General features: G+C 36.6%; 43 protein-coding genes, 1 tRNA gene and 1 pseudogene (2 of these 45 cut by a window edge). 18 read left to right on the top strand and 27 right to left on the bottom strand.

The window, feature by feature from the left end:
- Window positions 1-1030, top strand: the 3' portion of a protein-coding gene (locus M2137_RS08865) for a reverse transcriptase/maturase family protein (protein WP_280766086.1). 782 nt of this gene lie to the left of the window's left edge; 1030 of the gene's 1812 nt are visible here — the last part of the coding sequence; its start codon lies beyond the left edge, outside the window; it ends in the stop codon at window positions 1028-1030.
- A 111-nt stretch (window positions 1031-1141) separates the two neighbouring features.
- A pseudogene (mobC, locus tag M2137_RS08870) lies at window positions 1142-2665 on the top strand (conjugal transfer protein MobC); the annotation flags it as partial.
- Window positions 2666-2752: 87 nt separating this feature from the next.
- Here the strand turns inward: mobC and M2137_RS08875 are convergent.
- Window positions 2753-3751: a DUF4852 domain-containing protein gene (locus tag M2137_RS08875; protein WP_280766087.1), complete on the bottom strand. Its 999-nt coding sequence runs from the start codon at window positions 3749-3751 to the stop codon at window positions 2753-2755.
- Window positions 3752-3958: 207 nt separating this feature from the next.
- Here M2137_RS08875 and M2137_RS08880 point away from each other — a divergent pair, with 207 nt between their 5' ends.
- The 4 genes from M2137_RS08880 to M2137_RS08895 all read left to right on the top strand — a co-directional run bounded on the left by M2137_RS08880 (window position 3959) and on the right by M2137_RS08895 (window position 13919).
- Window positions 3959-5608, top strand: coding sequence for a DUF3945 domain-containing protein (locus M2137_RS08880; protein WP_280766088.1), 1650 nt, complete (start codon window positions 3959-3961; stop codon window positions 5606-5608).
- A gap of 39 nt (window positions 5609-5647) precedes the next feature.
- Window positions 5648-7747 carry a type IA DNA topoisomerase gene (locus M2137_RS08885; protein ID WP_280766089.1) on the top strand — a complete coding sequence of 700 codons (2100 nt, stop codon included), beginning with the start codon at window positions 5648-5650 and terminating at the stop codon, window positions 7745-7747.
- 156 nt (window positions 7748-7903) lie between these two features.
- Window positions 7904-8338, top strand: coding sequence for a DUF1896 family protein (locus tag M2137_RS08890; RefSeq protein WP_280766090.1), 435 nt, complete (start codon window positions 7904-7906; stop codon window positions 8336-8338).
- Window positions 8328-13919 carry a helicase-related protein gene (locus M2137_RS08895; RefSeq protein WP_280766091.1) on the top strand — a complete coding sequence of 1864 codons (5592 nt, stop codon included), beginning with the start codon at window positions 8328-8330 and terminating at the stop codon, window positions 13917-13919. Before M2137_RS08890 ends, M2137_RS08895 begins: the two co-directional genes overlap by 11 nt.
- A 79-nt stretch (window positions 13920-13998) precedes the next feature.
- Here M2137_RS08895 and M2137_RS08900 read toward each other — a convergent pair whose 3' ends face one another.
- From M2137_RS08900 to M2137_RS08970, 15 genes are all read right to left on the bottom strand, one after another.
- Window positions 13999-14301 (bottom strand): helix-turn-helix domain-containing protein, encoded by a 303-nt coding sequence (locus M2137_RS08900; protein WP_280766092.1) that lies wholly within the window; start codon window positions 14299-14301, stop codon window positions 13999-14001.
- 413 nt (window positions 14302-14714) lie between these two features.
- On the bottom strand, window positions 14715-15563 hold the full coding sequence (locus M2137_RS08905) for an RteC domain-containing protein (protein ID WP_280766093.1): 849 nt from the start codon (window positions 15561-15563) through the stop codon (window positions 14715-14717).
- A 126-nt stretch (window positions 15564-15689) separates the two neighbouring features.
- A complete protein-coding gene (locus M2137_RS08910) occupies window positions 15690-16160 on the bottom strand; it encodes a hypothetical protein (protein ID WP_280766094.1) in 471 nt (156 codons plus the stop codon).
- Between the two features lie 168 nt (window positions 16161-16328).
- Window positions 16329-17078, bottom strand: a complete 750-nt coding sequence (locus M2137_RS08915) for a helix-turn-helix transcriptional regulator (RefSeq protein ID WP_280766095.1) — start codon at window positions 17076-17078, stop codon at window positions 16329-16331.
- A 280-nt stretch (window positions 17079-17358) separates the two neighbouring features.
- Window positions 17359-17700: a hypothetical protein gene (locus M2137_RS08920; RefSeq protein WP_280766096.1), complete on the bottom strand. Its 342-nt coding sequence runs from the start codon at window positions 17698-17700 to the stop codon at window positions 17359-17361.
- A 3-nt stretch (window positions 17701-17703) separates the two neighbouring features.
- Window positions 17704-17859, bottom strand: coding sequence for a hypothetical protein (locus M2137_RS08925; RefSeq protein WP_280766097.1), 156 nt, complete (start codon window positions 17857-17859; stop codon window positions 17704-17706).
- Window positions 17860-17975: 116 nt separating this feature from the next.
- Entirely contained in the window at window positions 17976-20738 is a 2763-nt protein-coding gene (locus M2137_RS08930; RefSeq protein ID WP_280766098.1) for a M16 family metallopeptidase, read from the bottom strand.
- A gap of 109 nt (window positions 20739-20847) precedes the next feature.
- Window positions 20848-20979: a hypothetical protein gene (locus M2137_RS08935; RefSeq protein WP_280766099.1), complete on the bottom strand. Its 132-nt coding sequence runs from the start codon at window positions 20977-20979 to the stop codon at window positions 20848-20850.
- A 69-nt stretch (window positions 20980-21048) separates the two neighbouring features.
- Window positions 21049-21201, bottom strand: coding sequence for a hypothetical protein (locus M2137_RS08940; protein ID WP_280766100.1), 153 nt, complete (start codon window positions 21199-21201; stop codon window positions 21049-21051).
- Between the two features lie 598 nt (window positions 21202-21799).
- Window positions 21800-22384 (bottom strand): hypothetical protein, encoded by a 585-nt coding sequence (locus M2137_RS08945; protein ID WP_280766101.1) that lies wholly within the window; start codon window positions 22382-22384, stop codon window positions 21800-21802.
- A gap of 545 nt (window positions 22385-22929) precedes the next feature.
- Window positions 22930-24255, bottom strand: a complete 1326-nt coding sequence (locus tag M2137_RS08950; RefSeq protein WP_280766102.1) for a radical SAM protein — start codon at window positions 24253-24255, stop codon at window positions 22930-22932.
- A 10-nt stretch (window positions 24256-24265) separates the two neighbouring features.
- Complete coding sequence (locus M2137_RS08955) at window positions 24266-24775, bottom strand: DUF3836 domain-containing protein (protein ID WP_280766103.1); 510 nt, start codon at window positions 24773-24775, stop codon at window positions 24266-24268.
- A gap of 89 nt (window positions 24776-24864) precedes the next feature.
- Window positions 24865-26202 carry a TolC family protein gene (locus M2137_RS08960; protein WP_280766104.1) on the bottom strand — a complete coding sequence of 446 codons (1338 nt, stop codon included), beginning with the start codon at window positions 26200-26202 and terminating at the stop codon, window positions 24865-24867.
- Window positions 26203-26289: 87 nt separating this feature from the next.
- Entirely contained in the window at window positions 26290-28458 is a 2169-nt protein-coding gene (locus M2137_RS08965) for a peptidase domain-containing ABC transporter (protein ID WP_280766105.1), read from the bottom strand.
- A gap of 10 nt (window positions 28459-28468) precedes the next feature.
- Entirely contained in the window at window positions 28469-29644 is a 1176-nt protein-coding gene (locus M2137_RS08970; RefSeq protein WP_280766106.1) for an HlyD family efflux transporter periplasmic adaptor subunit, read from the bottom strand.
- A 1389-nt stretch (window positions 29645-31033) separates the two neighbouring features.
- On the opposite strand from M2137_RS08970, the gene M2137_RS08975 reads away from it, so the two are divergent.
- Complete coding sequence (locus M2137_RS08975) at window positions 31034-32338, top strand: HAMP domain-containing sensor histidine kinase (protein WP_280766107.1); 1305 nt, start codon at window positions 31034-31036, stop codon at window positions 32336-32338.
- The gene (locus M2137_RS08980; RefSeq protein ID WP_280766108.1) at window positions 32335-33036 is read left to right on the top strand and encodes a response regulator transcription factor; all 702 of its coding nucleotides are present in this window, start codon (window positions 32335-32337) and stop codon (window positions 33034-33036) included. Before M2137_RS08975 ends, M2137_RS08980 begins: the two co-directional genes overlap by 4 nt.
- A 360-nt stretch (window positions 33037-33396) precedes the next feature.
- On the opposite strand, the gene M2137_RS08985 is transcribed toward M2137_RS08980, so the two are convergent.
- The 5 genes from M2137_RS08985 to M2137_RS09005 form a co-directional block, all read right to left on the bottom strand.
- Window positions 33397-34053 (bottom strand): hypothetical protein, encoded by a 657-nt coding sequence (locus M2137_RS08985; RefSeq protein ID WP_280766109.1) that lies wholly within the window; start codon window positions 34051-34053, stop codon window positions 33397-33399.
- 506 nt (window positions 34054-34559) lie between these two features.
- Complete coding sequence (locus M2137_RS08990; protein ID WP_280766110.1) at window positions 34560-35324, bottom strand: hypothetical protein; 765 nt, start codon at window positions 35322-35324, stop codon at window positions 34560-34562.
- A 90-nt stretch (window positions 35325-35414) separates the two neighbouring features.
- Window positions 35415-38354, bottom strand: coding sequence for a leucine-rich repeat protein (locus M2137_RS08995; protein ID WP_280766111.1), 2940 nt, complete (start codon window positions 38352-38354; stop codon window positions 35415-35417).
- Window positions 38355-38858: 504 nt separating this feature from the next.
- Window positions 38859-39290 carry a hypothetical protein gene (locus M2137_RS09000; protein ID WP_280766112.1) on the bottom strand — a complete coding sequence of 144 codons (432 nt, stop codon included), beginning with the start codon at window positions 39288-39290 and terminating at the stop codon, window positions 38859-38861.
- Complete coding sequence (locus tag M2137_RS09005; RefSeq protein WP_280766113.1) at window positions 39265-40500, bottom strand: site-specific integrase; 1236 nt, start codon at window positions 40498-40500, stop codon at window positions 39265-39267. Before M2137_RS09005 ends, M2137_RS09000 begins: the two co-directional genes overlap by 26 nt.
- Window positions 40501-41026: 526 nt before the next feature.
- Between M2137_RS09005 and M2137_RS09010 the strand changes: the two genes are divergently transcribed.
- The 8 genes from M2137_RS09010 (at window position 41027) to M2137_RS09045 (ending at window position 49309) form a co-directional block, all read left to right on the top strand.
- Window positions 41027-42325 carry a site-specific integrase gene (locus M2137_RS09010; RefSeq protein WP_163178159.1) on the top strand — a complete coding sequence of 433 codons (1299 nt, stop codon included), beginning with the start codon at window positions 41027-41029 and terminating at the stop codon, window positions 42323-42325.
- A 59-nt stretch (window positions 42326-42384) separates the two neighbouring features.
- Window positions 42385-43395 carry a PDDEXK nuclease domain-containing protein gene (locus tag M2137_RS09015; RefSeq protein ID WP_163178161.1) on the top strand — a complete coding sequence of 337 codons (1011 nt, stop codon included), beginning with the start codon at window positions 42385-42387 and terminating at the stop codon, window positions 43393-43395.
- 6 nt (window positions 43396-43401) lie between these two features.
- Window positions 43402-44430 (top strand): hypothetical protein, encoded by a 1029-nt coding sequence (locus tag M2137_RS09020; protein ID WP_163178163.1) that lies wholly within the window; start codon window positions 43402-43404, stop codon window positions 44428-44430.
- Window positions 44431-44605: 175 nt separating this feature from the next.
- Window positions 44606-44908: a DUF3853 family protein gene (locus tag M2137_RS09025; protein WP_163178165.1), complete on the top strand. Its 303-nt coding sequence runs from the start codon at window positions 44606-44608 to the stop codon at window positions 44906-44908.
- Window positions 44908-45957, top strand: coding sequence for an AAA family ATPase (locus M2137_RS09030; protein WP_163178167.1), 1050 nt, complete (start codon window positions 44908-44910; stop codon window positions 45955-45957). Before M2137_RS09025 ends, M2137_RS09030 begins: the two co-directional genes overlap by 1 nt.
- 180 nt (window positions 45958-46137) lie before the next feature.
- Entirely contained in the window at window positions 46138-47103 is a 966-nt protein-coding gene (locus M2137_RS09035) for a toprim domain-containing protein (RefSeq protein ID WP_163175521.1), read from the top strand.
- Between the two features lie 259 nt (window positions 47104-47362).
- Window positions 47363-48805, top strand: coding sequence for a MobV family relaxase (mobV, locus tag M2137_RS09040; RefSeq protein WP_163175522.1), 1443 nt, complete (start codon window positions 47363-47365; stop codon window positions 48803-48805).
- Between the two features lie 159 nt (window positions 48806-48964).
- Window positions 48965-49309 (top strand): GNAT family N-acetyltransferase, encoded by a 345-nt coding sequence (locus M2137_RS09045; protein ID WP_239063655.1) that lies wholly within the window; start codon window positions 48965-48967, stop codon window positions 49307-49309.
- A gap of 740 nt (window positions 49310-50049) precedes the next feature.
- Here the strand turns inward: M2137_RS09045 and M2137_RS09050 are convergent.
- From M2137_RS09050 to M2137_RS09075, 6 genes are all read right to left on the bottom strand, one after another.
- Window positions 50050-50619, bottom strand: a complete 570-nt coding sequence (locus tag M2137_RS09050) for a hypothetical protein (protein WP_163175523.1) — start codon at window positions 50617-50619, stop codon at window positions 50050-50052.
- A 21-nt stretch (window positions 50620-50640) separates the two neighbouring features.
- On the bottom strand, window positions 50641-51270 hold the full coding sequence (locus M2137_RS09055; RefSeq protein WP_163175524.1) for a hypothetical protein: 630 nt from the start codon (window positions 51268-51270) through the stop codon (window positions 50641-50643).
- A 55-nt stretch (window positions 51271-51325) separates the two neighbouring features.
- Window positions 51326-52834: a hypothetical protein gene (locus M2137_RS09060; RefSeq protein ID WP_163175525.1), complete on the bottom strand. Its 1509-nt coding sequence runs from the start codon at window positions 52832-52834 to the stop codon at window positions 51326-51328.
- A 158-nt stretch (window positions 52835-52992) separates the two neighbouring features.
- Window positions 52993-53385 carry a hypothetical protein gene (locus M2137_RS09065; protein WP_163175526.1) on the bottom strand — a complete coding sequence of 131 codons (393 nt, stop codon included), beginning with the start codon at window positions 53383-53385 and terminating at the stop codon, window positions 52993-52995.
- A gap of 138 nt (window positions 53386-53523) precedes the next feature.
- Window positions 53524-55179: a hypothetical protein gene (locus M2137_RS09070; RefSeq protein WP_163175527.1), complete on the bottom strand. Its 1656-nt coding sequence runs from the start codon at window positions 55177-55179 to the stop codon at window positions 53524-53526.
- Between the two features lie 608 nt (window positions 55180-55787).
- Window positions 55788-55861: transfer RNA gene (locus tag M2137_RS09075), tRNA-Asp, on the bottom strand.
- Between the two features lie 562 nt (window positions 55862-56423).
- Here M2137_RS09075 and M2137_RS09080 point away from each other — a divergent pair.
- Both M2137_RS09080 and M2137_RS09085 read left to right on the top strand, forming a co-directional pair.
- The gene (locus M2137_RS09080; protein ID WP_280766114.1) at window positions 56424-57494 is read left to right on the top strand and encodes a nitronate monooxygenase; all 1071 of its coding nucleotides are present in this window, start codon (window positions 56424-56426) and stop codon (window positions 57492-57494) included.
- A gap of 93 nt (window positions 57495-57587) precedes the next feature.
- Window positions 57588-57671, top strand: the beginning of a protein-coding gene (locus tag M2137_RS09085; RefSeq protein ID WP_280766115.1) for an MFS transporter. It continues 1077 nt past the right edge of the window; 84 of the gene's 1161 nt are visible here — the first part of the coding sequence; the start codon lies at window positions 57588-57590; its stop codon lies beyond the right edge, outside the window.

The following is a 57671-nucleotide window of genomic DNA, read 5'->3' on the forward strand; positions in this document are numbered from 1 at the left end:
ACGGAAACTCAAAGTAGAAACGGATGAAAATATCAGAAAACAACTGATAGAGGAAATCCGGGCAGTAGAAAAAGAATGGGTTAAAATCCCATGTGGAGATGCTATGGATAAAAATTGGAGAAGATTAAAATACGTCAGATATGCAGATGACTTCTTAGTTGGAGTAATCGGAAGTAAGGCGGATTGTACACAGATTAAAGCAGATATCGCACAATATATGAGCGAAAAGCTTAAACTGGAACTTTCCGACGAAAAGACTCTGATAACTCAAGCACAGAAACCTGCAAAATTTCTTGGCTATGAAATCTTTATCCGGAAATCCAATGCAACAAAACGGGACAAAAACGGAACTCTGACAAGAGCGTTCAACAATAACATTGTTCTACATGTCAGCAGCGAGGTAATGAAGAAAAAACTAATGGACTATGATGCTATAAGATTTGATTTTAGCACAGGAACAGAGGTTTGGAAACCAAAAGCTCGTAGCTATATGAAGAATCGTGATATGACGGACATTCTTATGCAATATAATGTAGAGATTAGAGGATTCTATAACTACTTTTCGATTGCCCACAACAGTTCTGCGATGAACTCTTTCTACTATATCATGGAATACAGCATGTGTAAAACACTGGCATGTAAGATGGAGAGTACTGTTCGCCAAGTACGTAAAAAGTATTACAAGAACAAGAAATTCGCCATACCTTATGTGGACAGTAAAGGTAATACCAAATACAGGGTATTCTATGATGAGGGTTTCAAAAGAAAAACAGCATGGAAAAATGCCTCATGCGACAACATTCCAAACACAATGTTTACCAAATATCCAAGTCTGGTATCCAGACTGAAGGATAGAACATGTGAGTTATGTGGTACAGAGGGAGAAACAACGATGTTTCAAGTTCGTAGTCTAAAAACTCTGAAAGGAGAACATGAATGGGAACGTAAAATGAAACGGATGAATCGGAAAACCTTAGCTGTTTGCGTAGCTTGTGATGAAAAAATTCATAACAAGTCAAGTAGAGACTGACGATATTAATGGAGAGCCGGATACAGGGAGACTTGTACGTCCGGTTCGGGGGCGAGTACCCGGAAACCTGCCGCTGTGAAAGGCGGTAAGGCGCTGGGTGCTTAGCCTACAAATGAGTCTTTCATGCAGGAAACCCGCCTGATGGAGAATGAATATTCGGTTAATCTTCCTACCCGGTTTTTCTATAAAAAGAAGTGGAACAACGGTTGGATTAATGTGGTTAATCCGTTTCGTGCGACCATTGTTTTGGGAACGCCCGGGTCGGGAAAGTCATATGCAGTGGTAAATAACTTCATTAAGCAGCAGATTCAGAAGGGGTATAGTCAATATATCTATGACTACAAATATCCCGACCTATCTACCATTGCTTACAATACACTGATGCAGAACAGAAAAGCGTATAAAGTCGAGCCGAAGTTTTTCGTTATAAACTTCGACAACCCAGCCGGAAGCCATCGATGCAATCCGATTAACCCCGATTTCATGACCGACATATCAGATGCTTATGAGAGCGCATACACTATTATGCTCAACCTCAATAAAACCTGGATCACCAAACAAGGGGATTTCTTTGTCGAATCCCCTATAATTCTGCTTGCTGCAATTATCTGGTATTTGAAAATCTATGATGGCGGGAAATATTGCACTTTTCCTCACGCCATAGAATTTTTGAATAAGAAATATACCGATATATTTCCGATTCTAACCTCATATCCTGAACTCGAAAACTACCTGAGTCCCTTTATGGATGCGTGGCTCGGTGGCGCAGCTGATCAGTTACAGGGCCAGATTGCAAGTGCGAAAATACCTCTGTCCAGAATGATAAGTCCGCAGCTTTATTGGGTAATGACGGGCAATGATTTCACTTTAGACATCAACAATCCTGAAGAACCGAAAGTCCTTTGTGTAGGCAATAATCCGGACAGACAGAATATATATTCGGCAGCACTGGGATTATACAATAGTCGTATCGTGAAACTGATTAACAAGAAAGGGATGCTCAAATCTTCTGTTATTATTGATGAGTTACCGACAATCTATTTTAAAGGTCTTGACAATCTGATTGCTACGGCACGAAGCAACAAAGTCGCTGTTTGTCTGGGATTTCAGGATATGAGCCAATTAACAAGGGATTATGGGGACAAAGAGGCGAAGGTTGTGAGCAATACTGTCGGTAATATTTTCTCCGGACAAGTCGTGGGAGATACGGCAAAAACTCTATCTGAACGCTTCGGAAAAGTCCTACAAAAACGCCAGTCCATGACCATTAATAAACAGGATAAGAGTACCACAATCAACACACAATTGGATTCTCTTATTCCTGCATCAAAAATCAGTGGACTGACACAAGGAATGTTTGTCGGCTCGGTTTCAGATAACTTTGATGAGCGAATAGAGCAGAAGATTTTCCATTGCGAGATTATTGTCGATAATGCGAAAGTGGCTGCCGAAACGAAAGCTTATCAGAAAATACCTGAGTTTACCAGCTTTATAACCGAAGATGGCGAAAACGTGATGCAACAAGAGATTGAGCGGAACTATTACCGCATAAAAGAAGAAGCACAGCAGATTGTTGACTTAGAACTTGCGAGACTGAAAGATAATCCGAAATTTAAGGATTTGATAAAAAAATAGTTTTGCCTTCATTAATATATGCAAGAAGCCAAAGGAGAGAGTTTCTTTGGCTTCTTGCATATATAATGATTAATTATAATCTATACTTTACTTCACACTCCCGATAAAATTATAATCACAATGCTTAAAATCATACACTTCAACACCGACCAGATTGGCACCAATCAGCGTTACCCTGTATAGCTTCTCCATATTCATGATATCTGATTTTGGCAACTCCGCCATTTTATCCAATGGTATTAAGTAAAATCGTCCGTAAGCTAATTCACTGATATACGAACTTCTCGCTTGTCTGCGCTTATTAACTTCATTACCATATTCCTGTGAAACCGGGATGAAGCTATGGAACTCTTTTACAGTTAATGCGAAATTGTAGTCCCCATATTTCAAGAACCCCAATTTGTCATTCCCGATAAAATTGATGGGATACCCATTTTTAGAGAAATCGTATTTACCTATTGTCAGTTGATTGTTCACATAGTAAGTCGACTCAAAGTCGAAGTTATTCATCATATCCTCCAACAGCGTGGTGTATTCGACTTTGACTGAATTAAATTCAAATTCATTCGCTTTACATTTCTTATAAAGGTCTTTATCTTTGAGGCTGATCAGGAACAGAACTTCCTTATCTGTAACAGGCAACTTGTTTACTCGGAGCGTTAAAGCCAGCAACAAGTCATCACTTAAAAACTTTGCATCCGGATATAATCTTTGCGCCGGCTTCGCTATCACTTCTCCTTTTTCTATAGCTTCATTAATGTTTATAAATAGTTCTTTTCCGCTCGATTGTTCACGTACTGTCAAGGTTTTTTCTTTAACAGAAGAAGTATAAGTCCGGTTTGCATCTTTAATCTCAATGATCTCTAATTTAGAAAAAGCAATGTCATCTTTGAAATCCCGGAGATACTTTCCGTCCATAGCTTTTATTGTGTTATATTGGTATATAGAAGGCTTGTATCCTGCCTGAATAACATCACCGACTTTTAATGTTGTTCCGTCATAAACTTGAACTGAGGTTTCCTGTGCCTGTATTGTGCCAGCTAAAAGCGATAAACAACAGCAGATGTAAAAGAGTGTTCGATTCATATCCTTGATTTTTAGTCTTTAATATTGACAAAGATACTGATTATCATAAAATTTCCCTTCATAAAAATCAAGTTTTAATACTCATACTACCACTGGAGTGCCAAACACTACCAGTCGTTTGTAAATCAGTATTTTAATCATTTTTCCGTCCTATTTTCGCTGCCGAATTACATTAATGTTGATGTAATTATTAAACATTTATTTTATATGGATAAAAATCTAAATGACCAGGAAGTGTTACTGGTGGTAGAAAAAGACAGTAACGAGCTAAAAGTCGTTACAGGGTTGAATGATGACGGAACACCAAAGACCGTTAAACCCGAAGTGAAGAATGAGCCGGACTTCTTAAAATTCGAGAAAAACAGCGATGTATTGGAAAACTTCTTTTCCAATTTTATGCGACAGGCGAAAGAACCAACTCATTTTCATTTTTTCAAAGTACCGTTGGAGAAAATGGAAAACATGGTTATCGGCATGCAGGAATTATTGAAAAACCCCGAAAATCCGACTAACAAACAAATGTTGGACGAACAGCGGGTTATGCCTGAGAATTTTGCTCCAAAGCAGTATCAACCCATTGACGAATCCCGTATTAATTGGGAACAGTTGGAAGGTATCGGCGTTACACGCGACCAGCTTGTTAATACCAATTCGTTGGACAAGATGCTTAATTGGCAAAAATCCCCTGTGTTATTTCCTATTCAGGGAGATATAAACGGAGTCCATATCCAGACCGATGCCCGTTTGTCTTTCCGTGAAAATGCCGAAGGAGAATTGAGCCTTCGCGTACATTCCGTTCGCCAGCAACCGGAACTGGATCAGCCACTGTACGGAACCCAACTTACCGATGCAGACAAAAAGAACCTCTTGGATACAGGTAATGCCGGACGACTGATTGAATTTAATGTTGGCAAGGATAGAACAATCAATGCTTTTGTATCGGTAGATAAGCTGACCAATGAACTAGTTATTCTGAATGCCGAAAAGATAAAAATTCCGGATAAACTAAAAGGTGTGGATCTTAGCGAGCAGCAAAAACAGGAACTCCGTGAAGGTAAAGGCGTGTACATTGAAAATATGGTTTCTAAAAACATGAAACCATTCAGTGCGACAGTACAAGTCAATGCTGATAAACGTGGATTGGAATTTCATTTTCCCGACGCGCAAAAACAGGCTCAAAACCATAGCGAGAAAATTAAGCAGGGAGAAATTCCAAATACTTTCCGTAAAGTCAAATTGAGCGAAGACCTAAAGGAAAGCCTGAAAGATGGTTATACGGTTTATGTTTCCGGTTTGAAAGACAAGAAAGGCAAAGACTACAGCGGCTATATAACACTGAATAAGGAACAGGGTAAGATTGACTTTATGTTCCCCGGCCAGTATAAAGAAGCCTTGAAGTCCGGTCTTGTCATTCCTGATAGTCGACATAAGACGCAGGTTGCCGCCAACAGCGAAGGTAAAAAGACAGAAGCAACCAAGAAAGTGGATGAGCCTATGAAGCAAGGTCAAACACAGCCAACCGAAAAACAAGAAGCAAAATTAACCACCGACAAGGAAAAATTACAGTTTGTTGCTAAGTATGGTTATGAGGGCATATCGAATCATCCGAAGAAAAATGAAGTGTTCAATACAACATTTATGGAAAAATACAATCTTAATAACGATTATAAAAATGCGCGAACAATTCATTACAATTCAACTTTCGCCGACACGGTAGCCGGGACTGAATCTATGTTAGCCGATAGCAAACAATATTCCGAAAAGATGCAAGACACAGCATCCAAAGAGTTGGCTAAACAAGAACAAAAACAAGAGCAGCAGGACGAACCTAAAAAATCAAGAGGTCGAAAAATGTAATTTTTCAATCAATTATCCACAAATTAATTCAAAGTTAAAATGAACGATATTAAAATTGCAATTATTGCCGAGAAGCCGTCTGTGGCAAGAAGCATCGCCGAAGTAGTCGGTGCAAAGACAAAGAAAGATGGCTACTTAGAAGGTAACAACTATATGGTAACGTGGGCTTTCGGACATTTGGTGCAACTTGCACTTCCCGAACACTATGGTGCCAAAGGGTTTTCAAGGGATCATCTCCCGATTGTCCCCCATGAGTTTATGCTCATTCCCCGACAAGTCCGTGCGGAGAAAGGATACAAAGACGATCCGTCTGCACTGAAGCAACTGAAAGTCATCGAACAGGTGTTCAAGCAATGCGAGAAGATTATCGTAGCTACCGACAGTGGTAGGGAGGGAGAACTTATCCATCGTTACATCTACGATTATCTGGCTTCGGATGTTTATTGTGAACGCCTTTGGATTTCCTCATTAACCGAAAAAGCCATCAAGGAAGGCCTGATAAAACTAAAGCCGGGCACAGAATATGATAATCTTTATGCAGCGGCAGAAGCTCGAAGCCAAGCCGATTGGTTAATCGGGATTAATGCCTCCCAAGCATTGAGTGTTGCCGCAGGCAATGGCGTTTATTCCCTGGGTAGAGTTCAAACACCGACACTTGCAATGATATGCAGCCGCTATCTGGAAAACAAAAACTTCAAACCCGTACCTTTCTGGCAGATGCAGCTTGTCACTTCCATTCAGGGAAAGAATGTAACGGCAGCGGGGAAAGATAAATTTTCCGACCATACGGAAGCAACCGCCATCTATAATAAGGTACGCTATGCTGATAAGGTTACTGCCGTAAAGGTAGAACGCAAGGAAACAAGGCAGGAGCCGCCGCTTCTGTATGACCTGACCACATTGCAGAAGGAAGCCAACAGTAAACATGGTTTCTCGGCAGATAAAACTTTATCCCTTGCTCAAAAAATATATGAGTCACAGTATCTGACCTACCCAAGAACCGGAAGCAGGTATATTTCAGACGATATTTTCCTTGAAGTCGGCAGTTTGATTGATAAGCTGAAAAGATACAATCGGTTTGCTTCTTATGCCGAAAAGCTATCAGATATGAACCTCAACATTCGCCCGGTGGACGATACGAAAGTAACCGATCACCATGCTTTGCTTATCACGGAAAAGTTGCCGGATGGTTTAACGGCGGATGAACGCATCATCTATGAAATGGTAGCTGGACGAATGCTCGAAGCCTTTTCTTCTACGTGCGTTAAAGATGTAACGACCGTAACATTCGGAATCGACGATACACTATTTGAAGTCAAAGGCTCTGTTATGAAACGGAAAGGCTGGCGTGAAGTTCTGAATGAAAAAAACGAAGAAGCAGAGGATGCGACGGAACTCCCCGAAATAAACGAGGGCGAAATCTATCCCGTATCTTCCATAGACTTACAGGAAAAGCAAACCAAACCCAAACCGCTTCACACGGAGAGTTCCTTGCTCGGAGCGATGGAAACATGCGGAAAGGATTTGGAGAACGAAGAACAACGGTTTGCCCTGAAGACTTGCGGAATCGGAACGCCTGCAACCCGTGCCGCCATCATCGAAACGCTTTTCTCACGGGATTATATCCGCCGGGAGAAAAAGTCACTGGTTCCGACTGACAAAGGGCTTTCCGTCTATGATATAGTCAAAGACAAACGCATTGCCGATGTTGAAATGACCGGCTATTGGGAGGATGCATTCCTGAAGATTGAACGGGGAGAACAACATGCCAATAATTTCACCAAAGGTATTGAAGTCTATGCACATCAAATCACTGAAGAGTTATTGAATCTTGAATTGGCATTCTCTGCCAATTCTTATACTTGCCCCAAGTGTGGCAAGCAGGGACTCCGGTTTCTTACTTCTGTTTGTAAATGTTCGGATGAGGCTTGTGATTTTGTGATGTACCGTAACTGTGGAGGCAAGAAACTGACCGATGATATTTTCATCGAACTACTCTCCGAAGGGAAAACCCGCCTTATCAAAGGCTTTACCAGTAAAGCCGGAAAACGCTTCGATGCATACCTTATCTTAAATAGTGAGTGTAAGGTCGTTTATGAGTTTCCCGAAAGGAAAGGCAGCTATAAACGAGGAAAATAACTATCTTTGCCACAGATTCTACGAGAAGCATAAAACTGTTTATACGGTGGCTTTGAGTTAATCTGTGGATAAGGCATTCGGGCTTGAATAACCCGGATGCCGTTTTCGTTTTACCCTTTTCTTTCATTTTTATCCACAAATTAATTCAAGTCATATATGAAGAAAAAAGATAAACAGGAATTATCCTACTATGGACTTCTTTTGCTCTCATTCTTAAAAGAGAGTCATCCCGACAAAGCAAACGACAAAGATTTTATTCTCCTTCGCTCCGAGCTTGCAGCCGAAAGTTACGCTACTGCCATTGCCGATGGATATACCCAACTATCGGCAGAAGAAATAGCTTCTTCCATTCTCTACGAAGGGTTATTATTTTCCCGATACGATACCATCCGAAACGTACTTATAAATGAGTTTACCATTATTCCGTCAGAAAGAATAGACAGCCTTGCGATGGAATTACTTGTCCCGGCGGAAGAAGTATTTTCCGGGTATCCCACGGGCGATTCATTTGCTGCCTCTCCCGAATTTACTGCACTTTATACGGAACTGATTGGATTCATTGATTTATGGAGGGAGGAAAATGAGCTATAATAAAAAGGCTCATTTGAGAGCCAACATAGATGCAATCCGAATCGCCCTCACCCTTGACAGGGAAAACCGCAAGGCAACAGGAACCGAATTGCAGGTATTACAGCAATACAGCGGTTTCGGAGGATTGAAATGTGTACTTAATCCGGCAGCAACTCTTGCCGACACCGCTTCATGGGCAAAATCGGAGATTGAACTCTTTCCCCTTGTATCGGAATTACACAGCGTGATTCGGGAGAATACAAACAGTGAACGTGAATACCGTGGGTACATGTCGAGTATTCAGAATTCGGTCCTTTCCGCTTTCTATACTCCAAAAGAAGTTATCTGCAGTATCAACAACGCTTTAGAGGAAAAAGGAATTATTATCGACCGATTCCTTGACCCATCGGCAGGTATAGGCGCTTTCTCTTCCCAATTCAAGCTGGCAGATGAGGCAGAAAGTCTCTGTTTTGAAAAAGATTTGCTTACCGGGAAAATACTTTCATCCCTTCATCCTGAAAGCAAAGTGAATGTTGAAGGGTTTGAACGTATCGAGGGGCGATACAATAATTATTTTGATGTGGTAGCCTCTAATATCCCATTCGGAGAAATGAAAGTCTTCGATTCCGAATATCGAACAAAACAATCGAAAGTCTATCAGGACTCCACCAACTATATACATGACTATTTCTTTCTCAAAGGTCTGGACTCGGTACGGGAAGGGGGTATCGTTGCCTTTCTTACTTCACAAGGAGTTGCCAACTCTCCCAAGGGTCTTCCGGTAAGAACCCATTTGATGAGTCAGGCTGATTTAGTTTCAGTTGTCCGACTACCGAATAATCTCTTTATAGATAGTGCCGGAACAGAAGTTGGCAGTGATTTGATTATTCTGCAAAAGAATACCGTAAAGAAAATTCTATCGGAAAAGGAACTGGATTTTGTTGGCACCCACAAAAATGAAAAGGGAGAATCCATTAATAACCTTTTTGCCGGCAACAAGCTCGATAGAGTAATCCACACCAAAGTCGTTGAAGATACCGATATGTACGGTAAGCCCTCTTTTGTCTATCTGCATGATGGAGGAACAAATGGTATTGCTGCCGATTTACAAAAAATGCTCACAGCGGATTTCTCCCAAAATCTCAATACAGAACTATATCATAGTAATTCCGTCAAACCGCATATAATCGAAACAGTACAATCAAATAGCCCGACAGAAGAAGACCTTCGAGAAATGGGAGCCTACTTTGATGAACGGGATAAGAAATTCACCCAAGAACATCCACCGACTCCTGAAGATTACGGAATAAAAGAAGAGAAAGCGAAACGGGAAGAATCATTGGAAGTGAATGTATCCGCCCCGATTGTATCGTTGTATGACCTTTGGGGATTTTCCGAAGAAGAGCGAACACAGGTAAAACCCAAACGGGGACAAAAAAGAACTACAACGACAGCCCAAACCATACAGAAGGATTTATTCGGGAATCCCGTCAATGAACGACAGAGCAAACAGATAAAACCCAAAGCGGTTTCGACTCCACTAAAAGAAAAACCTACAAAGGAAAATACCTATCCTGTTTCCGATGCCAGGAAAGAGGAAGCACAAAAGCAGTGGGAAGAATATATGAAGCCTCGTCCCTATTCGGGAGAACTAAAAGATTATCACAAAGAGGGTACTTTGGTGATAGAGGAGAACAGACAAATCGGCGTTCTAAAAAAACGTTACCGGGATAGTGCGGAATTCCATCCTTTGGATATTCCACAGTTACAGAAAGGGAAACTCGAAAAATACATAGCGATACGGGATAGCTACAATGAACTGTATGATTTTGAAGCTAAGAATTTAGTTGAAGATGCCGGTTCACGTAAGAAACTCAACGATTTTTATGATGATTATGTGCGTTTATACGGTAATCTGAATGATAAGCGAAATATCAATACCTTGAAAATGGATGCCGGAGCAACCGCTATCCTTGCTCTCGAACGGAGCGTTAACAGTAAACTTCAAAAGGCAGATATTTTTGACCATCCGGTAGCATTTAATCCTAACGAGATTGTTTCTATGAACACTTCGGAAGAAGCTTTGATAGCATCCTTAAATAAACACGGGGAATTCCGCATGGATTATATGCTTTCCCTGTTAGAGAACAAAACACCTGATGAGCTGATTCGTGATCTTGAAGGGAGAATCTATTTCAATCCCATCATTCAGAATTTCGAGATACGTGATAAGTTCATTGCCGGGAATGTAGTAGAAAAGGCAGAACGGGTTGAACGCTATTTAGCCAACCATCCTGATGACATTCAGTCTCAAAAATCGCTTGCGGCCTTACATGATGCCAAACCTCAACCTATCCGGTACGAAGAATTGGATTTTAATTTTGGAGAACGGTGGGTTCCTATGAATGTGTATGAAAAATATGCTTCTAAACTGTTTGATACGGATGTTCAGATAGACTACTATGCATCACGGGACGACTTCAACGTAACAGCTAAACATTCGAATCTTATTATTTACGAAAAGTTCGGGGTTAAAAGTGAATCCCAGCTGTTCAATGGTATTCATTTGATGAAAAATGCCTTGTTGAACACGACTCCCAACATTACCAAAACAGTTGATGTGTTGGATAAGGCTACCGGAGAAATGAAAAAAGCCAAAGTTCCTGATGGGGAAGCCATACAACTTGCCAACAGTAAGATTGATGAGATACGAGGCGGTTTCTCGGAGTGGTTGGACGACCAACCGAAGGAATACAAGGATAAACTGACGGATTTATATAATCGGAAATTTAACTGTTTTGTACGTCCGCAGTACGATGGATCGCACCAAACATTTCCTGATCTGAACCTGAAAGGCTTAGGTATTCCAGATTTATACCAATCGCAGAGGGATTGTATCTGGATGCAAAAAATGCTTGGCGGAGGCATTGCGGATCATGAAGTGGGTGGCGGTAAAACGCTTATTATGTGCGTATCAGCATATGAAATGAAGCGTTTAGGCATGGCTAACAAACCGATGATTATCGGACTGAAAGCAAACGTACATGAAATAGCTCATACCTTTAAAACCGCTTACCCCAATGCAAAAATCCTTTATCCGGGTAAAGAAGACTTTACACCTCAAAACCGCCAAAAGATTTTCAATGAAATCAAGAACAATGATTGGGATTGTGTAATCCTCACTCACGACCAATTCGGGAAAATACCTCAATCCCCGGAAATACAACAGGAGATATTCCAAACTGAACTGGATAGTGTGGAAGAGAATCTCCGTATACTTGAGAACCAGACTGGAAAAGCCGCATCCAAACGTATGCGCCGAGGATTGGAAGTCAGGAAAAACAATCTGGAAGTAAAACTCGAAAGTCTTTCCGAACAGATAAAGAACCGGACGGATGATACCGTAGATTATAAATTAATGGGTATCGACCATTTGTTTGTAGATGAGAGTCATCAGTTCAAGAACCTGATGTTTACCACCCGTCACGATAGAGTTGCAGGATTAGGCAATCCCGAGGGAAGCCAGCGGGCAATGAATATGCTTTTCGCACTCCGCACCATGCAGGAGCGGAAAGATAAAGACCTTTGTGCAACATTTCTTTCCGGTACAACTATTTCCAATTCGCTGACGGAGCTTTATTTGCTGTTCAAATACCTCCGTCCGAAAGAATTGGAAAAGCAGGAAATCCGTTCTTTCGATGCATGGGCAGCTATCTTTGCCAAGAAGACAACCGACTTTGAGTTTTCTGTAACGAATCAGATTGTTGCCAAAGAAAGGTTTAGATACTTTATTAAAGTCCCTGAACTGGCAGCTTTTTACAATGAGATAACGGACTTCCGCACCGCCAAAGACATCGGTATCGACCGTCCCGAAAAGAATGAAATACTTCATAATATTCCACCAACTCCACAGCAGGAAGCCTTTATCGGAAAGCTTATGCAATTCGCCAACACAGGAGATGCCACTATCTTGGGCAGAGAGCCGCTTTCCGAAAGCGAAGAGAAAGCCAAGATGCTTATCGCTACCGATTATGCCCGAAAGATGGCATTGGATATGCGTATGATTAGTCCGGCTTATGATGACCATGTAGATAACAAAGCATCACACTGTGCCGCTAAGGTAGCAGAATACTATAATAAATTTGATGCACAGAAAGGAACACAGTTTGTTTTCAGCGATTTGGGAACATACAAACCCAATGAATGGAATCCGTACAGCGAAATAAAACGCAAATTGGTGGAAGAGCACGGTATCCCTGCCCATGAGATACGGTTTATTCAGGAGGCGAAGACCGAAAAATCACGAAAAGCGATGATTGAAGCTATGAACGAGGGACGGATACGTGTTTTATTCGGTTCGACGTCTATGCTTGGTACAGGTGTCAATGCACAAAAACGGGCGGTTGCTCTTCATCATTGCGATATTCCGTGGCGCCCATCGGATCTGGCTCAACGTGATGGCAGGGCTGTTCGTAAAGGTAATGAAGTCGCCAAAGTATTTGCCGGAGATAAGGTAGATATTATTATCTATGCTGTTGAGAAATCATTGGACTCTTACAAATTCAACTTACTTCAGAACAAGCAAACTTTCATCAATCAACTAAAAACCAATACGCTCGGTAGCCGGACGATAGATGAGGGGAGTATGGATGAGGGGAGTGGAATGAATTTCTCGGAGTACGTTGCTATTCTTTCAGGCAATACAGATTTGTTGGAGAAAGCCAAATTGGAAAAGAAAATCAATGCGTTGGAGTCGGAACGACGTTCGTTCGAGAAAGGTAAATCTTCTGCTATCTACAAATTGGAAGATAGTACCCGCCAATTAGACAGCAATAATGAGTTTATTTCTCGCATGACACAGGACTGGTCAATTTTTTCTTCACGGGTAGAGAAAGACAAGGACGGAAATTACCTTAATCCAATCAAATTGGATAATTTCGATAGTACAGACCCGAAAGTCATCGGGAAGAAACTTAACGATATAGCCGATAATGCCCGAACCAATACGGAATATTTTAATATCGGGGAATTATATGGCTTCAAGATTGTCGTTAAGTCAGAACCCAGCCAAAAGGAGGGAGTCCTTTTCAATGATAACCGTTTCTTTGTAGTCGGAGATAGTGGAGTAAAGTACAATTACAACAACGGGCATCTTGCCGTTGATCCGGTTACTGCTTCCAAGAATTTCATAAATGCTTTAGATAAGATACCGTCTATTTTGGATCAGTATCAGGAGAAAAACAAGAAAATAGAAGCGGATATCCCTGTTTTGAAAGAGGTTGTTAATTCTTCATGGAAGAAAGAACCGGAACTGAAAGAACTGAAGACAGAACTGGCAGCATTGGAGCGAAGAATTCAATTGACTCTCACTACTAAGCCGGATGCCACTGGTGGCGAGATAATCAGTAAGGAGGAAGCGGCTAATTATAGACAGCCTATGGATGATGTCCGGTCTTTCAAACCTCAATCAATTAAAGAGATTATAGATTCGGCAGGAGAAAGATTGATAATAGCCGGAATAAACAAGCAAGATAAAAAAGAAATGCCGGAACTACCTAAAGAGGAAGTTCCCATACAACAGTCCCGGCGGTTTAAATTATAACATTACTCCATTTATGGGAAGTGAAAAGCCTCTGCATCATAAAGAATGCAGAGGCTTTTACTCATTTACAATACAGGTATCAACCCATAAAGTCATCCCGTCCGGTATTATCTTTCGACAAGTGCTCTTTGATGAACGTTTTTACATCGGACTCGTAATACAAGGTCTTTTGTCCAATCTGAATATACTTCAATGCCCCTAAACTCCTATAGCGTTGCAGGCTACGCTTACTTAGTTTCAGCATAAGGCATAAATCCTGATTATCATACAACCTTTCTCCGTTCAAGATATTTCGTGCTTTTACACACGAGAGAATCTCGTCCAGTCTTCCTAATACAGAACACATGGTTGTGTCAAATTTTTCTTCGTTTACTTCCATCATTTTAATTTATAAATTCGATGCAAAATTCTGACGATAAAAGGTTTATCTTTCCCACGTTGGGAAAAATACTTTAAATAAGACATCATAATCGATTGATTGTAAGAAGAATATTTCTGAAAGAAGATATTAACAAAAATCCGAAAAAATGGGAAGGATTAGGGATGGTTAAAAACAAGAAGTGTGGAACTCGCCATGCTCCGCAACAAGGTACTGGCATACCCAACTATCGAAACAGACAAGCCCACACTATACTTGTGTATAGCATGAACATTACATCTGTTGCCTCGATAGTTATTCAAAAAGTGCCAGTTTTTGTTGCGAGACGTTCAGAAGAACGTTATGTTATAAATATTTTCGAGGAAGTATCTCTATACTTCCAAAGAATTCATTTGCCTACAAAGATAGTTCATTTTTTAGATTTTGTCGGCATCGTCCATTCTCTTATTCAGGAATTTAATCAGCTTGTCGAGGAAGATTGTACGGCTGCCAACCCGTTCACGCATTTCAATGAATGCATGATAATAATCTCCTAAATCTATGTTGAATGCAAATTCGATGTATTCAACAAGATCTTTTATACTTATATTCCCATTGTTAAAACATTCAGCTTCAATCCAAGCATAAATTTGCTCTACAAGTTCGGTTTTCTTCCCTGTCCATGTAATTTTCACTTTGGGAGCAAAAGGTTCATGCAAGGAGCCGTTCAATTCTGACTCCAATTCTGAAAGTTTAGAATTAATATATACAGCTAACATTTCATTTGCCAGAATCTCAGTCACTTTGGAATCATAGTATGTTGAAAAATTTGTATCCTTTTCAATATAAAAGCAGTCGAAAATTTGTTCAATATCCGGCTTTTTCCGAAGAAAATAGAACTGATCCAGATGAGTGCTTCCCGAACGGTAATACCCGTAAAAGTCTGGGTTCATATCAAAAAAATATTTAATCTGGTCCAGAGTTCTTTTTAAATACATTTTCTTGTCGTCGATACTTCCGGTAGGCATCTTCATTTCAATGCAGTAAACCTTGCTGTAATAGGTTAGTTTACTGAATAAATGTGGTTTTATATTTTTAAAAAAAAGAATCTCTTCTGTATCATCCTTAAAAGGATAATTGGTGATAAAAAACTTCAATTCTTCAAATCCCTTTTCCAGTTGGGGAATAATGAGTTTTGACTTTTGCAGCATACTGCATTCCATTTTTTCTACATCTTGGATGTTCTGAAGAATACTGTTCTTCAGCGTTGAAACATATTTGTCCATAATCTCATGTTTTTAATTATTACTAAAATGACAAAAACATGATAAACTATACGCCAACTATCGCTGCTTGTCAAACACACTACCCCGGGTGACAGAGACAATAAAAACATATCTGTATCTTTACAGTCATTCCTGAAGCAATGACTGCCATGAAAAATAAACTGGTCTGTAACATAAGTGCATTTGAAAATACCGGGTTATTTTTAACAAAAGACTTGTAGGCGTTTGATGGCTCCAAAAGCTCACATAGCGTCCTATATAAGCTTCAATGCCATTTTTGTATTTACCAGTCTTTGATTTTTTTGCTATTTTTATTCGAAAATAAGTATCATTCACTATGACATTTGCTCTCAATTTCATTTCAAAATGATAGAGTATAGGGTTATTATGCTCAAAACAGTAGTCTGTAAAAGAATGAAGATTATTTTTGGAGGCATTTAAAATATTAATTGCAGCAGCTTCTGTTTTTTCTGTACAAACAATTTTCTCTAATCCACGTTTTCCAGCATTATAATTGATGAGACTTCTCGGAACATAAGCCACCTCCTTCGATAAATAATCTCGATCTAGTTTTATTTTACATATTTTACAGCTCATTATTATTGTGTTTTTTTGGATTATATTAACAAATATACATTGGTGGTTTGTTACAAAAACTATCCGAAAGGATAGTTTTTGCAATACTCAATAAAACTATCCTAAAGTTTGGTGTAAAATAATAACCGAGATAGATACGTTTTAAGCCAAATAAGAAAAGGATAAAGCTTATAATAGCCAGTGATTATTAGCGAATATAATCGCTTCCGTAATGTTTTTAACCTTGATTTTCTCGAATAACTTTCGCTTATGAAATTTCACTGTGCTAATATCAATAAATATTTTATTGGCTATTTTATCATTTGTATATCCTTCTGCCGACAACAGTAATATTTGTCTTTCGCGTTCTGACAGTGTGATTATCTCATCGTCATACCAGCGCTTTGTTACAAATGAGTAACGGAAGTGATGTAGGTTGTTATCTGTCCTTATGAAAACATTGCCAGGTTCTTCATATGGAGAAAGATTTACTATACATAAAGCTAACCACATATCTCCTGACTCTGTCAGTAATATTGGGGTTACTTTCTGGTTAATCATTAATTGTTGCAGATCTGGTTGTATGAGTCTGAAATCGTAGGATATAATAAAACTATTTCGGGAGTCTATGGGTAAGTCGAAAAAAAAATCAAAACCTTTTTGGTTTATTTCTAATAACATTTTCAGATCTTCTTCTGGCAATACTTCTTCGTAGAAATAATATCCTTTTCCCTTAACCTCTTCCGAAGTACGGCCACATAGAAACAATGGATTGGATGAAACATATGCAAAGTTTCTCTTATGAAAATCAATCACATAAAAACTTTGTCCGGTTGCACGGGTTATAGCATTAAGCATCTTTTCATTATAAATTAATGCTTCGGGAGTTGTCTCAGCCTCAACTATTGAAATATTTTTGAAAAATTGGTCAATAGTCATAATAGGCTAAAAAGATATATTTCATTATATACAATTAAACATTCACCCATTTTGTGTTTTTTTAGCACAATATCAATATCATTAAATTCAAGCAATAATGAACATGAAACATCCTTGCTAATGTAATTTTATACGATTTGAAATATCGACATTTTTTATCATGAACAAAAAAAACGACCTGACAATATTTTAGATATTACTGATTGTTTAAATTTGTGTTATTTGTGTAAATCAAACAAAACAACCTATGATATCTTAGTCTGTCAGGTCACTTTATCAGCTAGCTTTTATCATATTTTTCAACATTACACTCTGCTTTTAGCAGTATTTTTCTTTCTGTTGATTCGAACTTAATCGTACACCGATATTGGCTATTCTTCTTAAAATACTCTTTGACATAATAGAAGGATTTATCTTCAAGTTCTTTTTTTAGTCTATTATTGATAGAATTTTCAAAATCATATAATCTAAAGAAAGTTTGAAGTATATCTATTGTGTCTTTTTGGCTGTACCCTTCTATACATCTTAGTGCTTCATAGCAAGTGCCACTCTTTATTAATGCCTGTGAATAAACACCGTAAGGCATCAACATTAATAAAAACACTACAAGTACAGATCTCATTTATCAACAGATGTAAACTTCGCTTAAGATGTAGAATCCATCTGAATCTGCCATGTAATACACATCGCCCAATCCATCACGATATACACCGTGCCATGCACCACCATTTGCTTCTAGTTGCTCACTTAGAGTCAACTCCTGAAATTTTTCTTTTGTCATAATGTAACAATTTTAATTAATTAATAATATGTTGAATAAAACTGATTCACACGGTAAGCGATTTCATTATTGATCGTCCGTTCGCCGTGATGTATCTTCTTGCTATTGCTGGAAATCTATCTCCCCTTCATGATAATTTCTATCAAGTTATCTTTTGTTAATTTCGAAAGAGCAGATTTGATATCCTCTTTGTTGACAGATTTAAGTAAATCTATATAACCATTTACACTATTTACACCGGTAATATAATAGGCTGCGATAGAAGATCGCCAGTACTCATTACTTTTCATATCACTTAAATGACTGTTGTAAAGTGTATTAATAGACCTATTAAGTTCCTCTATAGTCGGGCCGTTCAATACAATATGATCTATTATTGACTTAATTAGATTGTTTAAATACTCTTCTTTTCCCAATTCAGTAGGGAAAGAGATTTGTAATGTCGTTTGTCCTTTTGGGTATTCACTGATCCCTCCTGATACATTTATAGCATAAGTGCCTCCCTCTTGTTCACGAAGCGTATTTATAAGATGGTTTTTCAAAATATCGACTAAAACTGCAATTATGACACGATTATGTAAATTTAACTCCATTTTTGTTGAAAACATATTTAATATTACTGCTTGAGGATTTTCCAAGCTAAGGTCAATGATTTTTTTTAAGCGTCCTGTTTGAATTGATACATCTACATCCGCAATGCTCTCTTTTTTTGATAAACTTGGAAGAGACGCTATGTATCTCTCTATTAAATGCCTACATTTATCTGGGTTTATATTACCAACAAAAATGAAGGTAAAGTCACTTGCGTCTGCATATTTATGTTCTCTCCATTCAAATATTTCTTGATAATCAATAGTTGATAATTCTTCTAAGGTAATAGGATGCATACGTTGTGAGTTTGCATATAATATATGTTTTACAGCTTTGTTGTATAAAAATTGTGGGCTCTCATTCTGAAGTATTTTTTCATTTTTTTCTATAAGTACAGAAAAAGCATTGTGATCCATTCTGGGTGAAGTAAATTGCAAATATACAAGTTGTAGCAATTCTTCAAGATGTTCTATTGGTGTTGAGCCTTTTAAACCCTCCGATATTAGATTTATAGTAGGTTCTAACACTATATTTTTCCCCACAAGCTTTTTTTGCAGTTCTGTTCTACTGTAATTACCCACCCCTCCTAGTGCAATTGCCTCTTCATATAGTTTAATATTCCCAATCTTATTTTCGGGGAATAATGATGTACCACCTATACTAGTAGCGGAAAACATGATCTCATTGTTCTTGAAATCAGTTTGCTTAATAACAACTGTAGCACCATTCGATAGTTTGAAGTTTGTTGTACCAAAAGCATTTTCTGAAGATTCACTAACTATCTTTCCAGAAACCGGAATGGTTGTTAGTAGAGGCTCATTGTCCTCTACCTCTGTATATGGTTCAATTTCTGATTGTTCTAGCTCTGTAAACCATTCTAAAAGATCCTGTTTAGTCGGATTTTCAAAAGTTTCAGATGTAATAAGAGATAGAATTGCATTTTTCTCTGTAAATACTTCTTTAATATGTTCATTTAGTACTTCAAGAGTTACCTGAGGCATTAACTCAGAAAGAAGTCGGCACTCAAGTGCTATTTGAGGAATATAATCTCCTACTAAAAAATGTCTTTTGTATTTTTCAGAATAAATAGAGCTTTCTGTTCTCATATTTTCATTAAGTGCATCTTTGTGCTTAGAGATGAGGGTGAGTTTGGCTCTTTCATACTCTGTATTTGTAAAACCATATTTTATGATTCTCCATATCTCTATAAGTAGGCTTTTTATTGATTCGTTGATATTTTCATTTTCTATCATCGTGGAGATATTAAATGTTTCTATTTGACTGATCCCCAAGAAAGGCTCATGTGACACTGTTAAATTGTTTGACAAGCCATAGGATTTTGGCAATATTCCTTTTAACCTTTCATCTGTTATAATTCTAATAATATTAATTAAATATTTTTTCACAAACCAATCAACGGTACTCTTTTCTTCTTTTGTAAATGGTTTATCAAGAAAATCTAAACTAAAAATTGGAGTTGTTATTTCTTTATCATTAACAATAAATGGCTCTATAATTACATCATTCTCAAAACAAATTACAGGATACTCAATTGTCTCAAATGAAGAGGGAATATTTTTAAAAATGTTTATAATTTTATTTTCGATTTCATCAGGTTCTATGTCACCAACAATTATGATTGTGTGCATATCGGGGCGATACCATTTGTCATAGAATAATTTCAACTCCTTCGATGTGAAATTCATAAATACATCTTCCTTACCGATGATAGTGCTTGAAAAATATTTCGAATGATTAACAACGCTATTTCTAAGAATGTTCAAAGTTCTAAATTGAGCATCTTCAATCATTCGTTTTTCTTCTTTTATAATGCCCTTTTCTTTTATAATAGCATCTTCGTCAAGGTTGAGGCCTGAACACCAATCATATGCCATGAGAATACAGTTATCTACCGCTCCCTCTACATCAACTGGAATGTTATTTAGAACATACTCTGTACTTTCAAGTCGTGTATGAGCGTTATACTCTACGCCAATATTATCTAGATATTCTCTTAATGAATAGTCAGGGTAGTTTTTGCTGCCATTGAAGGCCATATGTTCAAGAAAATGAGCCATTCCATCTTCGTGCTTTTCTTCGAGTACAGCACCAATTTTATTAACGAGCTGCAAGTTTAATTTCCCTTTCTGATAGGAATTGTGTTTAATATAGTATGTGAATCCATTATCTAATTGTCCTATTCTCAGTTCTGGATCTGTGGGAATCACTTGAGCAAAGATGTTCATTGTGATAAAAATAAATAATATTACTAAACTCTTCCTATTCATCTCATTGATATTTTTATATTAAATCTGCCACTATTACATTTATATAGTTTATATAATAAGTTTTATCCAGATTTGGTCCGAAGACCATACCTAGATAATACACATAAACTTAGAATTTCCAAGTTAAACTCAATTCCGCACTCCATCCATCCTTCTGAGTGGCCTTCAAATTGAGCTTAATTTCAGCGCCACCAATGATCTCTTCCATTTCTACGTTGTTCAGTTCTACTAAATTTTTCATTTTCATATTTTTTTATTTGTTGTCTACTCTATAAGCTTTTCGACTTCCGCTTTATTTATTAAAAAAAAATTATATTCTATTCATAATGATTTTAAGGCCATCTACTCCAATGTCTCTACAACATACAATAAATGGATTATCATTAATGCTGTTGCCGCCAATTGTCGAATTAATCGCACCCTGATCAAGTGGAGTAAGTCCCATGTTTCTCAAATTTTCCATTTTCCTTGTTTTTTAATTACACAACGTCAATAGGGATTGTATCCATTCCTGGGCCGATACCCCAGTAGCAACAAATGAAAGGTGGCAATGTTATCACACTGATTCCGCCATTTACTTTACAAGCGTCCTCTATGTCAAGACGCGCTAATCCTAATTGTTCAAAATTTTTCATTTTTTTTGTTTTTTAAATTGTTAATAATAAAATGAATTGTATTTATATTTATTGATACTTCTGTCTGAGTAATATTTCATTAGTCGTATACTTTTATACATAACCAACTGATATACAGTATTGGTTTTGTCGAATTACAAAACAGGCCTCACATCCTTTAGTACTACCATTGTATTTGCAACTGCTCTTTGGGTGAAATTTGACTTTATTTCAATACTTCTCTTTGTTATCCTTAGTAACTCATATACTGAGACACCGATACCTTCAACCATTATATTTATTTTTGCCGCCAATGCAATCCCAATAATAATCCTGCTCCATTAAAAAATAAGCCAATGCCTAAATTAAAAAGAAAAGAATTGTCTATAAACAAACTTACAATGAGAGCTATTATTGATAGTATCATAATTATTATGCATAGCTTTTTCATAACCCATCACATACTGCTATCGCCATTGCTGTATATGACATTCCAACTACAAAGCCTGCACCTGCAGACACCATTCCTGCAGCAGTAGACCAAATAGCTCCTACGAGTCCTATACTTAGTCCACATCCCCATGCGGCAGCAGAAGCTTTTGTAAAAACAACATTTCCATAGACATCCGTTATTTGCATGAACTGATTTTCTATGTCAAAGATGCCACTCATTAATGGTTCCCCTAGTTCATTATATCCAGTGAATTCACATGCATAATCTGACAGGTACGAATCAACTTTAAAATGGAACTCATGCACAACATCGCCTTGCGACGATAGTAGAAAAGCTACACTTTCATTATGATCCTCATCTACAAATATGTCAGCCACTACATTGGAGGCTTCAGAAGAACATCTATAGGCTTCGGAGTATAGGCCTGAGTCAAAACTTTTTGAAATTAATGGAGTGGAAATAGGCTCACTTTTAATGAGATTCAAATTATTCTTTTTAGAACTATCGCCTCTCTCTTCGTTTGAGCAAGATGAAATTAAAACTCCAATTGCTAAAATAAAAAATAAATACTTTTTCATATAAAATAAATTGTAATATTATCTACTCTTTCAAAGCTTTTCGACACCCGCTTCCTGATTTTTAAGGCAACCGAGGAGCCTCTAAATATATAAAAACTTGCAAGATTTTTTTTATGATCTGAACAGGTAAATTTAGCAGCTCGCACCACCCGTCCCAACATTCTCTCATTTTCTAACCCAAGTTGGCAGGGTTGCAGATCGGTAAGTTCAGTTACCAATTCCCCATTCATCGGAAGGAGGGCTCTTTTATAAGCATTATATGCAACTATCGTTACAAGATTATACTGTTTATAGTAACGATCCGATTTATGTTAATCTGTTATTCCTTTCAAATCTATTACGCTTAATAGATCTACTATTTGTTTTATAATCTGCTGTCCGACAAATTTTATTTCACTATTTTTGCTCATTAGGTAACTGAGTTTGCAGTAAAATTAAACTATCTATAAAGGGCGAAACCAGAATGAAAGTATCCCTTTTCTTTTAGCTCTTAGAATTTAGTGCGACAATCGTGATTTATTGCAAATTATTTATATTGAAATCTATCATATAGTTACATTAATCGATTTGCCAAATTTCATGAGCTTTGTATATGCTTTTAAAGCATATAACCATTCCATTTTTATTAATTCACATACTGCAGTTTCTATATTTGAGTCATCCATCAATCTTTCTGCTTGACAACCTCCTCCACATAAATACCTAGCCCAACAATTTGTGCATTTTTGATATTCGGAAAATAGTTGAGATTTGTATTTATCTCTCAGATTGTAATTTATGCCAGATATAGTGTCTCCCATTCTAGTCTCTATAAAGCTTAGCATGTTCTGACATGGGTAGTAATTACCGCATTCATCTACGATCATTGCATTTCTGCCGGCTTCGCACCCAAAAAAACGAATTACATTGTTTTTAATAAATGCCAATTTTTGCGAGAAGGATGAGCAATTAATTTTTTCACCATGCTCTATCTTATTAATGAGATAATTCGTTATACTTTCTATTTCACTATTTAATGACAATAATCTATCTTTTGAAAATCTTGTATATTGAACATCGTTTGTGTTAGAACCCAATGTAAACTCATAGTCATAAACAACATCTAAACTCTCAAAGAATTTTACAGCGTCAATTAGATTCTCCATCTGTGGATTGAAAGTTGCGCGTATATGCATCGATACATTATTCTCCTTTAGAAGTTTAATTTTTGCAATAACAGAAGAAAATGATTCTTTCCCATTTCTGAAAACACGATTAATATTATGTTGGGCATTACCATCTATGCTTAAAACCACATGAAATTCTTCTCTTTTCAGAAATTCTATGATAGATTGCTCAAGTAAAGTCCCATTGGTTGTCATAATGAATTTCACCTTTTTTGATTGTCTTTTGACTATGCCTTTTATTACATCTACGGCTTCCTTTATGAATTTTTTCCTCATCAATGGCTCTCCACCAAAAAAGTAGATAGTGTAACATTCTACCTGGGGATAATTTTTCAACAAATCATTTGTAGCTTTAACTATAGTTTCTATAGATATAGACCTGATCTCACTTTTTGATGTTGGTGCGAAACAGTATTTACATGCCATGTTACATCCATTTGTGGTGTTAATTGTAAGCATCGCATTATTTTGCTTGAAATCAGAGTTCATAACAGGAAATACCAAGCGACCATTTAATGCAGAAGTGATTTCATCTGCCTTCTCTGATAGGATGTTATCATTGACTACTCCCATCTCACATGCATCAAAATATGCTTCTATAGTTCTGTTAGTGAGTTGCTGAATAGAATTTCCTGGGAAATAAACATATTCATGTTGATCCACGGTGAACCTTACAAAATTTGAAGGAGATAATAACTGATTCATATTATTAGTTTTAAAATATGACAACTTGTTGAGTTTCTCTATTAGCTGTTAAAAGGGGATAGTTATTTGACATAGTTATGTCGTTTTTTAGTACCCAATGGCAGTTTCTAATATTCCATTTGTAATGATGAACAGATAGCTCCCCCTCAGTTGTCTCGAAAAATGAATATCGCTCTTTCAGTTTTGAATAATCACCTTCTTTTTCATCCCAAAGGGCAAGTTCTATTCTATACTCAGAGAATAAAGGGGTATAATTTAAGCAATAGCTTTTAACCCATTTGTATTCATCAGGACTCCACTGTAAAATTTCTTTTCTAGTTAAATACCCATCGCAATCATAGGTGTAATTGTATTTAAATTTTGGAGATAAATATAATTTGTTGTCACTTTTCGAGTACACGATTTTTGATGTGACTACATCACCGCTTAACTCATAGTTATATGCATAGTTAGTATCTTGAACAAATGAGTTTGACATATTCAAAAATATTGTCATGATTGTAATTTTGATAATTTCCATATTCACTTAGTTTAATTGTTAGTAAAATGTTATATGCAAATTTAATTCTATTTGACTTTTGAGCTTGTTAATCAAACGTTATTTGTATGTTAATTTAATGGCTTGCCTAATAGTGTGAAAAATGAATAAAAATCTAAAATCTTACACTTCAATAGATATGTATATTTCGCCTGAGATTGTTGAGATAAGGCGTCTCCAAGTTTCATTTTTATTTCGTTGTATTCATAAATAGAAGATTTACCAGAAGCATACTTTTCTTGTGCATATCTATGCGCTTCTTGATTTGCTTTTACCGCATCAGATGTCATTTTATATTTTTCAAAAGCAGAAATTGCGTCTAAATGCGCTTGTTCTATCTCTTTATATAGTTTCATTTTTTCATTTTCATATGTCAGTACGGCCTTGTTGTGCTCTACTTTGGCAGTTTTTATTTTGTTACGTGTAGAAAAACGGTCAAATAGAGGAATGCTAACTGTGATATATAGACTGTTTTGAATGTTATTCCTCATTTGATAGTTAAAGGATTCATTAGTAGTACCACTTTGATGATAGTATCCTGAGTTAATACCGCCACCTAAATAAACCATAGGATAATACCCTGATTTTGCAATTTTTATGCTCTGCTTGCTACTTTCTGCACTGAAGTATGCATACTTGATTTGTGGCATACAGTCTAATGCTGTATAATAGGTACTTTCTATTTTCATTGTATCTAGAAGGTTTAGAGTCTCTTCTATGGCTTCAACGTCAAATTGTTCGAAATCTCTAAGTTCCATTATTTGTAGAAGATCTAAATAAGATAGCCTTAATGTATTTTTTGCTTCAGTCGCGACTAACTTGTCATTAGCCAATTGGGCTCTAATATCAAATAGGTCTGATTTTGGACTTTTACCGTTCTCTATCAAAAATGTTGTTTTTTTTTCTTGTTCTTCAGTTAATACAATTTGCTCTTGTGCTATCCTACATATTTCTTTGTTCAATAGTATCTGAAAATAATTACTTGTGACTCTAAGTGAAATATCATTTTCAATAAATTGGATATTTGACTCCTGTGCTAATAGGCTGTATTTGTTTTTAGCCAATGATGCAGCTGTCTTAAATCCGTCAAATATTGGAACTTCTATACTTAAAGAAAACATAGTGCTATTAATATTAGTGTCATCGTAAACATTATCGCGATTTAAAGAGCGTCCAAAACCATATTTTTGACTGCTTTCTCCGTATAAACATGGTAAGAAATTGTTTTTAAGTGAATTTCTCTCAATTTGTAAGATCTTCTTCTCATTCATGCTTTGCTTGATATCCATATTATGTGAGATGGCGTACTCAATACACTGCTCTAAAGTCCATGTGTTCTGAGCTTTTACTTCCTCATCCATGAAAAAGGAGAAATAAGTTGCTAGTGAAATAATTAGCATTAATCTCATTATATTTTTTCTATTTATTATTTATTATTTTGTTCCAAAATATATTCTCAATGATATTAATAATGTTAGTATCTCATTAATATTCAGTCAGTCGATTTCATCATACTGTTCTCTCCATAACTTACTGTAGATACCATCATCCCTTTTGATGAGTTCAGAATGTATACCAGTTTCTACAAGAGTTCCTTCTTTGATGACAATAATAGAGTTTGCATTTTTAACCGTGCTCAGCCTGTGTGCTATAACTATAATTGTTTTACCTTGTTTTGCTAGGTCTTCTAGGGTGCGTTTAACAAAACGTTCAGAAACTGAATCCAGAGACGAGGTTGCCTCATCAAAGATTAAAATCTCAGGTTCTTTATAAAGAGCACGTGCAATGGCAATTCTTTGCTGTTCTCCTCCTGATAGTGAAGCTCCATGTTCCCCAATGATAGTCATAAGACCGTTAGGAAGCCGTTCAATAAAATCTTTCAGTCCCAGCTGCTCGATTAAGTCCATTACTCGTTTTATATTGGGTTGTAAATCTCCTAATGCAATATTATCAATAATTGTACCTGCAAATAATTCAACTTTTTGTGGTACTGTTCCTATAAAACGCCGAAGGCTTCGATTGTCAATCTGAGCAATATCATAATTGCCAATACGAATATGCCCAGATTGGATTGGGTATATATTCTGTAATAAAGAGACTAAGGTCGTCTTACCAGATCCACTTTCTCCTATCACAGCAGTTGTTTCTCCCTTTTTAATTTGTAGGTTTAACGACTTAAAAACTTCTTTTCGAGATCCATATCTAAAATTAACGTTTTCGAAGATAATGTCTTCTATCATTTGAGGTTCAAGTCTGATTTTTTCGTTCTCAGTCTGTTCTCGCTCTAAATCCATAATTTGGAATAAACGATCAGCAGCGATTAGAGCGTCTTGAATGTCCTTATTTGAAGAAATTAAGGAGCCAATAGGAGAAATTACATAACTAATCAAAGAATAAAATATTATTAGCGTTCCTGGAGTTAATTCTTGATTAATGACGAAGATACTACCTAGCCATAATACAGCAATAGTAATGCCGGTTGAAACAAATCCTATACCACCTTGTGCTATTATTACACCATACATGCTTTTATATGTATTTTTTAGCAAGTGCACAAAACGTGTTTCGGTTTTAAGATTAGCATAGCTTTCTACGCCGAAGCGCTTAATTGTTGATATCGAGTTTATTGACTCAACTAATTGGGATTCCAATTCAGCACTACTCTCCATAATGCCTCGTTGATATTTTCTATTCAAACGATTGAAAGCCCAAAATATCACAAGGAATAACGGAGCTGAAAAGAGAGTAATTAAGGCTAATTTCCAAGAATATACTACCATTAGACACATAGTAAAAACTAAGATCATTGTATTTACGACTAAATCAAGTGAGACATTATTAATGAAGGATCGTATTTTCATGGCATCATTGACTCTTGAAATAATTTCTCCTACGCGCATCGTATCAAAAAACTGTTGTGGTAATGTCAATAGGTGTTTGTAATATCCAAGAATAAGTGTAGCATCAATTCGTTGTCCTGTTTTTAAGGCCAGTATACTCTTCATAGCTCCAATGAAAGTGCGTAATAGCAAAATTATGACCATAATGACTCCCATTAAGTTAAGTAAATTAATGTTTTTATCAACAAGTACATAATCAGTTATTTTCCCTACATATACAGACGTGGACAGCCCTAAAAGGCTATATATCAGTGCTCCGAATGCAGCTTGAAGCATTACACTTTTGTGTGGAGCAAGTAGTGATATAAATTTACGAGTAATACTCGTTTTATGATTCCCTTTCTGAAACGATTTTTCAGGCTCCATTAAAATGAGTATCCCAGTCCATTCCTTTTTAAATTCATCATATGTCTTTTTATGCATCCGGCCATCTCCGGGATCCATACAAATTATATGTGTTTTTGTTACTTTGTAGATTACAACGAAATGGTGTAACTCTTCTTTTACTATAACGTGTGCAACTAACGGTTTAGGTACTATCTTTAATGCTTCAAACTCTGCACGTACTCCTTTAGCTGTTAACCCTAACCTGTTTGCGGCTTCTATTAATCCCAAAACATTAGTCCCTTTTTGGTCAGTATATGCATATTGACGTATTCGAGAGACAGGAAATTGCAATCCATAATACGCACATACTGACGACAAACAAGCTGCGCCACAGTCCGTTATATCGTGTTGTTTGATTTTTATGCCTTTTTTATACATTTTTTGATTATTATTTTTTAGTGTTTTCTGCGATCATAGTCTCAGTGTCATACGTTCTTGGGTTAATCCAATCGTCAATACTCTGATATAATAAATCAAATAATGATCTGCGTGTCACAATAAAATGCGCACTTACTGTCATCCCTTTTTTTAAATTTCCTTTTATGCCATTTTTAAGCAATAGATAATCTCGCTCTATTTCACATTTTATTTTGTAGAAAGAATTGCCTTGATTGTCTATTAGAAAATCAGATGATATTTCTTTTACTTTACCAGAGAGCGTCCCCCACTGATTATAATTGAAGGATTCAACTTGCACATTAATCGGCATGTCAATTGCCAAGAATCCGATATCACGTGGCGTTACATATACCTCTAAACATAATGTAGAGTCAGGACTAATAACAGCCAAGGATTGCCCTGCTTGTATGCTACTTCCTCTATATATACCTGAGAATTGGTCAATAGTTCCATATACAGGACTTTTAATGATATACATTTCTTTTTCTCTCTCTTCTTGATTTAAGATGGAAGCTATTTCGCCTTGTAAGTTTTGATAATTATTTAAATCTATTTGCCAATTGTTTAGATGGCTTTGTATTAATGATTCCAGTTCATTTTGTTGTGTTTGGTGCTGATAGTAGTATTTATCGTATTCTTCTTCTGATATAACATCTTTTTCATAGAGTACTTTATTTCGGTTGTATTCTTTTTTCGCTTGTGCAACTGATGTTTCTAACTCTGTTCTTTTCTTGATAAAGTAAGCAAATTCTTGTTGCCTAGTAGGTGATCTAAACACGGTTGGAGATTCTCCCTCTACTAAATATAATAAGTCATTGATATGTTCAACACAATCCTTTAGCCTCTTTGATTGATAATTTATCTTAGATTCAGAATTATTGGTTCTAAACATTAAAATCACATCTCCTTTATTAACTTTCTCTCCTTCACGCACGTATACAGAATCTACCAACTCAGTTATAGAAGATTTTATCTCTGTTTTTTCTGCAACAGGTCTAACAACTCCATTGCCTTGAATTGAGATATCTACATATATGAACGGTAAAGCGACAATCGCTCCTACGATCGCTCCCAATGCTATCCAATAAATTATTTGTGATTTTGTCGTATGCTGATAGACATAGGACTCAATACTATTTTCTACCCATTCATTCGGTAATAACATATCTTATAGATTTATATTGTATTCTTCATTTGATATTGCAAGGCAAAGCTAAATGAATATGAAAAAAGTGTAAGTTATCGCCATGTTAACGTTATGTTATCTTACAAGCGAACTTTTGTTATCGTCCTTTCCTACAACCCGACATACGGTTCCATACTAAAACGGCCCCTTACTCACGATACAATTTTATGATAACAATCCATTATGAACACTTAAGTGATATTCACTAGACTTCATATAAAAGCTATAACTAAGAAACTTCATTCCACGTACGTAATCAACTACCGTCTTTTCATCATTCACATGCAGGTAAAGATTGCACTACCAAGTTTTCAATCATGCACGGAACACTAAAAAAGCCATCCTTAATAAAAGAACGGCTTTCTTGATAGATGCTTTAATCGGAATAAATCTGCAATTTATGTTTCAATAAAAAATGTGGCTGAACATCTGGATTGAAATAAGGTAGCATTACTGCTTATATAAAAACCTCCATAAATATTCATGGCCTCGTTTTGTGTCAATGGTTTGAACATAATACTGATTTAGCGTGCTATACAATCGTACTTTTCTCCGTTTTCCAACTTCCAGATTTCATTCGTCATTGAATTTCCTCCAAAAATGACTTCAGCATCCTCTGTTGTTAAGCATGACATAACTTTGAACTTTTTCATACTGATAAAATTTAATAATTTAACATTTCTTGAATTGATAATAATCTCCAATCTTGGACTACTCCAAGAATCTTGTTTAATCCTTGTTTTTTATACTAGAGTTTTTTCATCCTGTGACCTCTTTTTTTCGGGAATTCAGTTCTTTCAAAACTCCATTTTTTTGATTTTTAATGTTTGACATATTTGACTATCTCGTAGTTTTAGATGTTATATGTTAAGCTTCACACACTCGTGTATCTTTACCATTGATTACCATAATTTTCCAAGCGCCGCCAAAAGTTAACTCTAAATCTGTTTTTTGTAGTTCTTCAAAATGTTTCATAACTAAAAATATTAAATTGTTTGTATTAAATTTGATACCACAAAAATAGCCTCCATCTCACTTCAGGTATGTTATCTGATAGTTAATGATAGGTTATTGTTGGAAGCACATTTTAGTGAAAAAGCATACTTGTAGATTTGTATTCAAATAAATTTGTAAGAAATAACAGTTTGCAAGTAGATTGTTGTTCTCTAAATATATGACTTGTGCTTCTTCCTGGAAACAGTTAAATAAGTTCAATACAGCATATTAGAGTATGTTTGTTTTCACGTAGTTATGTAACAGTATATCGACTATTCTACTAAAGTATTAGATACAGAAAAGAATTTCCTTTAAATGTGAACATGAGGTTAATACGAAAAAAAAGGCTAAATTTGTCCTAAAAGAACATCTATGAGAGGAAAGCATTTTAGAGTCATCGCACTCTTAGGTATGTTTACTATTATTTCCCTGCAATCAATCTGGCTGGTTAATACTTATTCATTAATTAAAAATGAGTTTTCTATAACTGCTACCAATCTATTGGAGAAGGCTTTAGATGAAGAAACTTTTGTTCGACTAAATATCTTACCTAAAGGCACCCAAGTCCCAGGTAAGCCGGTAGGCTATATTGACAGCATTCCTGCCTATGTTTATTTTAATGAAGAATTGTCTGTGCTAGGTGCTAATTTGTCTATGGAAAAGTTGTATGAAATATATAAAGATATTTTGCTTCAATCTGGGGTTAAGACAGATTTTTTTATTTATAAATATGATGCAGATAATGAGTCTGTTTATGAGTTAGTTGGAAATAAATTTTCTTCATTCTTTGTTGTTAAGACATTGCCTTTACCAATTCTTATAAATCAAGATCTTTTTATACAAGCTGAGTTCAATAACCCAAAAGAATTATATTTTAATCGCATGGGAATTCTGTTAATCTCCACTGCTATTTTGATGGCTTTCGTTATATGGTGTATTGTCTATCAAATTAGTATTATCTTCAAACAAAACAAAATAGCCCAAGTAAGAGAGGATTTCTCTTATGCCATGATACATGATATGAAAACCCCTCTGAGTTCGATTATGATGTGTGCAAATTTTCTGCATAGTGGGCGTTTAGACGATAAACCAGACCTAAAAGAGAAATATTTTAAAATTATTAACAATGAGGCAGAGCATTTGTTGTTATTGACCAATAAGGTATTGACAATCTCAAAACTTGAGAGTAACAAACTGGAAATGAAGCTTTCTCAAATAGAGTTAGCCCCTTTGTTTGAAGATTTGATCAATAATTTCACTGCCAAATCTGTAAAATCAGTACATTTTTTATTAGACTTAAAAGCGAATACAATTTATGCAGATGAAGAATTTATAAAAGAAGTTTTCAATAATCTTATAGATAATTCTATTAAATATTCAAATGAATCTGTCACAATAAAAATCAGTTCCGAAAATGTGGAATCTTATTCTGTTGTGAAGATTTTCGACAATGGAATTGGGATCTCTGAAAAGGATCAAAAAGTAATTTTCAATAAATTTGAGCGTGCTTCCGCTGTAAAACGTGTGAAAAAAGGCGGGGCTTCCGGTTTTGGCCTTGGTCTTAATTATACCTCACAGGTTATGGAAGCTCATCAAGGCAGAATACTTGTTAATAGCATTGAAGGAGAGTTTACGGAGTTTATATTATATATACCATTGTTAATAAAGAAGATATGATAAAATTATTATTAGTCGAAGATGATCCAACTCTATCGTATATTGTACAAAGTGGATTACAAGAGATTATAGGAGGCTATGAGGTCGTTACGGCTGAAAACGGAGAAGAAGGTTTGAAGAAATGGAAAGAATATCGCCCTGATATAATTATAGCAGACATAGATATGCCCGTAATGAATGGGTTTAGAATGGTAGAGCGTATTCGAGAAACAGATGCTAATACACCTATATTATTTGCTTCAGCTCTTACCTCACCAAAAGATGTAAAAATTGGATACAAGCTGGGTGTAAATAATTATATAAAGAAACCGTTTGTGCCGGATGAATTAGATGCTCATATACATGCATTATTAAAAATGAAAAGTGGACAGCAAATACGTAATGAGACAACTCACTATGTGTTAGGAAGGTATACTTTAGATGCACAACATGCTACATTACGAGATAATCATACCTTAAAGAAAAAAGTTCTTACTGTAAGGGAGTCTGAAATATTACAGTTATTATGCGAAAATAGAAATGAAGCTGTTAAAAGAGAAGCTATCCTTAGTCGTTTTTGGAGTACAGAAGATGATTATTTTGCCTCACGCAGTTTAGATGTTTTCATGAGTAAATTGCGTAAGCTTTTGGAAGATGAACATAGCATTGAAATAAGAACGATACGAAAGGTAGGTTTCATTCTTATAACAGAAGAATAAAATCAATTTGATCTGACAACATTAGCCAATAAAACCTAGTACATTTATTTAGCATTTTGGATGTTTTTAACAAGTACTTTTTCTTGTAAAATAAAAAACAGGAATCAGACTGACAAGTGCGCATGAAAATAAAATTGATCGATCAGACTTTTTTATGCGCATTTTATGATTATAACAAAGTAAGTTTAAAATAATTTCACAAAGATACTTTTCGGAGTAAATAAATAAATCTGTTAGACAGAATGTCGACTTTTATATTTAAACACACATTGACTCTGTTAAAAATCATACCTTGACCCAGTTGAAACTTGTTTAAGCTTTATTCTGTTTGATTAACACAATCTTTGTTTCTATTTATGGCTATTTCTTCTTTCTTCCAAATTGATACATCAATGATAGTGATATTCCTTTTTTGTCAGGATCTCCCATTATATATGAATAATCCACATGAAATGAATTGTTAATGATATTGAAAGGTCTATAATATAAATAGTGTTTACTAATTTTAACCTCAACCCTCATTCCTATCATTTTAGAAAATACTTCTGTTTCAACTTCACACATTGGATAATAAATGCCATTTACCGATGAAATAGTGAGGTCTTTTTTTGTCAACATTGTTTGTGAAGGGAAATTGGAAAATTCAATGGATTTGTTTTTACAATATATTTTTTTATGAAAAATATATTTACTGTAGAATACATCATAATGTATAAACCTTATTAATGATGTATCATTTACCCGTGGGTGCTCCTTCTCAAAATACGGGAAATAAACTTTTCTCGTATTAATAATACGCAGTTCATTCCACAAGGTTTTATTTGTCTCAGATGACGATAAAGTATAGTTATTAGTGTTTCTCGTCTTATTTTTTGTAATAGATTGAAATGAATTGATATTTTCGCCTGTTTGATGAATGGGTTGTTGAATTATAAAAGCATCTTTGCTTTGAGCAATTGATGCTATGTTCACAAACACGAACAATAAAATGATATTTAATTTGTCGAAACGTCTCATATCTGTGATATTTTAAGAATAAATATTAAACGAAATTACAATATCAAAATCGTTCAATTAGTTAACCCGATGTTAACATTATGTTATTTTTGCTATTATTCAAGGCGCCCAGGATCATAACCTACGAAAAAGGTACTCGTTCGACTTGTATCTATACAGATTGTTGATGATTTCTAATCACTACTGTCCGATTAAAATCCAATCGAACACATTATGTCACATAACCAGCTGATACACAGATTTAGTTTTGCCGATTAATAAAACTAATCTCCCTTCCTTTAGGACTACCATTGTATTAACAACTGTCCCTTGGGTGAGGATTTTACTTTCTTCTCAATAATCTCTTTGTTGACTTTAGTAATTCATATACATCCAACAGACTAATCAGATGTATCCGCACCAAAGTTGCAATAATAGAGAAAGCTTTCTTTGTTCCTGCCTTCACTCTTTGCAATGATTTCACTTTGGCAAATTCATATGCCCCTACTGACTCTTTTATCTATAGCTTATTTCAACAGGCATTGAATCGTGTTGTGTAAGAGTGTGGTCAACAAATTGTTTTCGCAATGTAGAGTATGTAGTTTGGAATTATTTCTCACATCAAGACAGATCAACTGATTATCATCGCAATATAATGTTTGTAATTCTGCGTTGGCACTTACATCAAGAGATTGTAACTGGTTGTCATAACAATCAAGTTTGCTCAGCTCTGCATTGTTATGTACATCGATACTTGTCAATTTATTGCTATAACAATTTAGTTCCGTTAGTTTTTTACAAGCGGTTACATTGATAGTTTGTAACTGGTTGGAGTTACAAAATAAGATTTCTAATTCTGGATTAAAAGTCAAATCTAAGTGGTTTAGTTGGTTCAAATCACAGGATAAAGAGACCAAAGCAGGATTGAAGCTAACATCTAACGTTTTTAACCTGTTGTCTTCACAATATAATTCTCTCAAAGCAGGAGCTCTACTTAAATCAATTGAAGTTAGGGATTCGGATGTTATGCTTAAATCAAGTAAGGAGCAACCTCTCTTTGCGATAATCATAACTGTGTATTCTTCTTCTTTGTCATAAGCTACCGGTTGTGTACATGTATAAAAACATTTCGTTCCTATAAAAGTTTCTGTAATGTTGTTACCCCAATCCACAGTAAAGGAAGTTCCTGCAGGTACAAATATCCTGAAGGATTTCCTATCTTTACTTCCAATCCATGTAAAGGAAATTGATTCTTTGGCTTTAGAAAAAAAATGCCGGAACCGGGTTCTCATTTGTGTGTATTATTATGTTGCTGATGACTAAGAAAAAAGAACGAGGTATGCCATATTTATGGAATACCTCGTTCCATCTATGAAGGGGTATTACTGTTTCATCACTTTGCGTGTCACTTCGCCTTTGGCGGTGGTCAGTTTGACTATATATGTTCCTTTTATTAATGCTGAAACATTGATAGTGTTTGTCGCATTTGTTTGATTATAAACAATAGCTCCGGCAAAAGAGTAGATTGTGACCCTCTTTATGACATCGGGAGTATCGATGTATAAAATTCCCGCATTCAGGTATATCTTAGTTGGATCAACATTTATTTCCTCATTACCTACCGGGTTCGTTTTACGGGTGATTTCCACTGTATAGGTTTTGCGGGTTCCGTCTTCGGCGGTAACAACAATATCGAAGGTATTTACTCCTTCACTAAGAGGTTTAATTCCCGCTCCTGAAACACTTGCATATCTATCGTTGGCTGTTGCTTGAATAGTAATTTCTTCGATATCGTATTCTACGGTTACAGTGTAGCTGGTGATGGTGGAACTAAACAATGGAGCCAGAGTGCCTTCTGATACTTCAAGATCAGATAATGTTGCATCACTACTTAATACAGGTGCATAAACTGCAGTCAATGTTTGTGTTACATCCGCTGCTGCTTCGTATTCATCATTACCTGCTTGCGATGCGGTGATCGTTGTTGTTCCGGCTGCAATAATATGGATTTTTCCATTTACAATGGTTGCCACATTGGTATTCGAGCTTGTATAGCTTACTTCCAAACCCGAACTTGCTGTTGCGCCCGGAGAGAAATCGGCAGAACCAACGGTAACATTAGCTAACCTTCCGAAGGTGATGGTTTGAGGCTGCTTGACAACAGATGTGCTGTTTACAGTCAATTCCTGTGTCACATTCGTTGCTGCTTTGTACTCATCATTACCTGCTTGTGATGCGGTTATTGTTGTTGTTCCGGCTGCAATGATATGGATTTTTCCATCTACGATAGTTGCTACATTAGTATTCGAACTTGCATAGCTTACTGTCAAACCCGAACTGGCGGTTGCACTCGGAGCAAAATCAGCATCGCCGACGGTAACGTTTGCTAATGCATTGAAAGTGATAATTTGTGATTTCTTAACTACAGTCAATTCCTGTGTTACATCTGTTGCTGCCTCGTATTCATCGTTACCTGCCTGTGATGCGGTTATTGTTGTTGTACCCGCTGCTACGATATGAATTTTACCATCTACAATGGTTGCTACATTAGTATTCGAACTTGCATAACTTACAGTCAAACCTGAACTGGCAGTTGCGCCCGGAGCAAAATCAGCATCACCGACGGTAACGTTTGACAATGCATCGAAATTGATAGTTTGTGATTGCTTGCTCCCTGTTACCGTACAGGTGGCATTGACTGCTCCTGCAAGGTTCTCTTTGGTAAGGGTTGCTGTGGTTTCGCTGTTTGTGCCGGTGCCTGTCCATGCGTAGGAATAATTGCTGCCTCCTGCGCCCACTGCTGTAATAACAAGGGTTTTGCCGCCTACAACCACATTACCGCTTGTGATTGTCGTACCGTCATAAGTTGCAGATATGGTCGAGCCGGACGCCGGAGCTACATCAGAAACAGCGAATTGCACAGTATAGTAGTTGACCGTCGCAGTTTGAACTGCCCCAGAAACAGTCACATCCACGCCAGTGTCGGTGGTTCCGTCGTAAATATCATAAGTGCCATCATCCACGCTGGAAAAGGTGACAGTGCCATCTGTACCGGTTCCTGTATATTTTGATGTGCCGCTTTGATTTAAGGCAAAGGTTTTGCCATGAGATGCGTAAGCGTTACCGTCTTTGTTGACTGTTAGGGTTACATCATATCCAGAGGGAAGCAGTTCGAAATTAGCTGTAAGAGTCACATTCTCACCAATATTTAGAAATTGCGAGAATGAACTATTGAAATTACCTACCGTACCACTTTGCGCCCAAGTATCAGGAGATGCCTTCAGTTTATAACCACTATTTGCAGTTGCACTGATATTGAGAGAGGTTGTAGTTCTTGGTCGAATATTCACAGAGCCAAAATTTGTTTCATTCGCAACGGCATTGATTGTGTATGGTCCCGGCAGGGTTACACTCGTAATTCCAGTACAACCAGCAAAGACAGTGGAAACAAGCGATTCTGCCCCTCTCACATCAACAGAGGTCAATGCTGCGCAGTCTTTAAAAGACTGTGCGCTGAAAATTCTCACATTTGACAGACCTGTAACAGTAGCAAGGCTCGTACAGCCGGAGAACGTATAATTTCCAAGGGTTGTAACGTTACTGAGGTCAATAGCCTCTAAATTCGAGCAATTTTCAAAAGCGTAAGCCTCTATTTCTTCTACAGATACCATAGTAACTGTTGCAAGGGAAGTACAGTCCTTCAGAGTCTGTACAGGGATTTTCGTCATCGAACCAAAGTCTATTGATAGAAGGCTTGTACAGCCTTGAAAAATCCCGCTATCGGAACCACTTGGGAAAGTTATAATAGTCGGTGCGCCTTCAAATGTAACACTGGTAAGATTTTTGCATTCGTTAAACACTGCGTATCCAATAGATGTAACATTCGTTGGGATGGTTAATGATCCGGTCAAGTTTGAATATAGAAATGCGAGATATTTAACCTCAATACCTGTGCTATTGCCCCAATTTATCGCTGTGATGCCTGTGTAAGAAAAAGAGGATTCACCTATGGAAGCCATACTACTGGGAAATGTAATAGTACCCGTCAGATTTACACAGCCAGAAAAAGAATTATTACCAATTTCTGTCACTCCCTCATTGATTGTCAGGTTTTTCAGGTCGGTTTTATCTGCTCCCGATTTTTCGACGAAGTAAGGTGTAAATATATTCGAAGTTGCACCGGTATTGGTTTTGACAGTCAATGCTCCTGTTTCTTGTACCCATTTGATATTGTCATCTTCAAAGTTTTCAGCATATACATTCATGGAAAAGATGCCTGCTATATAGAGCATCATCGCAAAAAGTAATTGTTTTCTTTTCATTCTTATAAAACTATTTGATAATTATATTTCATCTAAGTTATTTATACAAAAGAATGCCTTTGTTAGAGTTCTGTAATCTCTAACAAAGGCATAGCAACCTCTTCTCTTTTCTCAGAAAAAAAGAACAGGGTTGATTATTTAATTGATTATTTTTCGGTAGATTATCCGCGCGTGATCTTGAGATTAGTGAGTGAGTCTCTCTCTCTTAACAAATTAGTCGATATGACCAACATTAAAATGTTAATAATACTTGACATAAATTTATTATCGAAAGAATACACCATCAGATCATTTTTTTTATGATGGGCAAAAGTACAAAAAAATATTTAAACCCGTAGTATTCAAGCAGCAAAATTTTGAAAAGAGTACCACTTGAGTGCCAATTTATACCACTGATGAGACATTACTCATTTATCTGATATATTTCGCTTTTCTTTCGATGTGTAAAAAAAGCAGCTGTAACGAAAAAGACCGAAAAAGGAATTACCCTTATCGGCCTTTTTTTCAATTAAACCTAAAGTTCTCTCCAATATCGGGAAATAGGATATCAAAACTCCTCATTTTAGCAACTTGCTCTACAAACCATAGTCTTAACGTTTGTGATTCAGTAGTTTCCAATCGGAAAGCCATCGTAATAATAACAGTCAGATTAACAGCCGTGATATCATAACTTACACGTCTACCTCCAGCAACAATATGGTATTTACATGTATCTTCCACATGAAGTAATTTCTTCGTAAATATATCTTCGATACATCGGTCAATATCTCTCATATAGCATCCGAAAAGTTCGCAAAGTTCATGTCTATCCATCCAAATAGAGCCATTTTTCAAGTAACATTCTACTATATGGTTATTGGCAGAGTCTATCCTGATTTGTAATTTCCCCTTTTCCATGATTATGTTTTTATTAAACAGCATTATTTGTAGTTTCATATATCTTCAATTTTTCCTCAACTCCACCCATGTCTTTCGATATCTTATTATCGGTTATGCGAGCATAGATTTGCGTTGTAGAGATTTTCGTATGTCCCAACATTTTAGAAACAGACTCAATAGGGACACCTAATGTCAGAAACTGGGTTGCGAAAGTGTGCCGGGCCATGTGAAATGTTAAATTTTTCTCAATTCCGCACACATCTGCTATTTCCTTCAAGTAGCTATTCATCTTCTGATTACACATTGTGGGTAAAACTTTCCCGTTCTTCTGCTTACCCTTATACCGCTCGATAATAGATAAAGGAATATCCATAAGAGGAACTGTAATATCTGTTCCTGTTTTTACTCGCTTTTTCATAATCCACAAACGATCATCGAAATTAGTCTTTATATCTTCATATGTTAGTTCGTGAATGTCAGAATAAGCCAATCCCGTGAACGCCGCAAAAACAAATACGTCACGAACATGCCTTAATCGTTCTATAGAGAATTCCTTATCAATAATTGCTTTCAATTCTTCTTCTTTTAGAAAACCTCTATCAGTTTTCTCAAAGTGGATTTTGTAGTTAGCATAAGGATCGACTAAAATCCAGCCATTGTTTTTGGCTATGTTTATTATCTTCTTCAAGAGTCTCATATTGCGTCCAACAGTATTCGTTTGACATTTGCCCTCAACTCTTAAATACGATTCAAAATCCGTTAGAAAGCTATGGCGAATTTCTTTCAATTTAATATCCGACTTATTATACTTTACAGATAGAAAATCCTGAATTTTCTTATATACACATTTGTATTTTTGCAAAATAGCAGGAGAATACTTTGCTCCGACCAACTTCTCCATATCATCATTGTGCTGCTTATATACTTGCAATAGGTAAATAGGAACTCCGTTTGAAGTTGAGTTCCCTAATATACAATTCTTCAACTCTTCAGCTTCAACAATTCCTTCTCGGGCAAAAATTTCATCATGTTTCTCATGCAGAAGCAGGATATATTTATCAATAATCCGATTTATATCGGCAGCCTGTTTTGACTTGCCGGAGGCTCTACTCGTGCTTGCATCCCAGATGTTAGGCAACACATTTACTTTGATGTTAAAACTAACTCTTTTCTTGTTAATCGTTAATCCACAAAAAATAGGAAGCGTTCCATCATTCTTCATTTTGTCTCTACGGGCGTAGAAAATCACCTTAAAAGTACTCTTCATAATTACTCATTATTAAATTGAACAAAAATACCTGCGGCAAACCGCTTTTGAGTAAATTATGTACTGCCTATACTGGACGGTGCGATGCCAAATTGTTCACCGTGAATAATTAGTCGATTCAACTTTTTTAGCTACAAAAGCTATCTATTGAATAACAATGAATTAGCAAGAAACATAGGGTGAACACTTTTTCTTAGGAGGGTGAACACTTTGGGTGCTTAACTTTGTCTTTTAGTGTCCAAATCGTGTCCTATTTTGTCTTAGGACAGAAAAAGAAAAACCCTACAATACATTGATATTGTAGGGTTTAACCTATTTTTGTCGCCTCTTGTCGTAGGCTTTTGGCGGTATGGACGGCACCGGAACCCACGATTTCATGAAAAATCATAAAGCATTATTTCTTCTGATTATCAGTCAATTACTTGATAATCCATATCGTAAAATATATCGAAATTTGTTTTGCTATCTCAAAAATTGGGTGTATTTTTGGGTGTTGACTTAATCGGTGTAATTAATACTATCACCCATGAATATAAAAAGAAACATCGTATTCGCTCTTGAAAGTCGAAAGAAAGACGGTAAAGCCATTGTAGAGAACGTTCCTATCCGTATGCGTGTCATCTATCACGGACAGCGAATTGAGTTTACAACCGGCTATCGGATTGATACAGCCAAATGGGATGCTGACAAACAGCGGGTAAAAAATGGTTGTACAAACAAGTTGAAGCAAAGTGCATCCGAAATTAATGCCGACCTATTGAAATACTACACGGATATTCAAGAGATATTCAAAGAGTTTGAAGTACAGGATACGATTCCCACCCCCGAACAACTAAAAGGGGCGCTCAACGACAGAAATAAACAGCCGGAATCGGAACAGAAAGTAGAAAAGGTTGAAATTCCGAAATCAGTTGTATTTAACAAGGCTTTTGATGGATTTATCAAAGAATGTGGAAGCCAAAACAGTTGGGGAAGTGCTACATACGAAAAGTTTGCAGCCGTAAGGAACCACCTGCACAATTTTGATGAGAACCTATCTTTTGAGACTCTTACCGAATCCCGACTAATGGATTACGTCAACTATCTTCGCACTACTCTGGATATGAGAAACAGCACGATAGAAAAGCAAATCAGTTACTTGAAATGGTTTCTCCGGTGGAGTACCAAGAAAGGACATAACACCAACCGTGATTTTGAAGACTTCAAACCCAAACTGAAAAGCACCAAGAAAAAGGTCATATTCCTGACATGGAAAGAATTGAACCAACTTCGTGATTGTGTTATCCCCGAAACAAAAAAATATCTGGAACGTGTCCGGGATGTGTTCCTGTTCTCTTGTTTCACCGGACTCCGACATTCGGATATATACAACCTGCGGAAAAGCGATATAAAAGATAACCACATAGAAATCACAACTATAAAAACGGCAGACAGCCTGATTATTGACCTGAACAACCATAGCAAATCAATATTGGACAAATACAAAGATGTTCATTTTGAAAACGATAAGGCTTTGCCGGTTATCAGCAATCAAAAGATGAATGACTACCTGAAAGAACTGGCAGAGATAGCAGAAATAAACGAGCCTGTTCGGGAAACATATTATAAAGGGAGCGAGCGCATAGAGGAGGTTACGCCTAAATATGTGCTATTGGGAACCCATGCAGGGCGAAGAACCTTTATTTGTAATGCCCTGTCGCTCGGTATTCCTCCGCAAGTTGTTATGAAATGGACTGGACACAATGATTATAAAGCTATGAAGCCTTATATAGATATTGCAGACGACATTAGAGCCAATGCAATGGATAAATTCAACCAGATATAATTTATTATAGTACCTTTGCAGAACAATCGATTTATAAACAAGATAGATACAAGTACTTTATGACCAATAAGAACATTAAACTTCGCAGTAATTTTGTCTCTGACATAAAAGGTATTATTACGTCAGCCAGAGATTCAGCAATAAGAAGTGTTGACTTTGAGCGGGTAAAAATGTATTGGAAATTAGGAGAACGTATTTTTGTTGAAGAACAGCAAGAGAAAGACCGCGCTGAATACGGTAACTACCTAATACGCAATCTATCAATTAATATAATGCCGGAGTTCGGCACCGGATTTTCCGTTAGAACGTTAGAACAATGCCGTCAGTTTTACCGAACATATCCAATTGCGAACGCACTGCGTTCGCAATTAAACTGGTATCAGTATCGGCTTTTGATGCAGATTGATAATGAAGACAAAAAAGAGTATTATGAATTGGAAGCCGTAAACAACGGATGGACAGGACGGGAACTAGAAAGGCAAATCAATTCGGGATTGTATGAAAGACTGTTGTTAAGCAATGACAAAAAAGCGGTCTTAGAAGTCGCACGTAAGCAAAGGACACCGGAACTACCGACTGAAATAATAAAAGACCCTATGGTTTTGGAATTTTTAGGGTTAAAGCGTGATGCAGCATATTACGAGAAAGATTTGGAGAGTGCATTGATAACGAATTTACAACTCTTTCTTTTGGAATTAGGTAATGGATTTTCATTTGTTGCACGACAAAAGCGGATACTTCTGGAAGATGACGATTTTTTTATTGACTTGGTTTTTTATAATCGATTATTGCGTTGTTTCGTAATTATCGAAATTAAAACACACAAAATCACACATACAGATATAGGTCAGTTACAAATGTATGTGAATTATTACGATAGGAATGAGAAAGCGGCAGATGAGAATCCAACAATCGGAATCCTTCTTTGTGCGGACAAGAACAATGCAGTAGTAAAATATTCGTTGCCGGAAGAAAATAAAACGATAATGGCAAGTAAATATCAGCTTTATTTACCGACAGAGAAACAGCTACTGACAGAGTTAAAGCGAGAGATAAACGAGTTGGAGTGAGAAAAAATGGAGAAAAATGAACACATATCCTTATTAACAGACCTGTTGCCTCAATACAGGCTGATGAACTCAATCTATAAGCAGATAGCGGATAGTTTGAAATTTAGTTTTGAGAGCCAGTGTCGTATCACGGATTTCTATAATACCTTCAAAGATAAACAAGTATTTGAAAAAGCGGTTTTACATCTGCTCCTTTCCACAGATAAAGAGAAATTGGCATTAATCGCCGTCAACCTAAGAGAGGAAATAAGCAAGAATATCGAACTATATACAGCTCACAAAGAACTGTTTGACAATATAAACACACTTAACGTCTGCACAAGTAGGCATGACCCAGTTCGCTTTAAGATAGAGGGACAATTAGAAGCTACACATAAACTTTGGCAAGAACTTACACAGGTCAGAAATTCGTTGGAGTCCGCAAGTTGGAACTACGATAAAGTAGCGGAGCAACAACTCACAAGGAAAGAGGAGCAGGTCGAGAACCTATATAAGAAAGAACAAGATAAGCTAAAGAATCTCTATGAGCAGCAAAAGGAATCCGACCAAAATGCTTTTCAATACATTCACAATGTATTTGGAGACATTCTTGATTTGAGCAACACCTTTATTTCTTTGCTTGGCAATTACTTTCCTGTTGAAAAGAAAAAAACACCCAATAACACTCCGACCATCAAGCCAGGAATATATTTCGATATGAATCTGGTTTCGCTGATTCATCAGGAATGCAACAACATCCAGTTTGAAAACCTTTCGGAGACTGATTTTTATGCGCTACTTAATCTGCAACCCTGTAATTCCCGGTTAACGGTTAAGGACAGGGAAGGTATCCGCGTGTGCTATCTGATATACAAACTCTATGAATGCCTTAAAACGGAGAGCCGTGCGCAATGGCGTTCCGATATTCTAAAATCAGCCGGCATCAAAGAAGATTACTATAATTCCAAGTATAAAGTTCCCGTTTCTGAAATTCCAAGCCGGGAAAACGAGCGTTTTGCCCGTTGTATTGATGATATATTCAAAAATATTTCCTGATACCACTCGATTACCACTTTTACCACTCAAAATATTTTTAATATCACCTGATTATCAGTGATATTCATTTTGCGTTACCACCCAATCACCACCTGATTGAGGTTGTAGCTTTGCAGTGTTCGAACAATAATCCGCCGAAGTACAAGGCTATTGTTTCACAGTAAAGTATTGTAATATGAATTTACACGATTTAAAAAATAAACCGCTCTGGCAAATGACAGGCGAAGAACTGGTTTACCTGTTACAAAGCGAGGGGATAACTAAAGAGGTCGTAACACCTGTAATTGATTCCTCAAAAAAGTATGTGTATGGAATAGCCGGCATTGCCCGGTTATTCGGATGTAGTATGCCGACCGCCAACCGCATCAAACAAAGCGGGAAGATTGATAGAGCTATCACCCAGATAGGACGGAAGATTATTGTCGATTCCGACCTTGCACTTGAATTGGCAGGACGTAAAACCGGAGGACGTAAATAATGGAAACACAAAACCCAAGCGAAAAAATAACCATCCTCTGGCAGGCTTCCCGGCTTACACTAACCGGCGAATATGTAATAGCACCCGAAATTCTCCGTGTGCATGGTTCACCAATTGGCACACTTGGCAATTTCAGTGCATCCATTGGCAAAGCAAAGAGCAAGAAGACATTCAATGTGTCGGCCATTGTAGCCGCTGCATTGAAGAATGGAACCGTTTTACAATACGATGCAGAGCTACCGGAGAATAAACAGAAGATTTTATACGTGGATACCGAACAAAGCCCTTACCATTGCCAAAAAGTAATGAAACGGATTGCCCGTATGGCAGGATTCCCATTAGATGAAGAACTTACCAATTTAGAGTTTCTCTCACTACGCAGGCATACGCCCGAAATAAGGATAGCTATTGTAGAAAAGGCCATTTACGAAACGGAAGGTTTAGGATTAGTCATTATAGACGGTATCCGGGATATGGTATACGACATCAACAGTCCGAGCGAATCAACCAGGATTATATCCAAGTTGATGCAATGGACAGATGAAAGGCAAATCCATATCCACACCATTCTCCACCAAAACAAAGCCGATGAGAATGCACGCGGGCATATTGGAACAGAATTGAACAATAAAGCCGAAACCGTTTTGGAAGTCGCCAAAGACAAATTCGATAACGATATAAGTACTGTTCAGGCAGTCCATATCCGGGCAATGGATTTCCAGCCGTTTGCATTCCGTATCAATGATAATGCTTTACCCGAATTAGTCAGTGAATATACATTCAGCGACAAGAAAGGTAAATCCCAGCATTATAGCTATTCCGAACTGCAAGCAGAACAGCATAGGCAGGCACTGGAAGCCACATTTTCGGATGCTGAATCATATGGATACAATGACCTGATAGATGCCCTTAAACAAGGATATGCAACGATTGGCTGTGAATATGGGGAGAACAAACTTGGGAAATTAAAGAAATTTCTGGAAAACAAGCGGATGATAATAAAAGATGCCGCCCGGAAATATAAATTCAATCCCCAATTCAACTACTAAAATGCTTTACTCTACTTCGGGTGCATAGATAATAGGGTAAAGTAAAGCCTTTCACAGATAGGCAGCCGGAAGCACTTTACTTTACCTCGTTTTCTATATATACACTATAAAGTAAAGTTGTATTTCGGGAATAACTTTCCCCGTGAAAGAAAAAAGATAACTTATTTAATATTCAAACTAATGGATTCTAAAACAATAAATATGTTCCCCATCCGGGAATACCTTGCGGATCTGAATATTTATCCTGCAAAAGAAAGAGGCTATTATGGCATGTATCATTCTCCTTTCCGGAAAGATAAAGACGCCAGTATGAAAGTGGATTACAATAAAAACCTATGGATTGATTATGGTGCAAACGAGGGTGGAACGCTCATCGACCTTGTGATGCGAATCAAAAACTGCTCTAACGGTGAAGCCATGCGATTACTGGAGCAAAAGTTTACTGGAAATAACTCTCTTTCTTTTCATGGGAATAATAACAGTCCAATACCTGAAAAAGAAAGGGAACCAACTATACAAATAACTAATGTGAGTGAACTGAATGCACCCGCTTTAATCAATTATCTGAATAAACGTGGTATAGATACCGACATAGCCAAACAGTACTGCAAAGAAATCAATTACACGGTAAATGACAAACCCTATTACGGTATCGGCTTTCAAAACCAGTCGGGAGGATATGAAATCCGTAACCCTTATTTCAAAGGTTGTATTGCTCCCAAAGATATTTCCTATATACAACAAACAGACAAGCGGGATACCTGTTATCTATTCGAGGGTTTTATAGACTATCTTTCGTTCCTGACCATTCGAAAGAATCAAAATCCGCAATTCCCATGTTCGGACTGGCAGGATTATATCATCCTAAACTCAATAGCTAATCTACCGAAAGCAGCAAGACTGTTATCAAATTACGAACAGATACATTGTTTTCTGGATAATGATACGGCAGGAATAACCGCATATAAGGAATTAGAAAAAGAATTTACTCTTCATATCCGGGATGCTTCCCGGCATTATTCAGAATATAAAGACCTGAACGATTATCTCTGCGGAAAGAAACACCCAGAAATAGCCGGGCAAAACAAGATTACGAAGCTGGCTCCGCAACCCCCTAAAAAGAAAAACAGAGGGTTCAAAATGTAATCCGCCGCCGCTATCCCAAAGGCTTTTCAGAAAAGCCATAGCTTATTAGGGAATTTTCTTTACGCTCCCGTTTCACTCTGCTAAAAATTCCCCAATAAGCCAAAGGTTTTCCCCCTTTGGAATCTCCCTTAGCGGTCTTTCGACCGCAGTCGCTTTGGGCGACTATTAAAGATGAATCACCTCCTGTCGATAGCAGCATCTCTATTGGCAGGGTGATTCGCTCTAAGCCAAATTTCGAACAAATTTAAAGATAATAATTATGGGATATGCTGTTCTCCATTTAGATAAATCGCCCGGCAATGAGTCCGCCATGACTGACCATATCGAGCGAAATAAAATACACCCGAATGTAGATCCTAACCGGATACATTTGAATAAAAAATTAATAGAATTTCCTGAAGGAGTAAAAGACCGAACCGAAGCTATCCGACACAGACTGGGTACAGCCGGGCTGACACGGCAGGTTGGAAAGAATCAGGTACAAGTAATCCGCATTATGCTTTCCGGCACACCGGAAGATATGAAACGCATCCAAGATGAGGGCAGATTGGATGAATGGTGCAACGATAACGTTGACTGGCTAGAAAAGACATACGGAGCAGAAAATGTTGTTGCAGCAACTCTGCATATGGATGAAACTACTCCTCACATTCACGCTTCCGTTGTGCCTATTGTTCAGGGCGAACGCAGGCAAAAAGATTCTAAGAAGAAAAAGCAGGAGCTGAACCAAACAGATAAGCCTAAACGGAAATATAAGAAGAAAGACCCGAATCGGGTTCGTTTATGTTGCGACGATGTAATGGCAAAAGCAAAATTGATTGAATATCAGGATAGTTATGGCGAAGCCATGAATAAATATGGATTAATACGAGGAGTGAAGGGTTCAGATGCCCGGCATATTACCCTGACTGAGTTTTACCGCAACCAAGCAGTAGAATGCAAGAATTTACAGGAAAATATCGGATTGTTATTAGCAGTGGAAGATGCCAAACGATTGAGTATTGAGGAACTCAAACAGCAGGAACAGGAAGCCAAACAATACGCAACACAGGCAGAGGAACTCAAACTACAAAAAGAATCAGAACTAAAAAAGACAGAAGAAAACCTCAATCAGGTGAAAGGGCAACTGAAAACCGAAGAATTTAAGAACAAGGCTGCCGATGTGGGTTCTAATATCATGGATGGCTTAAGTTCTCTTGTTGGGACTTCCAAAGTTAAACGGCAACAACAGGAAATTGAAAGTCTAAAAGATGAAAAAGAAAGTCTGATTCAGGAACTGAAAATCTTGAAACAGAATACGCAGACCATGCAGAAAGAACATCAAACGGCTATGGATAAACTAAAACAGGAGTTGAAGAAGATTTACGGCCTGTTCCCGAACATTAAGGATTTGCTATGGATTGAGAAACTATTGCAAGTGATGAAGTTCTCAGAAGAACTGATAAAGGAGATTCTGAAAATGAAACCGGTTAGCTTTAAGGGAGAAATATATTCTACTGAATACCAGCGATATTTCAAGACGGAACATTCTGTTGCTGAAATCAAAGAGCATCCAAAGGAAAATAACAAATTTCAACTTACTATAGATGGAGTAAGTGACACAAACTGGTTCAGGCAGAAATACAAAGAGTTCCAAGAATCAATAGGAATAAAGTTCAAGCAGAAGCCGAAGATAGGTGAGAGCAAAGGTTTAGGGAGATAATGTGGTCTGATTCTTAAATAATTGCCTACCTTTGTAGTTGGTTAGCACTATCATTTTATGCAGTATGAGCACCTATAAATTACGTGAATGGAGACTAGCGGATGCGGAATCACTTGCCGAAAACGCGAATAATATCAATATCTGGAATAATGTGCGGGATTGTTTTCCACATCCTTATACCGTGAAATACGGCGAAGCGTTTATCGCAATGGTTCTGAAAAGCCCAAGCCGGTTACTGATTTTGCAATAGAGGTAGACGGAAAAGCTGTCGGCGGAATTGGAATAGTCCTGAACGCTGAGGTAGAAAGAATCACTGCTGAGATTGGCTATTGGCTTGGCGAGAGATATTGGGGAAGAGGAATTATGACTTCCGTTGTAACGGAAATGGTAGATTATACCTTTGCCAGCTTTCCTGTTATCAAGATTTATGCTCCTGTGTTCAATTTAATATCTCCTCGCAACGGGTTGTGGAGAAAGCCGGATTCGAGAAAGAGGCAGTTTTAAAACAATCCGCCATAAAAAACGGAAATATTATAGATTTGCATTATTACGGATTAATCAGAAGCAAATAATATGCAATCAGTAATTCACTGGGTACTATTAACGGAATAACAGGTTTAGTTTTTGCTAAACAATTATTTATACGACTTCTTGTCGCACTCTGTACACAAAGATATATTTCAAGAATGAAACGTCAATGCCAAGCCCTACGGGTTTGAAAGAATTTCTTTCTTTATGCTTCACAAAAAGAGTAAATTCCCCCAAAGCATTGCCTTATTCCAAAGGATAACTCTATCTATTATTTGTGATGCAATTTAACTGTTAGATAGCTTGTAATCATCCTGTTTTTTTTGAAAAAGCAATTGCATCTTTTTCTCAATTTCAGTGTTATCTATCCTGAAAAACACCTTCCATATTGAGGTAACCGAACTCCTGCATTTCAGTTTAATGGAATATTAGGAATGGGAAAGAAAATAAGGACGATCAATATCCGACTGTCCATACTTCCAAGCATCACAAGTTTCCCCATACAGAAAATCAATTATCTGTCGCGGTTTTCGATTAGGTTACGAAAATATATGAGCCAACCAACACTACTTCAATATTTGAGATTTAGTTTTTTTCCAACTAATTTAATGCTTTGAATATCAATTAATAATAATTGATATTTAATTGGAAAACTGCTAGATAACTTAAGTACAGAGAAATAAAATGTAATTTATAATTAGAAAATCATAAAACACTTAAAATATTAAGCCAATACCAAATGAGAGCGAATGTCTATATCTGTTTATTTTATCGTGAACAATTTGCTGTTTCTCATCAATATAACCTAAATTACCTTTTTGCTGTTTCAAATTATAACCCAACTGGAAGTTCAATCCAAAATGCTTTCTGAACATTTTTTTGTATCCAATACCTATGTCAAACAGAGCACCCGGAATGAAATCTGAAGTATCCAAACCATAACCCAAATTTGAAAATATATATCCCGAAGGCAATTTATACAAAGGTTTGTAATGAGCGGTTAAATATATAGGCAGAGTATTAAACCCATGATTTTCATATCTGTCTAAACCAATACCTACCCCAAGTGCTATTTTAGGATTAAGGTTATATAAACCTGAAAGATGAATGGAGTTACCATACATCTTAAAATCCGAACGGGTAATTTTTGCCAGGTCACCATTTTCAACCAAACCTAGGTTATAGTGGTAATCAAGAAGAATTTGGAACTTTGAAACCAAAATATTATCCTGTGCTGAAATACTTACTGATATGAATATCAGACACAATAAAAACATTTTTTTCATAATGCATTTTTTAAGTTTATACTACCAATATCCTATTATTTTAAAAGATATCCTGGTTGCAGATTTATTCTCAGATATATAATCACCTAATTTTTGATTATCAATTGTAGTTCTACGATATTCCCTCACCGGATCATAAATGCCATAGCCCATTGAAACCATCAATCTCAATCGGGCATCATTTTTAACCATATCATAATATAATCCGATATCCACAAACGCACCAGGATTAAATTGTGTGAAAACATATTTCCCTATCGGTTCGATAGTATGCCCTTCGGTTACTTTTAATCCCTTATCAATGGAAATATAATTGAATGGCACAATATCGAATAGAACATTACAAGTAACCAGTAATCCTGCTTTTTTAAAAACGGGTACCACAACAGTGCTTGCAATAGCTCCATTTACACGTCTGTTCTTTTCCCCTAAATTATAGGAAGTGTTGTCATTGGAAAACCAACCGGCATTTACTTCATTAGTAAAATATGATATACCGGTTGAAAAAACTAGATTTTTAAGTATATCCCAATTATAAAATATTGAATAATGAAGTCCTGTTTCGTTATAATCGTACATTGCAATATCAAAACCTAATCCCTTCTTCGTTTGGGAGTACAATTGCACTGATGTTATTACTATTATAACCATCAGTAATACTCTTTTAGTATGTATTACACAACAGGACTTCATATTTTATAAATCGTTAATCTTCGTGATGAAATCTGATACCCTTCCATTTGCCGCCATATTTCACAGCGCCAAATATCTCAGCATCTTTAATTGTATATTTATCAGGAATATAACCATCAACACTAACACCACTGCTACCGCTTCCACCTATACTAACGGTAATTCCACCAGCTTCACTAAAACGTACTGTTTTGTGTTCCCGTCTTCCGTAACTCTGCAATCCCATAATATAGGAGTCTAATTTCCCACTCTTACCAAACACGTAAATTAAACGTGGATCAGTATTTGTTATTTTTTGACCAATTGGTCCTGATATATATTTACCTTCAAGAGATTTCAAACCGGAAAAAATTGCATCTTTTGTTAATGTATTATCTGTCCATTTCCAAGGATCAATTTTCCATTGCCCAACATTGAACTCTTTAATGCCGCCAAACCAGGTTTTTATCTTACTGGCAAAATCTTCAAGAAATATTGGACTGCCCATACCGGCATAAATCATGTTATTTACTTGTCCTTGCCATGTACTTGTAAATTTACCATAATCACCTACTTTTCCTGGATTATTATTGAAACTCATTTGACCTTTCAATTTTTCAATGCCGATAACAATATCATCAGCTGTATCTCCAGTCCAATATTTAACAAACAGGAATTTTTTCCGTTTTTGCATTTTAACTTTAAAACCTGTAGAAGCATAGAATACATAGTTAGTCTGGAATAGATTTGCTACCATCTTATGTTTACTATCAAATTTTTGCTCTCTCGATACATCTTTCCCAAATAGCCACGACCATGCACGACCTAACCATGTTTTGTTTTTCCACTTATAAGTACTAAGTGAATACTCTCTGGTATTAGTATTGGCATCACCAAAAACGGCACGTGTCATTGGAACATCATCCGCTTCAATGCATTCAACATCAGTTACATTTGGTACTCCGGATATAAATCCATAAGTATCGCAAAAATAAGTAATATCATCAATTTGATAGGTATCTCCATCAATTAAACTTGCTGTCTTAGGATTAAAATTTTCAATTTTTTGTGCTAGCTGAGAAGAATATTCCCGTTTGGTATAGAACGTTCCTTTATCAGTAATTTTATAATAATTATCATCAATGCTGATTCGTAAAGTTGTATCAAGTACATTAAACAGGATATCATCGGGAATTAGTTCTTCACATAGCGAAACCTTGTACTCATCTTCACATCCCTCTTCATCATCTTCATCCAATGCACGGGTGGCATACATTCTCTGTATATTGGATTTTACTTTATTTATGGAGTTAAATCCGGTTACTGTAAAATAGTTGCTCCGCGTTGAAGGTGATGCATCTTCCTTAAAATTATTCAGATAATCAGTAAAAATTGATTGCGAATCGAAGTGCAAATACCCTTCTGGTGTTACATGTACTGGCTCCGGAATGTCAACAAGATTTTTATCTTCTATAATGTCGTCTTTCTGACATGCGACAAACAACACTAATAAACAGGATAATAATAAATGTAATTTTTTCATGTTACAATTTTTTTGTTCGTTAATACTTCGAATAATTAAATTTAAAGGATATGTATTAAAGTTCTTTTGAAATAAGTATTTGAAATCATTACCTCCTTTCCGTTCTAAAGTGAATAATCATAATAATATGAATAGATTTAATCCTATGTTTTGCTCGGTTAAAAATAACCTTGGCAACGGGACCCGCCTGAAATTATTTCCAGATAATATTCTCTCTCATCATCAAGTGGTAATTGTTTCAACACATCACAAGGTTCAGTTATACGATGCATATCATCTGAAATAATACTACCTTCGTCATCACTAATTATAATTCTTATTTCCGCAATTTCCGGTGCCATGCCGAAACTGATAGTAAGAAACGTTCCCTGAGTATAAGCAACAACACAGTCCTGCCATTGAATTGACCTTGTTCGTCCTACTCTATGCCTCCATTCAATTTTTCTGTGTCTTTTCGCTTTGGTAGATTCTTCAACCGATTCACTCTTAGCAAACAATTCCATTGTTGGAACACTGCAAATCAGAAATAATAATAAAAGTACTTTTTTCATAACATCTTGTTTTGGGGTTTTGATGTTACAAAATTAGGGATGGTATTTTAGTTTACGAGATTTTTTGCGTTACAACACAATCCGGTAAGTGCCTGTAAATCAATGTGGTAGATTTTACTTGCGTTACAACAATAAATTTTATGGCTGAAAAATAAAATTGTATAGGTTTTCGTTAGCAGAATGTTCAATCATTTTTTTCTTGATTCGGTATCTTCGTTGACGCGCAGATGCAGTACGTGGATATCCAGTACATGCACATATAAGAGGTAGATTAAAATTCATCTTTGAAAGACAACAGAAAATTAGATCTTCTTCAGTTAAGCTTGGGCAATTAGTTTTAAGATTCTCGAATAAATCCGAGTATACATTCTTTATAATACCAAACAATTCTATTCTATCTTTCAATGGCAATAAGTTTATGTTTTCAGAATCTTTTTGGTTATCAAATTTCCTAATTTTTTTGTATATAGGTTTGTCATAGAACAACAGTATTCGTAAATGATTAATCTGTTTTTCCATTTTAGCAATACTTTCTTCTTTCTCTTTTACCAGATTGTCTTGTGTATCTTTGGCTAAATTTTGATTTTCATATTTTAATTTCAGTATGGTATTCTTAGTTTCGGAAATTTGGTTTTGAAGATTTATAATATCTTTCTCATTTTCCATTATTTTCTTTTCCTTAACCAACAGTTCATTTGCCTGTTTTATTTTCTTCTTTTTGTCTGTATATACTGCTATTAGGATAATGATGAGAATTATAATAATCGAACAACTAACTATCATTATTATGAATGATTTATGTTTGTTGTTTATATATATCAACTCTTTATCAATATTATGTATTTGATTTATTGCATATATTTCACCGGTTTTCGTTTTTATTGTTAGGGAGTCATAAGACTCTAAAAAATCGTGTAAGTGTACAAGTGAGTTTTCGTACGAACCAAAATTCTCTTCAACTCTTGATAATTGCTTTAATGCAACAGTCCTGATCCCCAAATCCGTACTTTCTATTGCAATTACTAAATTCTCAATAGCCAAATCCCAATCTCCCGTTGCTGCATAAATACAACCCAGATTTAAATGATAATTATCAGTCATTTTAGATATTTTTTTCATGTATTTTAGAGCTTCGTCATAATTATCTTTTTCACTGAAATACAATCCTAAATCGTTATAAATTAGGTCCTTCAATTTTACAGAATCACTACTCATATTAGCATAACCGTATGCCTTTTTTAAATAATGATATGAACTGTCCGGTTTTTCAACTAAAAAAAAACCAATACCTAAGTTTCTGGCATTTGTATATATACTTTTAAAATTATTTCCTGTTAATGTTTTATAATACCCCGAACGAAAAGCATTTATAGCATCTTCATATAATTCCTGATCTAAATACACATTTCCTAAAGCAGAATACAAGGAAGAAATTAATTCATAATCTTTATCTTTTACTAAATCCAATGCGGTAAAATAACTTTTTATTGCTTCCTGGGGAATTTCAAGATAATCCCATATTATACCTTTATAAAATAAAGCTTTAGCGTACGCTCGTTTATATTTCGTGTTCTTCAAAATATCTATTGAAGCATTTAACGTTGAATCATATTGAACCAATTCAAATCCACTGTAATAACCTGCTTCAACCAATAAAATATTATGGTATGCGTTATTAATTTCATCTAAAGTTTCGGTATTAATTTTTTCCAGCTCGTATTTTATACTATCTGGATTTGAGCTGATATAACATTCAAGCGTTTTCAATTTAGCATCCAGCCTATTCTTCTGCATACATCCCACAAATATTATTGATGCAAGAAAAAGTAACAGTATGTTTTTCAGAGTATTTATATACATATAGATGCAAATTTAGTATTTTATTGTTGTAAACGATTTGCACAATAAGTATTTTTTATACACAGGTCTAAAATATTTTTTCATCCCCTCAATCCTCTCCCTGTTTCTCCTGATAATTCAGCCATCTTCTTATTCCGGATCGCCCGATAATAAACCAATCTCTTTGGAGTTATCCTTTTCGGCCTCCTATAATACAAACTGATCTCCGCATATTCCTTTAAATACCTGAAAAACTTCTTTTTTTAAAACGACTCATCCTTTGATGTAGCGCAAACCGTCCGTATAAGCAACAACGGCGGTGATTAAGAAACCGCCGTTGCTGTAATATTCATTATTATACAAAATGAGACTATTTATTTGCTGCATGTGCTGAAAGACAAAAAATAATAGGTATTGTATTAACATATATAAAAGGAGGTAATTACATACTTGCTTTTTGTATGTGTTACTTTGAAGAGGGCAAAAGAAAACACCCAGTTTTACTTTTTCGGGTGTAAAACCGGGCGTAAATTTCACAACTCGCTGAAAATCAGCCTTATTTGCGGTATGGACGGGACTCGAACCCGCGACCCCCTGCGTGACAGGCAGGTATTCTAACCAACTGAACTACCACACCAAGTTTGTTTTGTAAAGACAATCACTCTCGATTGCGGATGCAAAGATAGGTATTATTTTGAATAACACAAGAAGTTTTGCAAAATAATTCAAGGTAAAATATGGACATGTGGGTTAATCAACTGATTTTCAAAAAAACCAATATAAATAAGCAGGTCGATCAGGAGATTAAAAGAGAGAAAATTCGAACCCGCCTGGGAATCGTTGCAACAATATGAGGTACCCGAATCGTTTCGGGATGCCGAATCGACTGTTGCTCTGAACGCACAAAGATTCAATGAAGGGCGAATCGACAAATAGACCGAGAAAGAGGTTCAAATTGCCTCTTCAGCTTACACTTGCGTTTTGCAACTCAGTCGGTAAATCCGCATTTTCCGACGAACTCATTTTTCGATTTTGCGACATTAAGTTTATTTATAACCCGGAGTTCGCAGAAATAGTTACCTTTGCCCCCGTAAACAAGTTAGTTTATACATGGAACTACGAAACTTCTTTGTTTCTCACAATGCCGTATGCAGAAAGCATACCGGCACAGGTATTATCTTATCCTCAAACAGAATTGTATGAAATCATTTTTTATCGGCAAGTATGAAATAAAATTGCCAATTATTCAGGGGGGCATGGGCGTTGGTGTCTCTCTGTCGGGATTAGCGTCGGCTGTTGCCAACGAAGGGGGTGTCGGTGTTATATCCGCCGCCGGTCTCGGCCTTCTCTATCCGAATGTTGCTGGCAGCTACATGGAGAAGTGTATCCAGGGGCTTCGCGAAGAGATCCGCAAGACACGCGAAAAAACAAGAGGGGTGATCGGTGTCAACATCATGGTGGCCCTTTCGAACTTCTCAGATATGGTGCGTACGGCCATTGCAGAAAAGACCGATGTCATTTTTGCCGGAGCCGGATTGCCGCTCGACCTTCCCTCCTACCTGCAAAAAGACAGCAAAACCATGCTGGTACCGATCGTATCCTCATCGCGCGCGGCACGTCTTATTTGTGATAAATGGAAAAATAACTTCAACTACCTGCCGGATGCGATTGTGGTGGAAGGACCTAAAGCCGGAGGTCATCTCGGTTTTAAGAACAACCAGATCGAGGACGAACACTTCTCACTCGAACAAATCATTCCCGAAGTATTGGAAGTAGCCAACTCCTATCAGGAGGAAAAAAATATTCCGGTCATTGCCGCCGGAGGTATCGCCACCGGTGAAGACATTGCCCGTTTTATGAAAATGGGGGTGGCCGGTGTACAAATGGGATCGATCTTCGTACCTACGGAAGAATGCGACGCGGCGGAAGCCTTCAAAAAGGTCTATGTCGATGCACATGAAGAAGACATCCGCATTATCCAAAGCCCGGTGGGCATGCCCGGCCGCGCGCTAGACGGGGAGTTTATTCAACGTGTAGCCGAAGGGAAAGAAAAGCCGAAGAAATGTCCCTTCCATTGCATCCGCACCTGCGACTACACCAAAAGTCCCTATTGCATCATCATGGCGCTCTATAATGCCGCCAAAGGGAATATGCGCAAGGGATATGCTTTCGCCGGAAAGAACGCCTACCTGGCTGAAAAGATCAGCAGTGTGAAAGATGTTGTCGAGAGACTGAAAGCCGATTTCGCGCAAGCAATAGCGAAGGCATAGTAAAAAAGGTCTTTAAAGACTTTAAGGACTCTAAGGGCCTTAAGGACCTTAAGGTCTTTAAGGTCTTTTAATTTTTTAAAGGACATCTAACAGATGCAGAAAAATATCATAGCGCTTTACCTGATTAAGCTCTCCAAGTGGTTCAGCCTGGTGATGCCGATCATCGTACTCTTTTAC

Origin of the sequence: Parabacteroides sp. PFB2-10 (assembly GCF_029893085.1) — a bacterium.
In the GTDB taxonomy this organism is placed as follows: domain Bacteria; phylum Bacteroidota; class Bacteroidia; order Bacteroidales; family Tannerellaceae; genus QVMG01.

What these genes read in the sequence shown, in the direction of transcription:
- M2137_RS08875 (WP_280766087.1), bottom strand. Translation starts at nt 3,751, where the DNA reads ATGAATCGAACACTCTTTTACATCTGCTGTTGTTTATCGCTTTTAGCT.
- M2137_RS08880 (WP_280766088.1), top strand. Translation starts at nt 3,959, where the DNA reads ATGGATAAAAATCTAAATGACCAGGAAGTGTTACTGGTGGTAGAAAAA.
- M2137_RS08885 (WP_280766089.1), top strand. Translation starts at nt 5,648, where the DNA reads ATGAACGATATTAAAATTGCAATTATTGCCGAGAAGCCGTCTGTGGCA.
- M2137_RS08890 (WP_280766090.1), top strand. Translation starts at nt 7,904, where the DNA reads ATGAAGAAAAAAGATAAACAGGAATTATCCTACTATGGACTTCTTTTG.
- M2137_RS08895 (WP_280766091.1), top strand. Translation starts at nt 8,328, where the DNA reads ATGAGCTATAATAAAAAGGCTCATTTGAGAGCCAACATAGATGCAATC.
- M2137_RS08900 (WP_280766092.1), bottom strand. Translation starts at nt 14,301, where the DNA reads ATGATGGAAGTAAACGAAGAAAAATTTGACACAACCATGTGTTCTGTA.
- M2137_RS08905 (WP_280766093.1), bottom strand. Translation starts at nt 15,563, where the DNA reads ATGGACAAATATGTTTCAACGCTGAAGAACAGTATTCTTCAGAACATC.
- M2137_RS08910 (WP_280766094.1), bottom strand. Translation starts at nt 16,160, where the DNA reads ATGAGCTGTAAAATATGTAAAATAAAACTAGATCGAGATTATTTATCG.
- M2137_RS08915 (WP_280766095.1), bottom strand. Translation starts at nt 17,078, where the DNA reads ATGACTATTGACCAATTTTTCAAAAATATTTCAATAGTTGAGGCTGAG.
- M2137_RS08920 (WP_280766096.1), bottom strand. Translation starts at nt 17,700, where the DNA reads ATGAGATCTGTACTTGTAGTGTTTTTATTAATGTTGATGCCTTACGGT.
- M2137_RS08925 (WP_280766097.1), bottom strand. Translation starts at nt 17,859, where the DNA reads ATGACAAAAGAAAAATTTCAGGAGTTGACTCTAAGTGAGCAACTAGAA.
- M2137_RS08930 (WP_280766098.1), bottom strand. Translation starts at nt 20,738, where the DNA reads ATGAATAGGAAGAGTTTAGTAATATTATTTATTTTTATCACAATGAAC.
- M2137_RS08935 (WP_280766099.1), bottom strand. Translation starts at nt 20,979, where the DNA reads ATGAAAAATTTAGTAGAACTGAACAACGTAGAAATGGAAGAGATCATT.
- M2137_RS08940 (WP_280766100.1), bottom strand. Translation starts at nt 21,201, where the DNA reads ATGGAAAATTTGAGAAACATGGGACTTACTCCACTTGATCAGGGTGCG.
- M2137_RS08945 (WP_280766101.1), bottom strand. Translation starts at nt 22,384, where the DNA reads ATGAAAAAGTATTTATTTTTTATTTTAGCAATTGGAGTTTTAATTTCA.
- M2137_RS08950 (WP_280766102.1), bottom strand. Translation starts at nt 24,255, where the DNA reads ATGAATCAGTTATTATCTCCTTCAAATTTTGTAAGGTTCACCGTGGAT.
- M2137_RS08955 (WP_280766103.1), bottom strand. Translation starts at nt 24,775, where the DNA reads ATGGAAATTATCAAAATTACAATCATGACAATATTTTTGAATATGTCA.
- M2137_RS08960 (WP_280766104.1), bottom strand. Translation starts at nt 26,202, where the DNA reads ATGAGATTAATGCTAATTATTTCACTAGCAACTTATTTCTCCTTTTTC.
- M2137_RS08965 (WP_280766105.1), bottom strand. Translation starts at nt 28,458, where the DNA reads ATGTATAAAAAAGGCATAAAAATCAAACAACACGATATAACGGACTGT.
- M2137_RS08970 (WP_280766106.1), bottom strand. Translation starts at nt 29,644, where the DNA reads ATGTTATTACCGAATGAATGGGTAGAAAATAGTATTGAGTCCTATGTC.
- M2137_RS08975 (WP_280766107.1), top strand. Translation starts at nt 31,034, where the DNA reads ATGAGAGGAAAGCATTTTAGAGTCATCGCACTCTTAGGTATGTTTACT.
- M2137_RS08980 (WP_280766108.1), top strand. Translation starts at nt 32,335, where the DNA reads ATGATAAAATTATTATTAGTCGAAGATGATCCAACTCTATCGTATATT.
- M2137_RS08985 (WP_280766109.1), bottom strand. Translation starts at nt 34,053, where the DNA reads ATGAGACGTTTCGACAAATTAAATATCATTTTATTGTTCGTGTTTGTG.
- M2137_RS08990 (WP_280766110.1), bottom strand. Translation starts at nt 35,324, where the DNA reads ATGAGAACCCGGTTCCGGCATTTTTTTTCTAAAGCCAAAGAATCAATT.
- M2137_RS08995 (WP_280766111.1), bottom strand. Translation starts at nt 38,354, where the DNA reads ATGAAAAGAAAACAATTACTTTTTGCGATGATGCTCTATATAGCAGGC.
- M2137_RS09000 (WP_280766112.1), bottom strand. Translation starts at nt 39,290, where the DNA reads ATGAAACTACAAATAATGCTGTTTAATAAAAACATAATCATGGAAAAG.
- M2137_RS09005 (WP_280766113.1), bottom strand. Translation starts at nt 40,500, where the DNA reads ATGAAGAGTACTTTTAAGGTGATTTTCTACGCCCGTAGAGACAAAATG.
- M2137_RS09010 (WP_163178159.1), top strand. Translation starts at nt 41,027, where the DNA reads ATGAATATAAAAAGAAACATCGTATTCGCTCTTGAAAGTCGAAAGAAA.
- M2137_RS09015 (WP_163178161.1), top strand. Translation starts at nt 42,385, where the DNA reads ATGACCAATAAGAACATTAAACTTCGCAGTAATTTTGTCTCTGACATA.
- M2137_RS09020 (WP_163178163.1), top strand. Translation starts at nt 43,402, where the DNA reads ATGGAGAAAAATGAACACATATCCTTATTAACAGACCTGTTGCCTCAA.
- M2137_RS09025 (WP_163178165.1), top strand. Translation starts at nt 44,606, where the DNA reads ATGAATTTACACGATTTAAAAAATAAACCGCTCTGGCAAATGACAGGC.
- M2137_RS09030 (WP_163178167.1), top strand. Translation starts at nt 44,908, where the DNA reads ATGGAAACACAAAACCCAAGCGAAAAAATAACCATCCTCTGGCAGGCT.
- M2137_RS09035 (WP_163175521.1), top strand. Translation starts at nt 46,138, where the DNA reads ATGGATTCTAAAACAATAAATATGTTCCCCATCCGGGAATACCTTGCG.
- mobV (WP_163175522.1), top strand. Translation starts at nt 47,363, where the DNA reads ATGGGATATGCTGTTCTCCATTTAGATAAATCGCCCGGCAATGAGTCC.
- M2137_RS09050 (WP_163175523.1), bottom strand. Translation starts at nt 50,619, where the DNA reads ATGAAAAAAATGTTTTTATTGTGTCTGATATTCATATCAGTAAGTATT.
- M2137_RS09055 (WP_163175524.1), bottom strand. Translation starts at nt 51,270, where the DNA reads ATGGTTATAATAGTAATAACATCAGTGCAATTGTACTCCCAAACGAAG.
- M2137_RS09060 (WP_163175525.1), bottom strand. Translation starts at nt 52,834, where the DNA reads ATGAAAAAATTACATTTATTATTATCCTGTTTATTAGTGTTGTTTGTC.
- M2137_RS09065 (WP_163175526.1), bottom strand. Translation starts at nt 53,385, where the DNA reads ATGAAAAAAGTACTTTTATTATTATTTCTGATTTGCAGTGTTCCAACA.
- M2137_RS09070 (WP_163175527.1), bottom strand. Translation starts at nt 55,179, where the DNA reads ATGCAGAAGAATAGGCTGGATGCTAAATTGAAAACGCTTGAATGTTAT.
- M2137_RS09080 (WP_280766114.1), top strand. Translation starts at nt 56,424, where the DNA reads ATGAAATCATTTTTTATCGGCAAGTATGAAATAAAATTGCCAATTATT.